Below are 57,373 nucleotides of genomic sequence, written 5' to 3' on the forward strand. Positions count from 1 at the left end.
GTGTGGTTGTTGTTGCAGCCGGTGCTCACCGTCGACCACTCGGCGACCTGCTGGTCCTCGGAGCCCTCCGGCTCGCTCAGGGACAGGTTCTGGAGCTTGAGGATCTCGGACATGACGGTTCCCTTCTTCGGTGGAGGTGTGCCGTGCGGTGGTGCGCGGTCGCTCAGGCGACCGGGATCAGGGGCTCGGACCGGAGCAGTCCGGGCAGGGCGGGGTGGTTCCCGGCGGCGGCGTGCAGGGCGTGCAGGACGCCGGCGGTGCCGGTGGCCAGGTCCATCGAGAGGCGGTAGTGCTGGGCGCCGGGGAAGGCCAGGCCGTCCCGGTAGCCGATGGCGTGCCAGCTCAGCAGCCGCAGGTGGCGGCGGAGGGCCTGCCGCGCACCGGGCCGTTCCGGGTGGGCGGCCAGCAGGGCGATGAGTCCGGCGCGGCCGGTGAAGAGGTCGCTGAAGAGGACGAAGGGCGCGCGGGCCGCGGTCAGGGCGCCGTCGAGCAGGTCCCGCAGGGCGTCGTCGTGCCGGTGGCGCAGGTAGTGCCCGGCGGTCAGGGCCAGTCCGGCGCTGCCGTTGGCGAGGTAGGGCAGCATCCGGGTGCCGTCGCGGAGGTTGACGGCGCCCTCCTCGCTGCGGACGCAGCGCTCGGCGTCGGCGCGCAGGGCGCGCAGGGCGAGGTCGAGCAGGGCGGGGTCGCGGACGGCGTCGTAGCGGTGCAGGAAGAAGGCGGCGCTGCCGGTGGGTCCGTGCATCAGCCCGGCGCGGTGCGGGCCGGGGCCCGGGTCGTCCAGCCGCTCGGCGAGCCGGGCGGTGACGGCGTCGAGTTCGTCGCCGAGGTCGGCGCCGTCGCCGGGCCGGTGGAGGTGGTGCAGGGCGATGCCGATGCCGGCCAGTCCGTCGTGGAGGGAGGCGTCGGCGGCGGGAGCGGCGCGCTGGACGAGTTCCAGGGCCTGTCCGGGCCTGCCCAGGCGGTCGAGGACCAGGGCGGCGCCGTGCAGTCCCCCGTAGAGTCCGGGGCGCGGGTCGGCGGCGCGGCGGGCGGCCCGCCAGAGCCATTCGGTGTGCTCCTCGTCCACCGGGTGGCCGGTGGTGTGGAGGGTGTGCAGGACGCCGGCGGCTCCGTGGGCGAGGGTGTAGCCGCCGTCGTGCAGGGCGACGGGGTCGCCGGGGAAGAGCCGGTCGGTGCGCCGGGGGGTGGCGCTGGCGGTCAGGGCGCGGGCCAGCCGGGCGCCGAGGGCGGCGGGCGCGGGGGTGTCGTCCTCCCCGCGCGGCCGGGCCGCCCCGGGTCGTGGCGCCGTCAGCCGGGCCGCCGTCGGCGGCGCCGCGGGGTCGTCGGGGGTGTCGGGGCGGTGCAGTCCGGCGCGGACCTCCTCGCGCCAGCCGGGCGGCAGCGGGTAGAACTCGGCTGCGGCGTCGAGGAGTTCGTCGAGCTTGCCGGGGTCGAGGTCGATCAGCATGGTCAGCGGCAGCAGCAGGGCGAGCCGGATGCTGTGCAGGGCGTAGCGGTCGCGGGCGAAGCCGTCGGGGGCGTGCGGGGCGACGAAGCCGGGGCAGCCCATGCTGGGCGAGGGGTCGATGCCGGGTCGGTGCGCGGTCTCCAGGTCGATGAGGCAGATGCGGCCGTCGGGCCGGACCAGCACGTTGGCGGGGTGCAGGTCCCCGAAGGCCCAGCCGCGTTCGTGCAGGGCGTCGAGGGCGCGGGCGAGCTGGTCGGTGAGGTCCTGGACGCGGGCGCCGTAGGCGGCGAGCGCCTCGGGGGCGGGGTCGGGGCGGACGATGGGGTTGTTGCGGGCCATGAACTGGCGCAGGGTCTCGCCCTCGACGTACTCCTCGGCCAGGTAGTGGTGCTCCCAGGCGGTGAAGCGCTCGATCAGGCGCGGTACCCAGGGCAGTCCGGCCAGGGCGCGCAGGGCGCGTTCCTCCTGGTCGAGTCGGGTGACCGCGTCGGTGCCGGCGCCGTCCAGCCCGGCGAGGGGGCGGGCCTCGCGCAGCACCACCTCGTGGCCCGCCGCGTCGCGGGCCCGGTAGATGCCGCCGCCGTTGGAGAAGTGCAGGGCGGCCTCGACCCGGTAGGGCAGGGGGTCCATGCTCTGCCGGTCGTGGACGCGCAGGGCCTCGCGCAGCACCTCGGGCGGGGTCAGCCAGGCGGGGAGCCGGAAGCAGGGGTCGCGCCGGTCGGGGACGAGGGTGCCGTCGGGCGCCTCGATGGCGAGGGTCCTGCCGCCGTCGGGGTCGGTGCACCAGCGTTCCCGGAATCCGCCGTAACGGACGTAGAGGGGGCCGTCGTTGAAGCGGAGGTCGCCGAGGATGTAGGGGCCGGTGAAGCCGCTGAGCCGGCGGTCCAGGTCGGTGAGGACGATGGTGAGCCGCCGCTCGTCCTCGGGGTAGACGGTGAGCAGCTTGCCGCTGCTGCCGCGGCGGGCGTACTTGCCGTTGTTGAGCAGGTGGATGCGGTGGGTGGGCAGGAACTTGTGGGCGACGCGCTCGGCCAGGCAGTACTCGGTGACGATGTCGACGACGCGTTCGGCGTCCTCGGTGGTCGAGGAGACGTGGATCTTGTAGCCCTGGTCCGGGAGGCGGGGGGCGTCGGGGCCCTCGGGGAGCTGGTGGATCCAGGTCGTCGTCTCCTTCCGGCGGAAGCCGTCCGGCACCGCGCGGTCGGCCGCGGCGAACCGCCGCTGGTCACCGCTGCCGGCGGGGTGGTCGTAGAAGAGCGGGTCCGCCCCGGCGTACACATGATGGTTGCCTCGCACCTTGGTCCACCCCTTCTCGGGTCGCTTCGCGGATGAGCGTTTCCGTGCCGTTCGCCGTCGTGCGGGGCACGGTGTTCGGCCGTTTCCGTCGCCGGCGGTGGCCGCTGTGCCGCGCTGATCGCTTCTGCGCGGTTCCGGTGGAGTTCCGGGAGTTGATTCCCGGCGGAATTCCGGGGGATTTCCGGTGATTCTCCGGAGAGGGTGCCTGCCCGGTCTCCGGGCGGGTCCTTCAGGTGAGGATCCAGGTGGGGTTGGCGCCGCCGCGGCCGAGGACGTCGCCGTCGTCGAGCACGCCGTCGGACTCGGAGAGGAATCCCTGGGAGGCGTTGATACCGCTCATTTTCTTTTCCTTCTTTCCGGTGCGGGAGGGTGGTCGAGGGGGTGGTGCGGGGATGCGGTGGCGCGGGGTCCGGGGGCCGCCGGAGGGGGCCGGCCGGAGGGTGGGGCGGCGGGCTTTCCGCTCAGCCGCCCCAGGTCACGTCGCCCTCCTTGGGGGCGGTGGGCGTCGGGGTGGGGGCCGGGGCCGGCTGCTCGTCCTGGGCCGGTCCGGCCTGGACCCGGCTGTGGGAGACGGGGGCGGGGGAATGGGCGGTGACGACGGCTCCGGCCGCGGCGGTCGAGGCCCCGAGGACAATGAGGGCTCCGGCAGCGATGGAGGCAATTCTGTGAACCGTCATTTCGCATTCCTCTCGTAACTGGAGATCACGATGGAGAACCCATTCCGGTTCCCGCTTTTCCCGCTTTCCCGGCGGCCGTTCTCCGGCTGCCGATGGCTCTACTGTGACGTCTTGTCAGAGGGGAGGGAACGGCTTCCGGGTGGACAGATCCGGCAGTGGCATAAGCCGTCCACCCCCGGTGGGGCCCGGGCCGGAACCGGCCCAGGGGTCCCACGGGGCGTCGATCAGCGCCGCGCCGGAGCCGAGCAGCACCCAGCCGCGCAGCGGGCCGTCCGCCTCCAGGGCGCGGCCGCACAGCCGGACGGCGTTCCCCTCGGCCTCGGCCAGGGTCTCGGCGGTGAAGAACAGCCCGAGCACCCAGTCGTCGCCGGACTCATGGACGCTGACGTGCTCCAGCCGGTCCGCCTCCCGCGCCTGGCGGGTGACGAACTCGGCTGCGCGGGAAGGGATTCGCTGACCGGTGGGGGCCCTCAGCCGGGCGTGCACGAGATACATGAACCCGATCCTCCGCGCGCCCCATACCGCATCACAAGCGGACAAGGCGGGCCGCTTCCGGCCCTGCATAAACCGTCCACCTGTCCGCATGGACACGATCCCTTTACAATCCGTGCACTTTGAGGCGGCCGAGGAGAGGGTCGAACGGTGTTGGACGTACTGGGACTTGATACGGACGCCGAACGCGTCTACCGCGCCATGCTCGGCCATCCCCGGGAGGGCGTGGTCCAGCTGGCCCTGCTGCTGTCCATGTCCGAGGAGCAGGTGCGCTCCGGCCTGGACCGGCTCAGCGAACTGGCCCTGGTCCACCCCTCCGCACAGGAGGGCGTGGGCTTCCGGGCGGTGGGCCCGGAGACCGCCATGGAGGTGCTGCTCGCCCGCCAGCAGGCCGAACTCGCCGCCCAGCAGATGCGGGTGGAGGCGTCACGGGCCGCCGCCGCCCAGCTCATCGCGGAGTGTTCGGCGTTACGGCCCCGCTCCCCCGACGCCGACGCCGAGCAGCTCATCGGCCCCGACGAGATCCGCGAACGCCTCGCCCGGCTGGCCTCCCGCGCCACCGAGGAGATCACCACCTTCGCCCCGGGCGGCGCCCACACCGCGGCCGACCTCGAAGCCAGCCGCGGCCCCAACGCCGAGCTGCTGGAACGGGGCGTGCGGATCCGCACCGTCTACCTGGACAGCGTCCGCAACCACCAGCCGACCCTGGACCACGTCGACTGGCTCAACAACCACGGCGGCCAGGTCCGCACCAGTCCGACCCTGCCCATCCGCATGATCATCGCGGACCGCTGCAACGCGGTCCTGCCCATCGACACCAGCGACGCGCGGGCCGGAGCGGTCGTGCTCAGCGGCGCGGGCACGGTGGCCGCGCTCTGCGCCCTGTTCGAGAGCGTGTGGCAGACCGCCACCCCCCTGGGCCACACCCCGCGGGCCGATCCCAACGGCCTGCCGCCCCAGGAGTCCGCCACCCTGCACCTGCTCGCCCAGGGCTACACCGACGAGGCCATCGCCAAGCGCCTGGGCGTCTCCCCGCGCACCGCCCGCCGGGTCGCCGCCGATCTGATGGAGCGCCTCAGCGCCCGCTCCCGGTTCCAGGCGGGCGTCAACGCGGCCCATCACGGCTGGCTCCCGAAGCCCTGAGCCCCCGTCCCGCGCCGGGCACCCGGCGCACCGCCCCGCCCGCCACCCGCCCCCGGCGGCCCGCGCCCCCCTCCCAGGGCCGGGAAGCCCCGCACCCGGGCACCGCGGGTCCCCCGCGCCCGGCCCCGTGCTCCGTGCCCGGCACCCCCGGGGCACACCCGCCCGCCCCGCGCGGCCGCACCGGGCGCTCCCCGCGCCGCCGCGCCCCCGCACCCGGCACTCCCGCGCCGGGAACCGTCCCGCCACCCGGAAAGCACGACGAGCGGGCGGCACCCCCGCACAGGGGTGCCGCCCGCTTCGTGTGATCCGGAGCCGCCGCCGATCGGTTGGTGGTCGGGTGACAGACGACGGCTCCGGAGCCGTGGACCGCAGGGGCCCGGGGGCTCTCCCCCCGGACCGCCTAGCGGTGGTCGCTGCCGGCCGCGGTGACCGCGGCGCGGCCCGCCTCCAGCCGGGCGACCGGGATGCGGAACGGCGAGCAGGAGACGTAGTCCAGCCCCACCCGGTGGAAGAAGTGGACGGACTCCGGGTCACCGCCGTGCTCACCGCAGACGCCGAGCTTCAGGTCGGGCCGGGTGGCCCGGCCCGCCTTCGCGGCGGCGGCGACCAGGGAGCCGACGCCGTCCACGTCGATCGTCTCGAAGGGGCTGACGCCGAAGATGCCCTTCTCCAGGTAGGCGGTGAAGAAGCTGGCCTCCACGTCGTCCCGGCTGAAGCCCCAGACCGTCTGGGTCAGGTCGTTGGTGCCGAAGGAGAAGAACTCCGCGGCCTCCGCGATCTGGGCGGCGGTCAGCGCGGCGCGCGGCAGCTCGATCATGGTGCCGATGGACAGGTGCAGCGAGGTGCCCGCGGCCTTCTCGACCTCCGCGATGACCTGGTCGGCCTCGTCGCGGACGAGTTCCAGCTCCTGGACGGTGCCCACCAGCGGGATCATGATCTCGGCGCGCGGGTCGCCCTTGGCCGCCCGGCGCTCGGCGGCGGCCTCCGCGATGGCCCGCACCTGCATGGTGAACAGGCCGGGGATGACCAGGCCGAGCCGGACGCCGCGCAGACCCAGCATCGGGTTCTGCTCGTGCAGCCGGTGCACGGCCTGGAGCAGCCGGAGCAGGTTCTCGTGCGGCTCCTGGCGGGCCTCGGCGAGGGCCACCCGGACCGACAGCTCGGTGATGTCGGGCAGGAACTCGTGCAGCGGCGGGTCGAGCAGGCGGACGGTGACGGGCAGGCCGTCCATCGCCTCGAACAGCTCGACGAAGTCCCGCCGCTGGAGCGGCAGCAGCGCCTTGAGGGACTCCTCGCGCTCGGCGTCGGTGTCGGCCAGGATCAGCCGCTCGACCAGCTCGCGCCGGTCGCCGAGGAACATGTGCTCGGTGCGGCACAGGCCGATGCCCTGGGCGCCGAAGCGGCGGGCGCGCAGCGCGTCCTCGGCGTTGTCGGCGTTGGCGCGCACCCGCAGCCGGCGCTTGCGGTCGGCGAAGGCCATCATCCGGTGCACGGCCTCGACCAGCTCGTCGGCGTCGTCGGCGCCCGGGTGCATGCGGCCCTCGAAGTACTCGACCACGGGCGACGGGACGACCGGCACCTCACCGAGGTAGACCTTGCCGGAGGAGCCGTCGATGGAGACCACGTCGCCCTCCTCCACGACGTGCCCGCCGGGCACGGTCATGCGGCGGCGCTTGGTGTCGACCTCCAGCTCCTCGGCGCCGCAGACACAGGTCTTGCCCATGCCGCGGGCCACCACGGCCGCGTGGGAGGTCTTGCCGCCGCGCGAGGTCAGGATGCCCTCGGCGGCGATCATGCCGTCCAGGTCGTCGGGGTTGGTCTCGCGGCGGATCAGGATGACCTTCTCGCCGGAGCGGGACCACTTGACGGCGGTGTAGGAGTCGAAGACGGCCTTGCCGACGGCGGCGCCGGGCGAGGCGGCGATGCCCCGGCCGACCTGCTCGACCTTGGCCTTCTCGTCGAAGCGGGGGAACATCAGCTGGGCGAGCTGGGCGCCGTTGACCCGGGTGAGGGCCTCGGCCTCGTCGATGAGCCCCTGGTCCACGAGCTGGGTGGCGATCCGGAAGGCGGCGCCCGCGGTGCGCTTGCCGACACGGGTCTGGAGCATCCACAGCCGGCCGCGCTCGATGGTGAACTCGATGTCGCAGAGGTCCAGGTAGTGGTTCTCCAGCGCCTCCATGATCTGGAGGAGCCGGTCGTAGGACTGCTTGTCGATCCGCTCCAGCTCCGCGAGCGGCACGGTGTTGCGGATGCCCGCGACGACGTCCTCGCCCTGGGCGTTCTGCAGGTAGTCGCCGTAGACGCCCTGCTGGCCGGAGGCGGGGTCGCGGGTGAAGGCGACGCCGGTGCCGGAGTCGGGGCCGAGGTTGCCGAAGACCATGGAGCAGACGTTGACGGCGGTGCCGAGGTCGTGCGGGATGCGCTCCTGGCGGCGGTAGAGCTTGGCGCGATCGCCGTTCCACGAGTCGAAGACCGCCTTGATGGCGAGGTCCATCTGCTCGCGCGGGTCCTGCGGGAAGTCCCGGCCAGCCTCCTTCTTGACGATCTTCTTGAAGGTGGCGACCAGCTTCTTCAGGTCCGCGGCCTCCAGCTCGGTGTCGACCGTGACCTTCTTGGCGGCCTTGGCCTTCTCCAGCGCCTCCTCGAAGAGGTCGCCGTCGACGCCGAGGACGGTCCGGCCGAACATCTGGATCAGGCGGCGGTAGGAGTCCCACGCGAAGCGCTCGTCCCCGGCCTGCTGCGCGAGGCCCACCACGGACTCGTCGGAGAGGCCGATGTTGAGGACGGTGTCCATCATGCCGGGCATCGAGAACTTGGCCCCGGAGCGCACCGAGACGAGGAGCGGGTCGTCGGCCTGGCCGAGCCGCTTGCCCATGCGGGCCTCCAGCGCGTCGAGGTGCGCACTCACCTCGTCACGCAGTGCCGCCGGCTCCTCGCCGCTGTCGAGGTAGACCTTGCAGGCCTCGGTGGTGATCGTGAACCCGGGGGGTACCGGCAGGCCCAGATTGGTCATCTCGGCGAGGTTGGCTCCCTTGCCACCGAGAAGATCCTTCAAGTCCTTGTTGCCCTCGGTGAAGTCGTAGACGAACTTCGCTGCACGGGGTGCGGTGTTTTCCGACACGGTCTCGACTCCTCGAAGACGCGGTGGCTGCCCTGACGTCGAGGAATGTACCCAGATCACGGGCTCATGGGTACGTCCACTTGCGCGCCATCCGCCCGTAACCACTCGTCCGCCGGTGGACCGGAAGTCAAGGCTTGGCAAGCGATCCGGCCCGCATGTTTTCACTTCTTGAACGAACACGGGGTCCGACACCCCGAACATGTCGCTCACATGAGCACCATCGAAAACATCTGAGTTCGATCGATGAACGATCATCACCTGGCACTCAGTGCCACACCTTGGAGAAGTGGACCCGGTCATGATCCGCTCATCTGAGCATGGCCCCTATCAGAGGTGGCGAGAATCACGCTGTCACAGGCCGCCGGATACCACCATGCGGACGCGTCCGGACAGGGCACGCGGGGGCGGCGGAGCCACCGGGCGGGGAGGAGGCCCGCCGAGGGCATGAAGAAGGCCCACCGAGGCGGATCGGTGGGCCCGGGAAACGGACGGCCCGCCTCCTCCTCTGCCCCGGCGGGCGTCCCCTCCGCCGCGGTCGGCATCTCCCCCCGCCGTGGCGGGCGCCCGGGGGCGGTGGCCGGGGTCCGGCCGCGCGCCCGGGGCTGCCGGAATCCAGCCGGGGCCCGGAGGAACCCGGCGGAACCGGTCCGGGCCCCGGAAGGACCGGGTGGACCGGGCCGGGGAGGGCGGCCCCGGGCGGGGCGGACCGAGCCGGGGCGAGGAGGCGTGGGGAGGCGAGGCGGGGGGTGAGGAGGCGTGGGGGGCGAGGCAGGGAGGGGCGGGCCGGGGAGGAGAGGCGCCGGGGCACCCCGGACGGGGCGCGGCCCGGCGGTCCCGTCAGCCGCCGGAGGTGTCCAGTTCGGCGTCCTCGCCGACGCCCGTGCAGTCGTACGGGTCCCCCAGCCAGCCCTCGGGCAGCACGACCCGGTTGTTGCCGGAGGTCCGGCCGCGCGGCCCGTCGGCCCCGGCGGGCCAGGGCTGGCCGAGATCCAGCTCGTCCAGCCCGGCGCGCAGCTCGGCCAGCGAGGAGGTGACGGCGAGCCGCCTGCGCATCTCGGAGCCGACGGCGAAGCCCTTCAGGTACCAGGCGACGTGCTTGCGGAAGTCGATGACACCCCGCGCCTCGTCCCCGAGCCACTCCCCCAGCAGGGCGGCGTGCCGGACCATCACCTCGGCGACCTGGCGCAGACCGGGCCGCACCGCGCCCTCGGGGCGCCCCTCGAAGGCGGCGACCAGATCCGCGAACAGCCACGGCCGGCCCAGGCAGCCGCGCCCGACCACGACGCCGTCGCAGCCGGTCTCGCGGACCATCCGCAGCGCGTCCTCGGCGCACCAGATGTCGCCGTTGCCGAGCACCGGGATCTCCGGGACGTGCTCCTTGAGCCGGGCGACGGCCTCCCAGTCGGCGGTGCCGCCGTAGTGCTGGGCGGTGGTGCGCCCGTGCAGGGCGACGGCGGCGACGCCCTCCTCGACGGCGATCCGGCCGGCGTCCAGATAGGTCAGGTGGTCGTCGTCGATGCCCTTGCGCATCTTCATCGTGACCGGGAGGTCACCGGCGCCGGTGACCGCCTCGCGGACGATGGCCCGCAGCAGGTTCCGCTTGTACGGGAGGGCGGAGCCGCCGCCCTTGCGGGTGACCTTGGGCACCGGGCAGCCGAAGTTGAGGTCGATGTGGTCGGCCAGGCCCTCGTCCGCGATCATGCGGACGGCCTTGCCGACGGTGGCCGGGTCGACGCCGTAGAGCTGGATCGAGCGGGGGCTCTCGCTCGGGTCGAAGCGGATGAGCTGCATCGTCTTCTCGTTGCGCTCGACCAGCGCCCGGGTCGTGATCATCTCGCTCACGAACAGGCCCTTGCCGCCGCTGAACTCCCGGCACAGGGTGCGGAACGGCGCGTTGGTGATCCCCGCCATCGGCGCCAGCACCACGGGCGGCGCGACGGGGAGCGGACCCACCCGGAGCGGCGGTGTCGTGGTGGTGGCGGACGGCATGGTGGACGTGGGCATTGCCCCATTGTCCCGCACGGCGGGCGGTGCCCGCGGCACCGGGAGCGCGGCGCGGCGGTGTTCCGGCCACGGGCCCGGGGCCGGGGCGGCGCCCCGCGGACGCCTCATCCCGCGGCACCATTTCCCCGGTCGTTAGTTAGCCGCACTATCGAAACATGCGTACGATGCACACGTGACCGACCCGCTCGGCCCTCGACGACGGACATTCGTCCTGGCCATCTGCTGCATGAGCCTGCTGATCGTGAGCATCGACAACACGATCCTGAACGTCGCCCTGCCCTCCCTCCAGCGCGACCTGGACGCGAGCACGTCCGGGCTCCAGTGGACCATCGACGTCTACACACTGGTCCTGGCCGCGCTGCTGATGCCGGCGGGCTCCGCCGCCGACCGGATCGGCCGCAAGCGGGTCTTCATGACCGGTCTCGTCGTCTTCACGGCCGGTTCGCTGCTGTGCTCGCTGGCGACCGACCTGTCCTCGCTGGTCGTCTTCCGGGGCGTGCAGGCGGTGGGCGGTTCCATGCTCAACCCGGTCGCCATGTCGATCATCACCAACACCTTCACCGATCCGCGCGAGCGGGCCCGTGCCATCGGGCTGTGGGCTTCCGTGGTCGGCCTGTCCATGGCCGCCGGTCCGCTGGTCGGCGGCCTGCTGGTGGACTCGGTGGGCTGGCGGGCGGTGTTCTGGGTCAACGTGCCGGTGGGGCTGGTGGCTCTGCTGCTCACCCTGCTGTTCGTGCCGGAGTCCCGGGCCGCCCACGCCCGCCGCCCCGACCCGGTGGGCCAACTGCTGGTCATCCTGCTGTTCGGCGCCCTCACGTACGCGATCATCGAGGTGCCCTCCGCCGGGTTCCTCGCGGTGCTGCCCTTCGGCGCGCTCGCGCTGGCCGCGCTGCTGGGGCTGCTGGTGTACGAGCCCCGGCGGGCCGAGCCCTTGATCGACCTGCGCTTCTTCCGCTCGGCGCCGTTCAGCGGGGCGACCGCCATCGCCGTGGGCGCGTTCGCCTCACTCGGCGGATTCCTGTTCCTTTCCACGCTGTACCTGCAGAACGTGCGGGGGCTGAGCGCCCTGCACGCGGGCCTGTGGATGCTGCCGATGGCGGTGCCGGTGCTCCTGTGCGCGCCGCTGTCCGGGCGGCTGGTCGGGGCGCGCGGTCCGCGGCCCCCGCTGCTGATCGCGGGCGTCGCGATGACCGTCGGCGCGCTGCTGTTCGCCGCCTTCGGGGCGGAGCGCTCCGACGCCGGGCTCCTCCTCGGCTACGCCCTGTTCGGGATCGGCTTCGGCTTCGTCAACGCGCCCATCACCAACACCGCCGTCTCCGGCATGCCCCGCTCCCAGGCCGGGGTGGCCGCCGCCATCGCCTCCACCAGCCGCCAGCTCGGGCAGACCCTCGGCGTCGCGGTGGTCGGGGCGGTGCTGGCGGCGGGGGTGGGCGCGTCGGCGTACCGCGACGCGTTCGTCACCGCCGCGCGCCCCGGCTGGTGGGTGCTGACCGGCTGCGGTCTGACCGTGCTGGTCCTGGGCGCCCTGACCACGGGCCGCTGGGCACGCCGCACGGCGGACGAGACCGCCGAGCGCCTGGCGTCCCCGGCGGCGCGGGACGCGGCGCAAACCCGCGCCTGAGCCGTGCGGGGCGCCGCGCCGGGCCGCCGTGGCGGCCGACGGGGCGGGCTGCGGGATCAGGCCGCGGGGCGCGGGAGGTGGCGGGCCAGCCGGGGCCAGTAGGCCGTCACCGCCTCCTCGACCCGGGGCAGGGCCCGCTGCCCGGCCAGGGCCAGGGCGATGGCGGCGGCCACCCCCGTCCAGGCGGCCGGGCCGAGCGGGGTGCAGCCGAACAGCCTGCTGACGCCGGGGGTCTGGACCAGGGCGACCAGCACGGCGGCCGACCCCACCGAGGTGAACCGGACCAGGCGGCTGTCCCGGCGGTCGGTGAGGGTCTGGGCGAGCTGGGTGCCGACCACCGCGCACAGGGCCATGGTCGTGGAGCGGCGGGCGGTGCCCGGGGTGAAGCGGCCGAGGAGCCAGGCGGCGGTGGCCCCGAGGGCGGTGGTCATGGCCCGGTGCCGGATCTGCCGGAGCAGGGGCGCGCCCAGCACCGCGGTCCCCAGCGGGGCGCCCGCGGCGGCGTCCTCCCGCTCGGGGTCGCCGGTGGGCGTGACGGCCACCGCCATCGCGGGGAACAGGTCGGTGAACAGGTTGACCAGGAGCATCTGCCGGGTGGACAGCGGGGCGGCGCCGCCGAGGACGGTGCCGAGGATGCCGAAGCCGACCTCGCCCGCGTTGCCGCCGATCAGGATGGCGATGGCGTCCGCGACGCTGTGCCAGAGGGCGCGGCCCTCGCGCACCGCCTCCACCAGGACCAGCAGGTCGTCGCCGGTGACGACGAGGTCGGCGGCGTTGCGGGCGGCGGCCGAGCCGCGGGCGGTGATGCCGACGCCGATGTCGGCGGCGCGGATCGCGGCGGCGTCGTTGGCGCCGTCGCCGACCATGCCGACGACCCGGCCCGCGTCCCGCAGCGACTCGACGACCTGGAGCTTCTGCTCGGGCGCCACCCGGGCGACGACATCGGCGTCGCGCAGCATCCGGGAGCGGGCCGGGCGGTCGGCGGCGGCCAGTTCGTCGCCGGTGACGACGACGGCGTCCTCGGGCCAGCCCAGTCCGGCGGCGATGGCGCGGGCGGTCTGCGGATGGTCGCCGGTGAGCACCACGGGCCGCACGCCCGCCTCGCGCAGCCCGCGCACCAGCGCCGGGGAGGTCTCCCGGGCCACGTCGGACAGGGCCAGCAGGCCGGTGAACTCCAGCCCGGACAGGGGGCGTTCGAGCACCTCACCGGGCCGTTCGCCGGCGGCGAGGGGGCGCCGGGCGACCGCGATGATGCGCAGTCCGCCCCGGGCCAGCTCGTGCGCCGCCCCGGTGGCGCCGTCGGGCGGCGCGGCGCAGGCGGGCAGCACCGTCTCGGGGGCGCCCTTGACCACCAGGACCGGTGCCCCGCCGCCGTCCCGGCCGACGGCGGCGGCATAGCCCCGGGAGGTCTCGAAGGGCAGCCCCTCCTCCTGCGTCCAGTCCGGGTCGTCCCCGGCGGCGGTGAGGACGGCCTCGTCGGTGGAGTGGACGGGGCGCTCGCCGTCGCCGTCGAGCCGGGGGCAGGCGCGGGCGGCGACCCGCACCGTCCCGGCGGCAACGGGGTCACCGGCGGGGCGGACGGTGCCGTCGGGCCCGGCGACGCGGGTCAGCCGCAGCCTGTTCTCGGTGAGGGTGCCGGTCTTGTCGAAGCAGATGGTGTCCATCCGGCCCAGCGCCTCCAGGGTGCGCGGGGCGCGGACGAGGACGCCCCGGCGGCTGAGCCTGCGGGCCGCCGCCAGCTGCGCCACGGTCGCCACCAGCGGCAGCCCCTCGGGCACGGCGGCCACGGCCACGGAGACCCCGCCGGCCACGGCCTGCCGGAGCGGCGTGCCGCGCAGCAGCGACAGCCCGGTCACGGCGGCACCCCCGGCCAGCGTCAGCGGCAGTGCCTTGCGGGTGAGTTCCTGGAGCCGGGCCTGCACGCCCGCCGCGGCCGGGGTGCGTGCGGCCAGGGCGACCGCGCGGGCGGCCTCGGTGTGCTCCCCGGTGCCGACGACAACGGCGCGGGCACGTCCGGCCACCACCGTGGTGCCCTCGAAGACCATGCAGTGCCGCTCCGCCATGGGCGCCTTCGGCGCCGGGTCGACGCACTTGTCCACCGGGAGGGACTCGCCGGTCAGCGCGGACTCGTCGACCTCCAGACCGTCCTCCCAGAGCAGCCGGGCGTCGGCGGGGACCACGTCGTCGGCCTGCAGCTCGATCACCTGGCCGGGGCGCAACTGGCCGGCGTCCACGATGCGGGTGCCGGAGGTGCCCGGGGCGGCGGGGGTGCCGGTGCCGGGTTCGCCGGAGGCGGGGGCCGGGGCGCCGGTACCGGAACCAGTGCCCGTGCCCGTGCCCGTGCCGGTGCCGGTGCCAGTGCCCGTGCCGGTGCCAGTGCCGGTGCCGGTGCCGGTGCCAGTGCCCGTGCCGGTGCGGGCGGTGGCGCGGTCGGGGCCGCGGGTCACGGCGGCCTCCGGGTGCCGTCCGGACGAGGGGCCGGGCGGCGGACCCTGCGCCGGGCCGGACGGGGGGCGGGGTCCCGGACCGGTCGCCGGGCCGGACGCCGGACCACCGGACGGGCCGCCGGACGGGGGGCCGTGCCGCCCGTCGGACCTTCCGGTGTCCGGTCCGGACACGGGGACCGGCCCGGACACCGGCTCCGGCTCCGTCGTCAGGCGGGCCTTCTGCTGCTGCCCCGCCAGCAGTCCGGACAGCGCGCGTTCGGCGCGCAGCCGCTGGAAGCCGCCGACCAGGGCGTTGAGATCGAGGGCGCCGATGACCAGGGCCGCGTCGACGACCGAGCCGAGGATGGCGGAGGCCGCCGAGCCGACGGCCAGGACGGGGGTGAGCGGATCGTCCAGCTCCCCCCGCACCGCCTCCGCGAGCTGCCAGCTCCAGAGCAGCGGCTCCAGCGCCCTGATCCGCCCCGCCCGTCCGGCCAGCGCCCGCGCGCGGGCCAGGGCCGCCTCGACAGCGGTGGGCACCGGCTCGCCCTCCCGGGCCAGCCGCTCCCGTACGGCACCGGGCTCCAGCGCGTGCCAGGCCACCCGGGGCCGGGGGCGCGGCCCGCGGGCCACGGCCACGCCGAGGGCGGCGCGCGTCCCGGAGTACAGGGCCGCCGCGGCGCTCACGTCGACGGGCGCGTGCCGCAGTCTGAGCAGCGCCGAGGGACCGCGCCCGCTGCGCGCCCGGCCGACCGCCACCAGCAGCCCGGACAGCGCGGCGCCGGACCGGGCGAGCGTCTGGGAACGGCGCCCGACCGCCCGCGCCGCCGGCACCGCGCGCAGCAGCCGCCACACGTCCGCCGGGCCGCCGGGTGCCAGCACGTCCGCACCCCAGGCCACCGGGCAGTCCCCGTCGGCCAGCGCGACGGCCACGTCGGCGGCGTGCAGCCCGGCCATCACGTCCGGTCCGTCGCCGGGCGCGGGCCGGACGACGGCGACGACGCCGCCCTCCTTCCGCAGCTCGGCCACCACGTCCGGCAGGGGCCGCCCGGCGCGGACGACCTGGTCGGCGAGGCCGGTGAAGTCGGCCAGCGCCGGGTCCTCCACCATCACCACCCGCAGTCCGGCGCGCCGCGCCGCGTCCAGGACGTCCTCCGTCCACGGGTCCGCCCCGGCCCCGGGGGTGCGCAGCGCGCTCGGGTGCAGGACGACGGTGCGGGCCGTCTCCAGCTGCCGCAGCCGCTCGGGGTCGCGCACCAGGACACCGGTGCGGGACAGGGCCGCGCACAGCACGGCGTTGAAGGCGGCGGGTCCGTACCGCGCCGCCTTGGGCGATCCGGCGAGCAGCGCCTCGGCCACCTCCGCCACGTCGTGCTTGACCAGCAGGGTCGCGGCGGCACCCGCCACGCTTCCGGCGGAGGCGTGGGCGGCGTACTCCTGGGCGGGCGAGGTGCGCAGCGGGGGGCGGGCCGAGGGGGCCGGGGGCAGGCTGCCCCGGCCGGGCACGCACAGGTCGTCGTGGACCGCCTCGAAGGCGGCCGCGCGGGTCACGGCCTCGGCGAGCTGGCAGACGCGCAGGCCCCCGTCGAGGATCAGCGGGACCGGGCTCTGTCCGGCGCCGTGGACGGCCGCGTTGGCGACGGCGAGCAGCATGTCCGTCCGGTGGTGGCCGATCCGGTCGCGCAGCAGGCCGCGGAAGGCGGGGTTCTCGCGCAGCAGCGTCGTCACGGCGGTCACCAGGCGCGGTGAGGCGGGCAGCCGCAGCCGGGCGGCGGTGACGGCGCAGGCGACGCCGAGGATGTCGGCGCCGAGTGCGGCGGCGGCCACGCGCACCGGGGCCGGGTGGCCGGGGTGGCTGGTCTCCTCCACCCCGGGGTCGAAGCGGATCAGCCCGTGGTGCGCGGCGAGATCGGTGGCGCGGTCCAGGGCGCGGTCGGTCAGGGCGCCCTCGGTGGCGGTCACGACGAGCCGGGCGAGGCCGCGGTCCCAGTAGGCGAGGGCCACGTCGGGGTGCTCGGCCAGCGCCGCGGCGACCCGTCGCGCGGCCCGCTCGACGCGGACGCGCTCGGCGTGGGTGACGGGGGGCCGTCCTCCGGGAAGGACGGGGGGCCGTCCTCCGGGGACGGCGGTTCCCTCCGGGGCCGGGGCGGCGGTCCCCTCCGGGACACCGGTTCCCTCCGGGGCGGCGGTCCCCCGGCGGACGGCGGCGCGCCCGGGGGCGGGGGCCCGCGCCGGGGCGAGGCCCCCTTCCGGAACGGCTGCTCCCGCCCGGGCCCCCTCCGGGGGAGCCGCCCCCGGCTGGACGGCGGCACGGCCGGAGACGGTGGCCCGCGCCGGGGCAACACCCCGTCCCGGAGCGGCTGTTCCCCCACGGGCCCCCTCCGGGGCGCGGGCTCCCCGGCCGACGGCAGCACCACCGGGGGCGAGGGGCCGCGCCGGGGCAACACCCCCTCCCGGGACGGCTGCTCCCTCCCGGGCCCCCTCCGGGGCACGGGCTCCCCGGCCGACGGCAGTGCGCTCCGGGAGGGCGGCCTCCTCCGAGGCGGCAGCCTCTTCCCGGATGTCGACGCCCTCCGGAGGAGTGGCCCCGGGGGCCACGGCGCCCTCCGGGACACCGGTGCCCTCGGGGAGAGCGGCCCCTTCAGCGGCGACGGCCCCCTCCGGGGCGGCAGGCCGCTCGGAGCACACGCCTCCTTCCGGAACGGCGGCCCCTTCCCGGGCGGTGTCCTCCTCCCGGGCCGCGGTCCCCTCGGGGGTCCCGGTCCCGGTGCCGGTCCCGGTGCCGGTCCCGGTCTCGGTCCCGTCCGGGACGGGGCCTGCCGCGCGGTCGGCGTCCCGCTCCCGAGGCGGGGTTCCCTCCGGGGTGCCGGTGTCCTCCGGGGCCAGCGTCAGCGCCAGGTGGGCGCGGGGGCCCGCGCGCCATTCCCGGGCGCCGCCGGGCAGCGCGGCGCGGGTGGCGCGGGCCGCCCGCGCGGCGAACTCGGCGCCGCGCACCCCCGCCCGCGCGCCGCCGGCGACCGCGCCCGCGGCGGCGCCGACGGCGGGCGCGGCGCCGCGGACGAGCAGGCGGGGTCCGGCCAGGACGAACCCGGCGACGGCGTCCTGGGAGCGCGTCAGAAGTCCACCCACCATCGCCGCGGCTCAGCCCGCCTTCCGGGTGCGTCCGCCGCCCGCCGCCGACGACGTGCGGCCGGTGGCGCGACCGGTGGACCGGCTGCCGGAGGCGGTCTTCTTCGCCGGGGTGGCACGGGTGCCGGTGGACCGGGCGGGGGCGGTACGGGCGGCGGTGGCGCGCTTGGCGGCGCCCTTGGCCGGGGTGGTCCGCGAGGCGGTCTTGCGCGCGGTCGTCTTCGGGGCGGTGTTCTTCCGGGCGGTCGTCTTCCGGGCGGCACCCTCGTGCGCGGCGCTCTCCCCCGCGGCGCCCGCGGCGGCGGCCGTTTCGGCAGCCGAAGTCCCCTTACCCGCGCCTCTCTTCGACGCCGCGCCCTTCTCCTCCGCGCTCGGGGGCGCCGTACTCCCGGACGCGGCGTCCGCCGCGCCCGCCGCCCTCGCTCCGGCCGAACGCCTCGTGGCGGCGCGCTTCGTGGCCCGCCCGGTCCCCTTCGCCGCGCGCCCCGCGCCGTCCTCCGCGCCGCCCGTCCGCCGGCCGGCGGCCGCGCCGTCGTCCGCCCCGTCGGCTTCCCGGCCCCGGCGGGACTGGGTCAGCCAGGCCACCGCCGCCCCGGTGACCGCCACCGGCCACTCCACCACCCCGGCGACCCCCAGCACCCCGGCCCCGGTGTACACGACCACCCGGCGGGCGCGCGGGGACACGGCGCCGACCCGGTCCAGCGCCGCCTCGGCGGCCCTGCCGACGGTGCCCGCGCCGGGCACCTTCCCCAGCACCGACGCCGCCGCGTGCCACGGTCGCGGGAGCGTCCGCGCCGACTTCTGCTCAGCCATGACTGTCCGTCCTCGCCCTGTCCGACCGGGGGCACCTGCTGGAGACCCGGAACCTCACTCTCCGCATTGCCCCGGGGTCCCGCACTTCGGAGGGTCGCCCGGTGGCCTCTCCCCGCGTGCGGCGGTGGTGGCCGGGACGGCTCCGCAGGTTCCCGGCGGGGCGGTCCGGAGGCGGTACGGAGGGCCGTCCGCACCCCGAACAGTGGCCGAATCCGCAGGTCGGAGCGGTCGGGCGGGGAACCCGGCGGACGCGGCGGCGCGACCGGCCGGGGTGCGGGGGACCGTCCGGCGGCCGACGGGCCGGACTGCTCCGGTCGGGCGACACGGGGGCCCGGCCCGGCACGGCCGCCCGGACCCCCGGCCCCCGGCGGTGATTCCTGAGACTCTTGACGAATGGTCTGGACCAGAGCATTGTCATGGCTGCGCCATGTCATGCCCGCGCCGCCCCCACCTTCCCCCCACAGGAGGCACCCGCATGTTCCGTCGCAGACTCCGCCTGTTCGCCGCCGCGTTGGCGGCCGCCGTCATCACCCCCCTGGCGATCACCTCCGCGTCCGCAGCCCCCGCCGCCCCCACGGCTCCGGGCTCCGCCGCCGCGGCGGACACCTGCGCGGTGAAGTCGAAGCCCGCCGGGAAGGTCCTCCAGGGCTACTGGGAGAACTGGGACGGCGCCAAGAACGGCGTCCACCCGCCCTTCGGCTGGACCCCGATCAACGACTCCCGCTTCCTGCAGCACGGCTACAACGTGGTCAACGCCGCGTTCCCGGTGATCCTCTCCGACGGCACCGCGCTGTGGGAGGACGGGATGGACCAGAACGTCAAGGTCGCCACCCCCGCCGAGATGTGCGCCGCGAAGGACGCCGGGCAGACCATCCTGCTCTCCATCGGCGGCGCCGCGGCTGGCATCGACCTCAACTCGACCGCCGTGGCGGACCGGTTCGTCGACACCATCGTGCCGATCCTGAAGAAGTACAACTTCGACGGCATCGACATCGACATCGAGACCGGCCTGGTGGCCGGCGGCAGCATCAGCACGCTGTCCTCCTCGCAGTCCAACCTGATCCGCATCATCGACGGCATCCTCGCGAAGATGCCCTCGAACTTCGGCCTCACCATGGCCCCCGAGACCGCCTACGTCACCGGCGGCAGCATCGTGTACGGCTCGATCTGGGGCGCCTACCTGCCCATCGTCAAGAAGTACGCGGACAACGGCCGTCTGTGGTGGCTGAACATGCAGTACTACAACGGCTCCATGTACGGCTGTTCCGGCGACTCCTACTCGGCCGGCACCGTCCAGGGCTTCACCGCGCAGACCGACTGCCTGAACAAGGGCCTGGTCATCCAGGGCACCACCATCAAGGTGCCCTACGACAAGCAGGTCCCCGGCCTGCCCGCCCAGGCCGGCGCCGGCGGCGGCTACATGAGCCCCTCCCTGGTCTCCCAGGCCTACAGCCGCTACGGCTCCAGCCTCAAGGGCCTGATGACCTGGTCGATGAACTGGGACGGCTCGCGGAACTGGACCTTCGGCGACAACGTCAAGGCCCTCCAGGGCCGCTGACCCCGGCCCCGCCACACGCCCCACCCGCGCCCACCGCCGCCCCGCCGGCCGGTGGGCGCGGCTTTCGGCGCGTCCGCCGCCCCCCATGGGCCCCTGGGCATGCCGCCGGGCTGCCGCGAACACCGCCGCGCGCGGCACCGGCCGGCGAGAACCGCACCCCGCCTCCTCACCCGGCACCGCCGGGCCAGGGGCGGTGAGGTCGGCGACGGCCCGGTCGCAGAAGCGGTGGCCCTCGGCTCCGCTCCCTGCGGACAGCTTCCGCCACGCCCTCCCGGGCGACGTTCCGCGCGCAACTTCCCGACTTCCGCGGTGACTTCGGGCGGGCGACAGCAGCCCGAGCACCAACCGCCCGACCCGACTCCGGGGTTCGACCCGTGGGAACCGGCCCGCGATCCGGGCCATCAGCCCTTCCAACCCCTCCTGTCGGCGGCCGGGGTCTACGCTGTGACCTACGGCCACCACCTGATCCTCAGTCTTCGCACACCGATGATCAACGGTGGCCGCGCCCGTCTCCACAGCGCGTCGGGGTCGCGCGGCGCCTGCCTGCCGTCATGCCTCTGGAGGACTCGTGCAACGTGGCGAAGTCTGGTGGGTCCAGTTCGACGAGCGGAGGCTGGTCGTACTGCTGTCGGGTGACGACCCGTCCGGGATCCGGGTGATGCAGGTCGTCGCTCCGGCGGGCTTCGACATCAGCGGTCTGGGCATCGAAGTGACGGTCGGCGCCGGTGAAGGACTGCCGTTCGAAGGCGTGCTGCGGCTCGCGCTCCCGCGTCCGGGCTTCACCCCGTGCACATGGCTGACCACTGTGTCCCGGGACGACCTGATGGAGCGGGCGGCCGTCCTGTCCTCAGTGAAGCTCAGCGAGATCGACGACGCCCTCCGGTTCGCCGGACAGGCGCGGGAGCGGACCCCGGCCACGACCGCGAAGCCCGGCGAGACGGGGGATGCCCTCCGCCCCGATGAAACCGGGTGGACGGAGAAGGAGCCGACGCCCGCGACGGTGTGGGCGTCCCGGACGGGATGACCGGCGCCGGTCACCTGCCGCCTCGGCGCCCCTCACCACCGGGATCACGGTCCCGGGCAACCGCGATCCGTTCCGTACCGCTCCACAACCTCGGCGTCCTCGTGGCGGTTCGGATCCGCCTGGTCCACATCGTTTCCGGGCTCCACGAGGTCATCAGCGGGGAGCGGCAGGACGGGCACCGCGCTCTCCCGCAGAACACGCGTTGCCGAACCCGACTGCCCCACCGGCCGAATCCGGTGCATGAGACTTCCGGGAAGGCCTCGAAACGGCAGCACGGAAAGCGGGCCCCGCTCGGTGTGCGAGCGGGGCCCCAGGGGTTGGTGGTGCGGAGGAGGAGGGTCAGCAGCCGATCAGGCGGGAGGCCAGGTAGCCCTCGATCTGGTCCAGCGACACGCGCTCCTGCTTCATCGAGTCGCGCTCGCGCACCGTCACCGCGTTGTCCTCAAGGGTGTCGAAGTCGACGGTGACGCAGTACGGCGTGCCGATCTCGTCCTGGCGGCGGTAGCGGCGGCCGATGGCACCGGCGTCGTCGAAGTCGATGTTCCAGTGCTGGCGCAGCGCCTGCGCGAGGCCCTTGGCCTTGGGCGACAGGTCCGCGTTGCGGGACAGCGGCAGCACCGCGACCTTCACCGGGGACAGCCGCGGGTCGAGGCGCAGCACGGTGCGCTTCTCCATCTTGCCCTTGGCGTTGGGCGCCTCGTCCTCGATGAAGGCGTCCAGCAGGAAGGCGAGCATCGCGCGCCCGACGCCGGCCGCCGGCTCGATGACGTACGGCGTCCAGCGCTCTCCGGCCTCCTGGTCGTAGTAGGAGAGGTCCTGGCCGGAGGCCTTGGCGTGCGAGGAGAGGTCGTAGTCGGTGCGGTTGGCGACGCCCTCCAGCTCACCCCACTCGCTGCCGCCGAACTGGAAGCGGTACTCGATGTCGGCGGTGCGCTTGGAGTAGTGGGAGAGCTTCTCCGCCGGGTGCTCGTACCAGCGCATGTTCTCCTCGCGCAGGCCCAGGCCGGTGTACCAGTTCCAGCGCTGCTCCATCCAGTACTCCTGCCACTTCTCGTCCTCGCCCGGCTTGACGAAGAACTCCATCTCCATCTGCTCGAACTCGCGGGTGCGGAAGATGAAGTTGCCGGGCGTGATCTCGTTGCGGAAGGACTTGCCCATCTGGGCGATGCCGAACGGCGGCTTGCGGCGCGAAGTGGTCTGCACCTGGGAGAAGTTGGTGAAGATGCCCTGCGCGGTCTCGGGCCGCAGGTAGGCGACGGAGCCGGTGTCCTGGGTCGGGCCGAGGTGGGTGGAGAGCAGCCCGGAGAACTGCTTGGGCTCGGTGAACTGGCCCTTGTTGCCGCAGTTGGGGCAGTTGATGTCGGCCAGGCCGTTCTCGGGGGCGCGGCCCTTCTTCTCCTCGTACGCCTCCTCCAGGTGGTCCGCGCGGAACCTCTTGTGGCAGGCGGTGCATTCGGTCAGCGGGTCGGAGAAGGTGGCGACGTGACCGGACGCCACCCACACCTCGGGGGCGAGGATCACGGACGAGTCGATACCCACCACGTCCTCGCGGGAGGTGACCATGTAGCGCCACCACTGGCGCTTGAGGTTCTCCTTGAGCTCGACACCCAGCGGACCGTAGTCCCAGGCGGCACGCTGGCCGCCGTAGATCTCACTACAGGGGAAAACGAAGCCACGGCGCTTGCTCAGGCTGACGATGGTGTCGATCTTGTCGGCGGCCACGGTGCTCTCTTCATTACGACGACGGGCGACGAAGCGAGATTGCTTCCAGCGAATGCCCCAGGTTACCGGCGTGGGACACCCCCCGGCCAAATCGGGGGCCCCGCCGGGGTCCCGGCACACCCCGGCACCGTCGCGGCACCGCTCCGGACCGCCTCCGGGACCGCCTCCGGACCGCTCCGGACCGCCTCCCCGGCCACCCTCCCGAGGGACCCGCCCGGGACGCTTGTTGACAACGGTTTCCAAAATCATTGAAAATGACTGTCATGAACATACGACGACGCCGCATATCCGGCATAGCAGTCGCCGTGGCCGCAGCACTCGGCCTCGGCACCCTCTCCGCCTGCGCCGGCGACGACACCGGGACGGGCGGTACGGACAGGTTCGACGTCGTCGCGTCGTTCTACCCCATGGCCTTCCTCGCGGAGCGCATAGGCGGTGAGCACGTCAACGTCACCAGCCTCACCCAGCCCGGCCAGGAGCCGCACGACCTGGAGGTCAGCGCCAGGCAGCGGGCCCGGCTGGAGGACGCCGACGCCGCGCTCCACATCAAGGGCCTGCAGCCCGCCGTCGACGAGGCGATATCCCAGTCCGGCATCGCCACGAAGATCGACGCCGGCTCCCTGACCACCCTCGTGGACGCCCACCACGACGACGACCACGGTGACGAGGGCCACGGTGACGAGGACCACGACGGCCACGACGGCCACGACGGCCACGACCACGGCGGCACGGACCCCCACCTCTGGCTCGACCCGGTCCGCTACGCCGAGGTCGCCGAGGGCGTCGGCCGGGCCTTCGAGAAGGCCGACCCCGGCCACGCCGCCGACTACCGGAAGAACACCGCCGCCCTGGTGAAGCGGCTCGGCGAGCTGGACACCCGCTTCGAGACCGGCCTGCGGAACACCAGGACCAAGGTCTTCATCACCACCCACGCCGCCTTCGGCTACCTCGCCGAGCGCTACGGACTGACCGAGCGGGCCATCAGCGGGCTCAGCCCCGAGGCCGAGCCCAGCGCCGCCCGCGTCCGCGACCTCCAGCGGACCGCGAAGGCCGAAGGCGTCACCACCGTCTTCCACGAGACGCTGGTCAGCGACCGGACCGCGCGGACCGTCGCCCGGGACGCCGGGCTGCGCACCGACGTCCTCGACCCCATAGAGGGGATCACCGAGCACTCCCGCGGCGACGACTACCTCCAGGTGATGGAGTCCAACCTCACCGCGCTCCAGAAGGCCCTGGGCGCGGCATGACCACACCGCGCGACGACTCCGCCACACATCCCGACGACCGGGGAGCGGTCATGAACGAACCCGTCATCGCCCTGCGCGGCGCCCGCGCCGACCGGGGCTCCCGTCCCGTGCTGCGCGGCGTCGACCTGACCGTGCGGCGCGGCGAGGTCGTCGCCCTGCTCGGCGCCAACGGCTCCGGCAAGTCCACCGCGGTGCGCGCCCTCATCGGCCAACTCCCCCTCACCGACGGCACGGTCGAGCTGTTCGGCACGCCCCTGCGGCGCTTCCGCGACTGGGCCCGCGTCGGCTACGTCCCCCAGCGCACCACCGCCGCGGGCGGCGTCCCGGCGACGGTGAGCGAGGTGGTCTCCTCCGGCCGCCTCTCCCGCACCCGCTTCGGGCTGTTCCGCCGGGCCGACCGCGAGGCCGTCCGCCGGGCCCTGGAGCTGGTCGGCATGGCGGACCGCGCCGGGGACCCGGTGGACGCCCTGTCCGGGGGCCAGCACCAGCGGGTGCTGATCGCCCGCGCCCTCGCCGCCGGACCCGAACTGCTGATCATGGACGAGCCGATGGCGGGCGTCGACCTGGCCAGCCAGGAGGTACTGGCGGCCACGCTGCGCCGGCAGGTCGCCGCGGGCGCCACCGTCCTGCTGGTCCTGCACGAACTGGGCCCCCTGGAGCCGCTGATCGACCGCGCGGTGGTGCTCCGCGACGGCTGCGTCCTGCACGACGGCCCGCCCCCGAAGGCCGTGGGCCAGCACGCGCTGCCGGGCCACGACCACGTGCACCCGCACGCCCCGGAGGGCGCCGAACCCCTCCACACCGGACTGCTGAGCTGACGAGGCCCCCATGGAAATCCTGAACTACGCCTTCATGCAGCGGGCGCTGCTCGCCGCCGTCCTGGTCGGCATCACCGCCCCGGCCGTCGGCATCTACCTGGTCCAGCGCCGCCAGGCCCTGATGGGCGACGGCATCGGCCACGTGGCGATGACCGGGGTCGGCCTCGGCTTCCTGCTCTCCTGGTCCCCGGTGTGGATGGCGGCCCTGGTCTCCGTCCTCGGCGCCGTCCTGATGGAGCTGATCCGCTGGTACGGCCGCACCCGCGGCGACATCGCCCTCGCGATGCTCTTCTACGGCGGCATGGCCGGCGGCGTGATGTTCATCAACCTCGCCCCGACCGGCTCCAACGCCAGCCTCACCTCCTACCTGTTCGGCTCCCTGTCCACGGTGTCCGAGTCCGACGTCACGGCGATCTGCCTGCTGGCCGCCTTCGTGGTGCTGGTCACCGTCGGACTGCGCCGCCAGCTCTTCGCGGTCAGCCAGGACGAGGAGTTCGCCCGGGTCACGGGGCTGCCGGTGCGGGCGCTGAACCTGCTCACGGCGGTCACCGCCGCCATGACGGTGACGGTGGCCATGCGCGTGGTGGGGCTGCTGCTGGTCTCCGCGCTGATGGTGGTGCCGGTGGCCGCCGCGCAGCAGCTCGGCCGCAGCTTCGCGGCCACCTTCGCGGTCGCCGTCGCGATCGGGGTCGCGGTGGCCCTCGGCGGCACCGTCACCTCGTACTACCAGGACGTGCCGCCCGGCGCGACGATCGTGCTGCTGACCATCGGCGCCTTCCTCGTGCTCACCGCGCTGGCCGCGCCGCTGGCCCGGCGGCGCGCGCGGGCCGCCGCCGCGGCCGGGCCCGCCGCCGACCCCGCGGAGTGCGCGATCCCGGCGGGCCGGGCACCCTCGGACGGGGCCGGGGTCCCGGCCGCCGGGGCCCCGGCGCGGACGGCCCCGGGGGGCGACCCGGCCGGCGGGCCCTGACTCCGGCGGGCCCGGCTGGCACAATGGGCCAGCCAAGCCACAGACTGAGGAGGAATCCGGTGACGACCGCTGGACCGCCCGTGAGGGGCCGCGCCACCAGGCAGCGGGCCGCTGTGTCGGCAGCACTCCAGGAGGCCGAGGAGTTCCGCAGCGCCCAAGAGCTGCACGACATGCTCAAGCACAAGGGCGACTCCGTCGGGCTCACCACGGTCTACCGCACCCTGCAGTCCCTCGCCGACGCCGGTGAGGTGGACGTCCTGCGCACCGCCGACGGCGAGGCCGTCTACCGCCGGTGCTCCACCGGCGACCACCACCACCATCTGGTGTGCCGCACCTGCGGCAAGGCCGTCGAGGTGGAGGGGCCGGCGGTGGAGAAGTGGGCCGAGAGCGTGGCCGCCGACCACGGCTACGTCAACGTGGCGCACACCCTGGAGATCTTCGGCACCTGCGCGGACTGCGCGAAGGCCGGCGACTGACGGCAGGCCCGGGACGGCCGGGATACGGAACGGACGACGGGCCGGGGCACCAGGGGTGTCCCGGCCCGTCCGCGCGATCCGGCCCGACCGGGCCGTCCGGCCCGACCGGGCCGTCCGTCCGCGCGGCCCGGCGGGCAGCGGGCGCGCCCTATTCGGTGCGGCCCTCCATCGCGAGCAGCTCCTCGTTGGGGATCGCCCCGCCGAACCGCCGGTCCCGGGAGGCGAACTCCAGGCAGGCCCGCCACAGGTCGCGCCGGTCGAAGTCCGGCCACAGCACGTCCTGGAACACCATCTCGGCGTAGGCGCTCTGCCACAGCAGGTAGTTGGAGGTGCGCTGCTCGCCGCTCGGCCGCAGGAACAGGTCCACGTCCGGCATGTCCGGGTAGTAGAGGTACTTGGCGAGGGTCTTCTCGCTGACCTTCGCCGGGTCGAGCCGCCCGGCCCGCACCTCCTCGGCGATGGCCTTCGCCGCGTCCGCGATCTCCGCCCGGCCGCCGTAGTTCATGCAGAAGTACAGCGTCAGCAGGTCGTTGTCCCGGGTCTGCTCCTGCGCGACCTGGAGCTCCTTGGCGACCGACTTCCACAGCCGCGGCATCCGCCCCACCCAGCGCACCCGCACGCCCAGTTCGTCCAGGGTGTCGCGGGACTTGCGGATGAAGTCGCGGTTGAAGTTCATCAGGAAGCGGACCTCCTCCGGGGAGCGCTTCCAGTTCTCGGTGGAGAAGGCGTACAGGGAGATGTTGCGCACACCGATCTCGATGGCGCCCTGGAGCACGTCCACCACCCGCTCGGCGCCGACCTTGTGCCCCTCGGTCCGGGGCAGCCCGCGCTCCTTGGCCCAGCGGCCGTTCCCGTCCATGACGATCGCCACGTGCTGCGGCACCAGCTCACCGAGGCCCGGGGGCCGCGCGCCGGACGGGTGGGGTTCGGGTGCCCGGTACTCGCGGCGCTGCCGCCCCAGAATCCCGCGTACGGACATGTGTCTCTCGTCTCCTCGGTGTCTTCCCGGTCTACTTCTCGACGTAGCGCAGCGAGCGCAGACCGCGTTCCAGGTGCCAGTGCAGATACGCGGACACCAGTCCGCTCCCCTCCCGCACGTACCGCGGCTCGCACGCGTCGGCCGTCGCCCAGTCCCCCGTGAGCAGCGCCCCGAGCAGGATCAGGGCCTGCGGCGAGGGTACGACGCTGCCGGGCACCCGGCAGTCGGCGCACACGGAGCCGCCGGAGCCGACCGAGAAGAACCGGTTGGGGCCGGGCAGTCCGCACCGGGCGCAGTCCCCGAAGGTCGGCGCGTAGCCGTTCACCGCGAGCGAGCGCAGCAGGAACGCGTCCAGCACCAGGCCCGGCGCGTGCTCGCCCCGGGCCAGCGTCCGCAGCGCGCCCACCAGCAGCAGGTACTGCTGCACCGCCGGTTCGCCCTCGTGGTCGGTGAACCGCTCGGCGGTCTCCAGCATGGCGGTGCCCGCGGTGTAGCGGGTGTAGTCCGTCGCGATGGTCCCGCCGTACGGCGCGATGGTCTCGCTCTGCGTGCACAGCGGCAGCCCGCGCCCGACCAGTTCGCTCCCCCGCGCGAAGAACTGCACGTCCACATGGGAGAAGGGCTCCAGCCGCGCACCGAACTTGGACTTGGTGCGGCGCACTCCCCGGGCCACGGCGCGCACGCGTCCGTGACCGCGGGTGAGCAGGGTGATGATCCGGTCCGCCTCACCCAGCTTCTGGGTGCGCAGCACGATGCCGTCGTCGCGGAACAGACTCATGGCGTCCATTCTCGCGCATGGCTCAGAGCACCTCGCCCCGGCTGCGGGCGTTGGCGTGCGCCGTGGCCGCCCTCAGCCGCTCGGACTGGGTGGCGTAGCGCACGTACCCGGGCACGGCGTCCCACTCCCGGCCGCCGCCGTAGGGGCGGAGCTGCACGTAGGGGCCCTGCCGTCCCATGACGACGCCGACCCGTCCGATGCGGGTGTCGACGGCGTGCGCGCCGACGGGCGGCATCACCTCGGCACCGCCGCGGGCCGCCGCGCGGCGGTGCCGGAGCGGCGGACCGGCTCCACGGGCGGGCGGGGCGCCTCCCCCGCCGGGGTGACCGGGCCGGGTCCGGGCGAGGGCGGGGTGACTCCCGCCGCCGCGAGCAGCTCGCGCAATTCCCTCACGATGTCCTCCGCTTCCTCGACACGGGCCGTCGCGTGCCGTACCTCCACGGTGCTCCCCATTCTCACCCGCGTTCACCCTTCGTGTCGCCGTGGTGGCGCAGCGTGTCCGCACCCGGAAGGGGCCGGCGCCGCAAGTACCGATCGGTACGAGGGGGTTGGTCATGGCCAACGGTTCGCGGCAGGCGACGCGGAAGCGTCCCGGAGCGAGGGCCGAACCGGTGCCGGGAGGACGCCGCCGCCATCCGGGCGGAGCCGGGCGTACCGGTCCTCGTCCCCGGGAGAGCCGGGCAACGCCCCTCGGCGCGGGAGCACTTGCGCGGCGGTGGGGACCCGGCGGCGAGGCCCGTGCCGAGGGGCGTCGGCGCGTTCCCCGGCGCCGCCGTCCCGCCGGGCGGCGGCGTGCCCGGCGGGGACACGGGCGGTCTATCGCGCGGCGGAGGCCGCCCGGTGCCGCTCGACGGCCAGGTCGACGTCCTCCTCCAGCAGATCGGTGTTGAGGGCGAAGGCGGCGGCGGATCCCATGCCGGCGGACGTGACGACCTGGGCGCGCGGGTCGACGACGTTGCCCGCCGCCCAGACCCCGGCGACGTCGGTGCGGCCGGTGCGGTCGGTGGCGATCCAGCCGTCGTCGCCCCGGGCGCAGCCCAGCCCGGTCAGCAGGTCGTCGTGCGGCACCGGGCGGGGGAAGACGAAGGCGGCGGTGCGCGGGACGACCCGGCCGTCGCGGAGTTCGACACCGCGCAGCCGGTCGCCGTCGACCACGAGCCGGGTGACCTCGCCCTCCGCGAGCCGCAGGCCGCGCGCCGCCAGCCGCTCCCGGTCCTGCGCGGTCAGGTCCAGGGTGTGCGGGAAGAGGACGACGTCGTCGCTCCACTGCCGCAGCAGCAGGGCCTGGTGCACCGCTCCCGGGTGGGTGCCGAGGACGGCCAGGGGCTGGTCGCGGACCTCGTGGGCGTGGCAGTAGGGGCAGTGCAGCAGGTCCCTGCCCCACCGCTCGCGCACCCCGGGGATGGCGGGCAGCTCGTCGCGCAGCCCGGTCGCGACCAGCAGGCGGCGGGCCCCGAGGACCACCCCGCCCGCCAGCCGGACGAGGAAGCCGGGGTCGATCCGCTCCACCCGCCCCCGGACGAACCGGACGCCGTAGCGCTCGGCCTCGGCCCGCCCGAGGTCGAGCAGGGCCGCCGGGGGCAGCCCGTCGCGGGAGAGGAAGCCGTGCATGTGGGCGGCGGGGGCGTTGCGCGGCTCACCGGCGTCGACCACCATCACCCGGCGGCGGGCGCGGCCCAGGAGCAGGGCGGCGCTCAGTCCGGCCGCTCCGGCGCCGACCACCACCACGTCGTGGGTCCCGTCCCGGTCGCCGCGCGGGGCCGTGCCGTTCGGGTCGTGCTTCGTATCGTTCATGGGGACAACCTCCTGCCCGCGATGGTGCGCGCCGGGTACCGGGGCAACAACTCCTGTTGCCGTTTCCGCAACGGAGGCGGTGGAATGGGGGCATGGACGAGCAGTCGCAGATCGCCGCCGCGCTGGCCGGGGTCGGCCCCCGGCTCCGCCGCATCCGCACCGGGCGGGGGGTGACCCTGGGCGCGCTGGCCGAGGCGACGGGCATCTCCAAGAGCACCCTGTCGAGGCTGGAGTCGGGCCTGCGCCGCCCCAGCCTGGAGCTGCTGCTGCCGCTCGCCCAGGCCCATCAGGTGCCGCTGGACGAGCTGGTCGGGGCGCCCGAGGTGGGCGACCCCCGGGTGCGCCCGAGGCCCCGGGTCCGCAACGGACGGACGGTGATCCCGCTGTCGCACCGGCCCGGCGGGCTCCAGGCGTGGAAGTCGGTCATCCCCCCGGAGCAGGACCGGCCCGAGCCGGTCACCCACGAGGGGTACGAATGGCTGTACGTCCTGTCCGGGCGCCTGCGGCTGGTCCTGGCCGACCACGATCTGGTCCTGGGGCCGGGTGAGGCCGCCGAGTTCGACACCCGCCTGCCGCACTGGTTCGGCCCCGCCGACGGGTCCCCCGTGGAGATCCTCAACCTGTTCGGCCCGCAGGGGGAACGCGTGCACGTCCGGGCCGGGCCCGGCACCCGCCGGGGGCGGCCCCCGTCCGCCGGATAGGCCGGGCGGACGGGGACGCGGCGGGACGGGACGGGACCGCGCCGGGGCGATGGCGGCGGCGGGCATGCCGGCGCGCCGGGGTCGGAGCCGCGGTGGCGGCGACGGACCGCGCGGACCCGCGCGGCCCGCGGGCCGTCTCAGCCGTGGTCCACCATCCAGTTGCCGTCCTGCTCCGCGTCGACCCGGACCTCCAGTTCGCGCAGGCCCATCCCGGCGTCCCACAGCTCCCGGAAGCGCTTCATCCGGCCCTGCACGTGGTCCTGGCGGGCGAGCAGCCGCGTGCGGACGTTCACGTCGCGCAGGTCCTGCTCGATCTCGAAGGAGACCTGCTCGTCGAAGACGATGAAGTCGTCGGTGGTGCCGCGCTGGAGGTTCGGCGGCAGCTCCGGCAGGACGGCCACGCGGATCTCGATGCGCAGCAGCTCCTGCTCCTCGCAGAGCCGCAGCAGCCGGTCGTCCAGGTCGGCGGCTCCCCCCAGCAGGAACAGGCGGCGCACCGGCACGTCCTGCTCCTCGATGGCCCGCTGCTGGGCCTGGAGGTAGCGCCCGGCGGGCTCGCTGCTCCAGAACTCCCGGTCCACGGAGGTGCTGATGGCGCTGATCGAGTGCTCGGCGGCCCGGGTGAGGGTGAGCATCCAGTCGTGGTTCTCGCCCGCGCACTCGGCGCTCAGACCGGTGAGGTCGGCCATGTGACCGAGGACCCGCTTCATCTCCAGCCGGACGAAGGAGTGGAGGATAGCGGGGCCGGGCGCCAGCACCTCCGCGAAGTTCTTGGCCAGTTCGGGCACCCCGTCGGCGCGGGCCCGGTCCAGCCGCGGATAGGGCTGGGGCGCCCGCCGCTGCTCGACCAGCGCCCGCTTGACCTCCTCGGTGTGGCGGCCCAGCGCGCCGCGCAGATGCTCCTCCTGCTGGTGCAGGGCGCCGCGGAGGTCCTCCTCCTGCCGGTGCAGGCCGTCGCGGACGGTGGCGCCCTGTCCGGCCAGGGCGTTCTCCACCCGGCGGATGTGCTCGGCCGCCGCCCGGTCGCGGGCGCGGGCGCGCGGGTCCAGGTCCAGGAGGTACTGGGCGAGCAGCGCCACGACGGCGCACAGCACGGCGGCCACGATCCGCCGCACTCCCCCGGAGTCCGGGGCGAGCAGCGCCATGACGCCCCAGGCACCGCCCCCGACGACCGCTCCGAGCGCCGCGGGTGGCCCCCAGCGGACGACGGCGGGCGCGCCACGGGCGGCGCCCCGCCATGCCCGGAACCGTCCGGGTCCTTCCGGTGTACGGCCTGCCTCGTCGGGCCGCGGTGACTGTGCCGTGCTCATCTCGCTGCTCCCCCCGTCGGGACGCGCTCGGATCGGGCGTGGTGCGGTGATGTGCGGGGACGGTGGTGCGGAAGGCGGTGCGGTCGGGTGGTGAGGGTCGTGCGGTGGCGGGTCGTACGGTGCCGGACGGCGGGGTGCCGGACGGCGGGGCGGCGGACGGGTGCACGGCGTTCCCTCGTGCCGGGCCGGTGCCGTCGCGGGGGCGGCTCCGGTCCCGCACGCCGTACGGCGGTGGCGGCGCGGCGCCGGGTCAGGGTGCCGGTTCCACCTCCCGGGCCGGTTGGGGGACGGCGTACAGGGCCAGTTGGTCGCGAATGCGCTGGACGAGGGTCCGCCACTGGCGGGTGAACCCCGGCCGGGTCTCCAGGGGCTCCCACAACGGCGTCAGGTACGCCGGGACCCGGGCCCCGGGCATCCAGAGGTGCAGCAGGTGGTCGACGGCGGGGCGGACCGCGCGGACGACCGCGGGGCCGTCCTGGGCCGTCCCGGCGCCGAAGCGGATGCCGTCGAGCATCCGGACCAGGGTGGTCAGCAGCCAGTCGTGCAGGGCGAGGTCGTCGCAGAGGTCCGCGAGGTCGGCGCCGGGGGTGCCCTCGGGCACCCGCAGCCGCAGGGTGCGCAGCTCGTCCTCGGCGAGGGTGAGCCGCTCCAGCGAGGGCCCCTCCCCGGGGGCGGTGGGCAGCGCCACCCAGCGCAGCCGGGTGGGGCGGGACTTCAGCGGCGGCCGGTGGTCCAGCAGCGGGTGGCGCAGCAGCCGGGTGAGCAGCCCGTCCGCTATCAGCCCCGCGTCGAGATCGCCCCGGCGCCCGCCGCCGAGGACCCCGGCGGCCACCGCGTCGCGGGGCAGCCGGCCGAGGGGCTCGACCAGACCGGGCCGCACCAGGTACTCGCCCCAGGGGCGCCGCTGGTCGGGCCCGGAGGCGGGCAGCCGGAAGTACGCCGAACTCTGGAGCACCCGCCCCTCGGTGAGGGAGGCCCGCGCGGCGACGGTGCCGACGGCGCGGACGCGGGCTCCGGTGGCGCTGGGCAGCGGGCAGTCGACGCCGGTCAGGGTGCCGGGGGACCTGGCGTACAGGTTGGGGCGCTCGGAGAGCAGCACGCGTTCGTCGGCGCGCAGTCCGAGGAGCTGGGCGGCGGAGCGGATGTCGAGGGCCTGCCGGGCGGGCAGCAGACAGGTGCGGACCTCGCCGCAGGCGAGCACGGCGCGCGGTGTCCCCTCCCCCGGCGCCATGTCACCGGCCCGCGTAGAAGACGTAGGAGATCCGGTCGGCCACCGAGTCCGGCACGGCCGCGTCCCGCTCCTCCTGCCGGGAGCGCCCGGTGGCCTGCGCCAGCGCGGTGGCGTCCACCTCGATCTGGTCGAGGACGACGCGCACCGCGTGCTCGACGGGCAGGAACCGGTTGGGCAGCACCGAGCAGGTCCGGTACGCGGAGAAGGCGGCGGGCCGCTCGGTGAGCTGCACCAGGGCGGGCAGCTCGTCCCAGTCGGCGGGGAAGCCGTCACCGGTGTGCGGGCGGGGGACGAGGACCGCCTCGCCCTCGTGGCGCAGCAGTCCCAGCCGGGCGAGCTGCCAGACCGCGGCGAGGAACGGGCAGGACCAGGTGCGGCGTCCGTCGTCGTCCTCGCTCCACAGCTCGGCGTCCAGGAAGACGGAGTGGCGCCAGGCGGCCGTCTCGCGGGGCGGCTGCCAGGCGGCGGCCCGCTTCATCGCCTGCGGGGCGCGGGCGGCGGGGCCGCGCTCGCCGTTGGCCAGCCAGCCGGTCTCGACGGCCGGGGGGCGCAGCCCGTGGCTGCCGGGCGGCGGGGACTCGACGATCCGCCCGGCCACCGCCTCCGCGACGGGCACCGTGCCGGTGACGGCGCAGCCCGACTCGCGGGCGAGGTAGTCGACGGTCAGCCCGGCGCGTCCGGCCTCCGCCAGGAGCATGGGCACCACCTCGGCGGGGGTGGCGAAGCGGGTGAAGTAGTCGTCGATGAGGAAGCAGGTGCTGATCCGGGGCCGCTTCCCGCCCGCCCGCGCGGTGGCCGCGGCCCGTGCCGCCTCGGCCCAGGGCCGCACCTGGGCGAAGTGCCGCCGCAGCCGTTCGGGCCCGGCCTCGAAGTCCTCCATGTACAGGTGGCCCAGCTCCAGCGAGAGATGGGCGAGCGGCACCGCCGCCACCCGGGGCTCGGCCGCCGTCTCCCGGAAGCCGCCGTCCCCGTCCGCCGCCGGGTGTCCGCCGTCGCTCACGGCCGCCCCCAGTGCTCGTCGTCCGTGAGCCGCCGGGCGATCTCCTCCAGCGCCTCCAGGGTCTCCTTGTTGGCGATCTGGGTGGAGAGCACGTCCTCCTCGGTGATCAGTTGCTCGCGCCACTGGAGGGTGGGCTCCAGGGGCACGATGCCGAGGACGACGCTGTCCCCCACGCGCTGCTCGGCCGCCAGCCGGCGCAGCGCGTCGTCGCAGGCCTGCATCCAGGCGGACTGGGCGGGTGTGCCCTGGGCCCAGATGGGCGACTCGGGGTCGGGGACGGCGGCCCGCACGAAGCGGATCGCGGACCGCAGCGCGTCCTCGTCGTGGCCTCGTTCGACGCCGGAGGCGAGGAGTCCGTGGGCCTCGTGGACCAGCCCGGCGGCGGCGATGACGTGCTGGCGGGTCCAGCGGTGGAAGACCAGCCAGCGGAAGGGCACGTAACGCATCCGGGGGTGGGCGGTCGCGGCGAGGATCATGTCGACGGCGTAGCTGCGTCCGGCGCTGAGGTCGACCAGGACGATGTCGAACTCGCTGTGCAGCCGCAGCAGCAGGTCCACGCAGCGGTCCCGCACCTCCTCGCCGGTGGCGAACTCGCCGCCGCCCGCGTCGCCGGGGAACAGCACCAGGCGGCCCGCCCGGTTGGGCCGGGCGCGCAGTTGGGGGTGCTCGGTCCGCCGCCAGACGTCGACGCGGACCGGTTCCGCGGCGGTGCCCTCCAGGTAGGAGTGGAGCCCCTGCTCTCCGGTGCCGCGCAGGGCGTCCGGCACGTCGAAGACGGCGGCGGCGGTGGGCGAGCCGAAGTCGAAGTCCACGTAGGCGACGTGGTCCCCGGCCAGGGCGCGCTGGTAGGCCAGGTTGGCACTGGTGACCGAGCGGCCGGTGCCCCCCTTGTCCGAGGCGGCGAAGACGAGCACGCTCACACCTCCTGCGCCGCTGCGCCCCTGGCCTGGGCCAGGGTGTCCAGTTCCTGGAGCACGGGCAGGGCCAGGGAGACGGCGGTGGCCGGGCGTTCGTCGACCAGTTCGCGGGCGTGGTCGAGGCGGCTCTCGATGCTGCGCAGGGCGCGGGCGCGGCTCCCGTCCCGGGTGGAGCCCGCCTCCAGTTGCTCCTTGCCGAACAGGTGGGTGGCCTCGCTGAGCAGTTCCCGCGCCAGTCCGGCGAGTTCGGGGCTGCGGATGGGCTGCTGCTCGTAGAGGTTGCGGGCGGCGACCAGGCATTCGGTGATGCGCTCGGTGATGCTCCAGGACATCCGGGGGCCGACGTCGCGGGCGTCGGGGTAGACGGCCCGCGCGTCGTCCCAGAGCCCGACGCCGTCCGCGTCCTCGCCCTCGATCCGGCGGCTCCACAGGTGTTCGAAGACCTGCTCGGCCAGGCGGAGCAGCCGGTCCTGGGCGGCGATGTTCCGGGACAGCTCGGCCAGTTGGATGCTGCGTTTGAGGAGCTGGGCGGAGAAGTCCGTCATCCTCCAGAGCAGGAGCCCGCCGGTGCGCTCGGAACCCGCGAGCGGCATGGTGACGCCGGGGTGGTGCAGCCGGACGGCGGGGTCGTCGCGGGTCATGCGGCTGGTGACCCGGCCCCGGTCCGCGAGCCGTTCCATGATGGCGACGGTGCGGGTGAGGTCGTCGTCGGTGGCCTTCCGGCGGATCAGGTCGTGCACGAGGATCGCGGCGACGGTGAGGGAGAAGTACTCGGACTCCAGCCGCAGTCCGGTGGTCTGCCAGGGCAGGTCCTCCAGCGGCCAGCGGGCGGCGCCGAAGCGGGCGATGGCCGACCAGTACTGCTGGCTCAGCTCCCAGCGCAGCCGCAGGGCCTCGGCGAGCTTCTGCTGGTCGGGTCCGAGGAGGCCGAGGGTCAGGGTGCGCTCGGAGAAGAGGTCCTGGATGCCGTCGAGGGCGACGACGGTGAAGTACACGTAGGGGAGCCGGTCCGCGAAGCCGTCGGGCTGGCCGGGGAAGGGCGTCTCCAGGTCGGCGACCTCCGGGGCGCCGTGCACCACGCCCCAGGCCCAGCCGCACTCGAAGAGCTGGCTCTCGTCGCGGATGCTCTCGTCGAACTGGATGCCGCGGGTCAGGCTCTCGATGATCGTGGCGCGCAGCGGGCGCAGCCGGCGGGAGAACTGCTGGAGGACCTGCCGGTCGGACTGGCTGCCCTGCCCGATGACCTGGATCAGCCGCTTGCCCTGCTCGGACTCGGCGTCGAAGACGTTGACGGTGAAGGAGCGCAGCAGGCTGATCATCGCGGCGGTCAGCCGGGTGTTGGTGGTCTCCCGCAGCTCGCCGATGGCCCGGCGCATCTCGGGCCGGGCGGTGCTGGCCTCGTAGACCTTGAGGAAGCCGAGGGTGGCGAGGCAGAGCGTGATCGACATGGAGTAGGAGTCGACCACGCCCAGCCGGCTCTGCTCGTCGGAGAGTTCGACGCCGGGTCCGCCGGGGCGGAAGTAGTGCCCGCCGGGGAAGGTGGGCCGGTTGTCGGCGTCGGTGTGGGTGCGCATGAAGTGGGCCAGCGCGGAGATGATGTTGGCGGGGATCTCCAGCCGGGTCCCGATCCGCTCCAGGGCCCGCAGCACGTCCCGTTCCGTGGTGTCCGGCTGGTCGAGCCGGAAGGCGGGCACCTCCGTGGCCGGGTAGAGCAGGCAGAGCAGCCGCTCGGCGTCCGCGACGCTGCTCGTCCCGTCGGTCTCGCCCAGGATGGGCTTTCCGTCCTCGAACGAGTGCCGGGCCATGGCCCGCCAGATGTCCAGCAGATGCTGGCGCGGCTTGATCTGCATCCGCCCCCCTCAGACAGATCCCGGTGCCCCTTGTCGGTCCGTCCCCGTTCCTAGGGGGCGGCAATCCCCGTATCGCGCCGTCCCAGGGCGAGGAGCATTCCCTCGTGTCCCGGGCGCACCATGTGGTGGAGATCGTGGATCTCCAGTTCCCCGGCGAGGGGTTCCAGGCTTTCCCGCACCCGCGCCTCGTTCACGCGAAAGGCCGGGAAACGGTGTTCCCCGACCCGGTATCCGACGGATTCCTTCATGAAGGCGGCGGCGAACGGCGCGCCGTCGTTGAGGCTGCTCATGAAGTTGCGCACGCCGGCCTCGAACTCCTCGGGATACTCCGACATCGAATCGGCGACGAAGAACATCGTCCCGATGTCCCAGCGGCGCCGTCCGTCGAGGTCGAAGAGGTTGGCGCGCTCCACCCGGACGATCTCGCCGAACCTCTCCCTCGGCTCGACCGCGGCGTAGGCGGGCGCCTCCGCCAGCACCTCCCAGAAGGCGTCCCACGCGGCGTCGTATCCTCCGGGGGCGAGCTGTCTTTCCAGGTAGGCGACGTTCGGCGGGGCGTATTCCAGCAGCAGGACCTTGTGGCACCAGGGGAGCATCGAGAGCGCGGGATAGAGGTTCGCCCCGGCGCCCACGTCGACCCCGCGCACGGAATCCGGAATTCCCCCGGAGAAGCACCGGCCGAAATGATCGCGCATCAGCCGGACGATCAGCACGTCGACATCGAGTGGTGTCCGGTAGTTGTTGTCGACGTACGTCTCCGGATCGAACTTCGACCAGGGCGCGTCGGCGTTGCGATCCATAATCACCCTGCCGTTTTTCCGCTCGATGTGTGGACGGACCGTGTGCCGCGCGCGGCCCGTGAACGCCGGCCGTAGGCGGTGCCGCCCCCATTGGTCGCACGGTAGGCCACCGAGGCGGCCGCGGACAGCCGCGAACTCGCCACTCCTCCAGTGCCGGGGGCACGTCGGGCGCATCGATGCATACGCCAACTTCCCCTTGAATGAAGGAAGTTGAGCGCTCACTGTAGCGACATCGCGTCACCTGCCGCCACCGAACCGTCCATTCTTCCGGGGGTGTGACAGCAGATCACCGACATTGACGCCGTCGCGACCGGGAGGTGGCATGACCGCCGAATCACTGGAACGTCCCCTGGGGATCCCCTCGGACCGCCGCGAGTGGCGGGACGGGCGGACGCCGTCCGCGGACCGGGCGCGGCTCGTGCTGCGCACGGCGCGCGAGGAGGATCTGCCCGAACTGCTGCGGCTGGACCGGGAGGTGTTCCAGGACGTCGCCTACCCCGGCTTCCTGCTGCGCCAGATGTGGGACATGTACGCCGAGCACTTCCTCGTCCTCGACGCGGGCGAGGGGCGGCTACGGGGCTATGTGCTGGCCGCCACCACGACGCCGGCGCTGGGACTGGACAGCTGGATCCTGGGCCTGTGCGTGGCCCGGGACCGCCGGCGCCGGGGGCTGGGGCGGGAGCTGATGACGGAGATCATCGCCCGGCTGCGCCGGGACGGGGTCGCGCGGGTGCGACTGACCGTGGAGCCCGCCAACCGGGCCGCGATCCGCCTCTACCGCTCGCTGGGCTTCCGGCCCGAGGGCCCGGACGCGGGACTGCGGCCGGACTACTTCGGCCCCGGGATGCACCGGCTGGTGCTGGGGCTGCCGCTCACTCCGGCCGAGGGGTGAGGCGCGCGCCGGGGTCGCGCCGCGCGGGGACGGCCGGTGCGGCGCGCCGTCCCCGCGGCCGGAGCCACGCCGGCCCCGACGCCCGGACCCGCGGGGCCCCGGCTCCGGCCCGCCCGCGCGGCGTCCCCGGCGGACGCGGCGACGCCGCCCCGGGCGGCTCCCGGACGGTACGACGCGGTGCGGTCGGGTGCGGTGCGGCGGCCCGGCGGGGGATGCCCGACAGCCCGACGGGTGCCCGGAGCCCGGCCGCACGGCGGCGCCTCGGCCCGGCCCGCGGCCGTTCGGCACTACGGCACCGGCCGCTCCCCCCGGGGTTCCGCGGCCCGGCGGCTCCCCGGCGAGCGGGTGTCCGGCCGCCCCGTCAGGACGGGGTGCCCGCGGAGTGGAGGAGGCGGCTGACGTCGGCGGAGGGCAGGGTCAGGGCCGCGCCGACCGTGGCGAGGGCGTCGCGCTCGGCGGGGGTGTAGGGGCCGTCGGCCAGGGCGATACGGGCGCCGGTCAGCAGGATCGACTCGCGGCCGGGCGCCGCCAGGTGCGGGGCCAGCGGGTCCAGCGCCTCGTGCAGCTCTATGGCCAGACCGGGCACGCACGGCTCCCCGTGGATGCGCCCGGTGTCCGCCTCCACCGCCTCGACCAGGGCGCTCAGCCGCTCCTCCGTGCAGTCCTCGAAGCCCGCGGCCCGCACCGCGACGGCGGCCGTCTCCAGCGCCGTGCGCGAGGAGGTGCCGCCCGCCGTGAGCACCGCGAGGGCGACGGTGTGCACGGCGTCGCGGAGCATCGCGGAGAAGCGGGTGGTGGTCGGGTGGTCCAGGATCTCGGTGCCGTAGTGGCCGCGGCACGCCGCGCACTCCACGGTGGGCGCGGACTCGCCCCGGGGCAGCACCGGCACCCCGAGCACGGTCAGCCGCCGGCGGCCGGTGAGCCGCTGGTAGTTGCGGTCGCCGCCGCAGCCGGGGCAGAAGAACTCGCCGTCACCGATGGGGGTCCAGGCGGTGCGCGTGCCCACGACGCGTGGCAGCCGGGCAGTTCGGTCGTCTCGTCCCCGTCCAGGCAGCACGTCGCACCTCCATAGCCGCACGGCAGCATCGCCGCGCTGGCGTGATGTTAGCCACATCGCCGACGTGGAGTCAGTACCCAGGAGGAGACCTTTCTGTGACCTCGGCGTCACCCTGGCCGGTAAACGACGGAGCCCCGCCCGCCATTTTTCGGGCGGTCGGGGCTCCAAACCACTGATTCGGCTGGTCAGCGAGATGCGCGGTTGACGGCCGAGACCACGGCCTTCATCGAGGCGCGCGTGGTGTTCGCGTCGATTCCGACGCCCCACAGAACCTTGTCGCCGACGGCGCACTCGATGTAGGAGGCGGCCTGGGCGGAGGCGCCCTCGCTCATCGTGTGCTCCTGGTAGTCCAGCAGCCGCGCGTCGACGCCGACGCCCTCCAGCGCGTGGAAGAAGGCCGAGATCGGCCCGTTGCCGGAGCCGACCAGGGTGGTCTCCCGCCCGTCCACGGCGGCCTCCACGGTCAGCGTGTCCACGCCGTCGCGGTCGGTCGTGGTCTGGCCCTGGGCGACCTGGATGCGGCCCCAGGGGTTGTCCGGGTTGGGCAGGTACTCGTCCTGGAAGACGTCCCAGATCGCCGCCGGGGTGATCTCCCCGCCCTCGGCGTCGGTCTTGGCCTGGATGATCTTCGAGAACTCGATCTGCATCCGGCGCGGCAGGTCCAGCTTGTGGTCGTTCTTCAGGACGTAGGCGATGCCGCCCTTGCCGGACTGCGAGTTGACCCGGATGACCGCCTCGTAGGAGCGGCCCACGTCCTTGGGGTCGATGGGCAGGTACGGCACCGCCCACTCGATGTCGTCGACGGTGACGCCGCGGGCCGCCGCGTCGGCCTCCATCGCGTCGAAGCCCTTCTTGATGGCGTCCTGGTGGGAGCCGGAGAAGGACGTGTAGACCAGGTCCCCAACGTACGGGTGGCGCGGGTGGACCTCCATCTGGTTGCAGTACTCCCAGGTGCGGCGGATCTCGTCGATGTCGGAGAAATCGATCTGCGGGTCCACGCCCTGGGAGAACAGGTTCATGCCCAGGGTGACCAGGTCGACGTTGCCGGTCCGCTCGCCCTGCCCGAACAGGCAGCCCTCGACGCGGTCGGCGCCCGCCATCAGCGCCAGCTCGGCCGCCGCCACCGCCGTGCCGCGGTCGTTGTGCGGGTGCACGGACAGGCAGACGTACTCGCGGCGGGACAGGTGGCGGCCCATCCACTCGAAGCGGTCCGCGTGCGTGGACGGCGTCGAACGCTCCACCGTGGCGGGCAGGTTGAGGATGATCTCGCGCCCCGGGCCGGGCTGGTAGGTGTCCATCACCGCCTCGCAGACCTCCAGCGCGAAGTCCAGCTCGGTGTCGGTGAAGATCTCCGGCGAGTACTGGTAGCCGAACTCCGTCTCCGGGCCCAGCAGTTTCTCGGCGTACTCCATGACCAGCCGGGTGCCGTCGACGGCGATCTGCTTGATGTCGTCCCTGGAGCCCCGGAAGACGACCCGGCGGAACACCGGCGCGGTGGCGTTGTACAGGTGGACGGTGGCCCGCCGGGCGCCCTTCAGGGACTCCACGGTGCGCTCGATCAGGTCCTCGCGGGCCTGCGTCAGGACGGAGATGGTCACGTCCTCCGGGATGGCGTCCGGGTCCTCGATGATCGACCGTACGAAGTCGTAGTCGGTCTGGCCGGAGGCCGGGAAGCCGACCTCGATCTCCTTGTAGCCCATCCTGACCAGCAGGTCGAACATCGCGCGCTTGCGGGCGGGCGACATCGGGTCGATCAGGGCCTGGTTGCCGTCGCGCAGGTCGGTGGAGAGCCAGCGGGGGGCGGCGGTGATCCGCCGGGAGGGCCAGGTGCGGTCGGCGATGTCGACCTGCTCGTAACCGCGGTACTTGCCGGTGGGCATGGGGCTGGGCTGCTGGCGGTTGACCATGATGGTGTGGGCTCCTCGTGATTGCCGCGGTGTCCGCGTGTCCGGAAGGACGGCCGACGGCACCACCAAGCTCCGCGGGGAGGGAGTCGGCCTTCTACAGGCCCTCGCCGCGGCAGCTAAGGAGAAGCAGCCCGAAACGCATGATGCTCCGCACCTTAGCCGAGCCACGCCGGTCGCGCGGGTCCGTCCCAGTATGCGGGACCGCACGGGCTATCCGGACAAAACGTGCTCCATACCACCAAGGCGACCGCCACGGAACCCCCCGCGCACCGCAGTTCATCCATCACGGTTGCTTCTGGTGACAGTCGAGTCACACAGTGCGATGGTTTTTCCATGACGACCTCCTCGGGCATCACCACCCACGGGCGCTTCGAGCCCGTCTTCTGCACGATCGTGCCGCCCCACGTCCTCGACCGGCTCGCCCGGCACGCGGACCCGGTCCTCGCCGGGCCCGCCCGCCGCACCCTCCAGCGCGACGCCTTCGAGCGCACCCACCGCGGTCTGACCACCGTCATCGGCGCCCCCGGCGTCGCCCCGCGGGCCGGCGCCGAGGCCGGCAAGCCCCACCGCACCATCTATGACGCGCGGCACGGGACGGACCTGCCCGGCCGCAAGGTCCGCCGCGAGGGCGACGAGCCCGGCAAGGACGCCACCGTCAACCGCGCCCACGCGGGGCTCGGCGCCACCTTCGAGCTGTTCCTCACCGCCTTCCGGCGCGACTCCATCGACGGCGCCGGGCTCCCGCTGGACGCGACGGTGCACTACGACCGGGAGTACAACAACGCCTTCTGGAACGGCGAGCAGATGGTGTTCGGCGACGGCGACGGCGAGATCTTCCTCGACTTCACCATCCCCGTCGACGTCATCGGCCACGAGCTGGCCCACGGCGTCACCCAGCACACCGCCAATCTGACCTACTACGGGCAGCCGGGCGCGCTCAACGAGTCGGTGTCCGACGTCTTCGGCTCCCTCATCAAGCAGTACACGCTCGGCCAGAGCGCCGCCGAGGCCGACTGGCTGATCGGCGCCGGGCTGCTCGCCGAGCGGGTCACCGGGGTCGCGCTGCGCTCCATGAAGGCCCCCGGCACGGCGTACGACGACGACGTCCTCGGCAAGGACCCGCAGCCCGCGACGATGGACGACTACGTGCGCACCGGCCGCGACAACGGGGGCGTCCACATCAACTCCGGCATCCCCAACCACGCCTTCTACCTCCTCGCCACCGCCCTCGGCGGCAACGCCTGGGAGAAGGCCGGCCAGGTCTGGTACGACGTGCTGGCCGGCGGCGAGCTGGCCCAGGACGCCCAGTTCGCGGACTTCGCCGCGCTGACCGTGGCGGCCGCCCGCGAGCGCTTCGGCGAGGGCGACGACCTGGACGCGGTGGCCAAGGCGTGGGAGCAGGTCGGGGTGCCCACGTCGTAGCCCCGTACGGGACACTGAGCCATGCGGATTCAGGTGAGGCGCACGGGCGGTTTCGCGGGCATCGAACGCCACGCGGAGATCGACACGGCGGGGCGGCCCGACGCGGACGAGTGGCGGGCCCTGGCCGAGCGGGTGGTCGCGAGCGGCCGGGGCGCGCCCCCGCCCGGCGTGCCGGACGGTTTCGGCTACGAGATCACCGTCGACGGCAGGACGGTGTACACCGCCGACCCCCGGCTGACGGACGAGCAGCGCAGGCTGATCTCACGGGTGTTGAAGGAGGGGGCGTAGGGGCGGAGCCCCGAAGCGCGGCGCGGGGGCGGATGCCCCACGTGCCGCGCGGGGCGGGGTCCGACCCACAGCACGGGGGCGGCGGCCCGGCAGGCGGCTCCGGCCCGGCACACGGCTCCGGGCCGGGCCGCCGGGCCGGAGCCCCTTCCCGCGTGCCACGGCGGTCCGCCGGGCGCGGGGCGGGCGGAGGCGGTTCAGCGACCCGTCGGCGGTCCGCGGCCGGCGGGGAACCGGGCCGCCCGTGGGGGGATCGTCGGTGACGGCGGGACCGTGGGGCGCGGGTGGGGGACGCGGCACCGCCCGGACCGTTGCCGGTGGTTGCCTCGCCGCCTCCGGAGGCGCGCGCCGTCGGGGACCGGGACGGTGGGACCCGTGGGACCGGTGGGGGTCGCGGGCCGGGTCAGGGGCGTACGAGCGGCGGTCCCGTGTGCGGGCGGTGGACCGGCGCGCCGCACGGAGGAGCCCGCGCGCCCGCACGGGTCCACGCACGCGCCCCCACCCCGGCGCACCGGCCCCGCACGGGGGTGCGGACCCCGCCGGACGCCTCGGGACCTCCCGCGGACCCGCAGGTCCCGCCGCCGTGCCCGCAGACGCCGCCGGTCCCGTGGACACCTCCCCGGGCTCCTCGGGGCCTCCCCGCCGCCCCACGCCCACCCCTCCGCGGAGGACACCGCGCCGGAGACCCCACACACCGACGCGCCTACTCCGGCCCCGGCCCTACGGGCCGCCACACGGGCCTCCGCCCCCGCGCTGCCGGACACCGCCCCCGCCCTCGCGGGCCCGCCCCCGTCCCGTCACCCCGGGTCCCTACTCCTCACCGGACTGCGCGACCGCTACGGCGACCGGCTGCCGCCCGTGGTCATCACCGGGAACGGCTGCTCCTGCGAGGGCCTCGACGACCGCGACCGCGTCGCCTGCCTCGACGGCCACCTCCGCGCCCTGCACACGGCGCTCACCGCCGGGGGCGACGTGCGCGGCTACTTCGTGTGGTCGCTGCTGGACAACTTCGAGTGGGCGAAGGACTACGCACAGCGGTTCGGGCTGGTCCACGTGGACTTCGCGACGCTGGAACGCACCCCGAAGACGTCGTACCACTGGTTCCGGGACGTGCTGCGGCGGCAGCGGGGCGCCTGAGCGCCCGCTCCGCCGGGGCCCTTCCGGGAGCCGCCGGGGAAAAGCCCTCGGCGGTGTCGGCGGGGAGTCGTACGCTGGAGTCAGCAGACCCACCCGTCACGCGGCACCCGCCGCAGAGGAGGACGAGCAGGCCTAGAGCGCCGGCCCATGACGCAGACACCCTCAGCTCACCCGCCCGCGCAGGGGCAGGCGAGAGCACAGTTCACCGTCCCCGCCCGGCACCCCATGGTGACGGTGCTGGGGTCGGGAGATTCGCTGCTGCGCGTGATCGAGAAGGCCTTCCCGGCGGCCGACATCCATGTCCGGGGAAATGAGATCAGCGCCGTCGGCGACGCGCGCGAGGTGGCCCTCGTCCAGCGCGTGTTCGACGAGATGATGCTGGTGCTGCGCACGGGGCAGCCCATGACGGAGGACGCAGTGGAACGCTCGATCGCCATGCTCAGGGCGAGCGGGAACGGGGAGGGCGAGGGGCAGGAGACCCCGGCCCAGGTGCTCACGCAGAACATCCTGTCCTCGCGGGGACGCACCATCCGCCCCAAGACGCTCAACCAGAAGCGGTACGTCGACGCCATCGACAAGCACACCATCGTCTTCGGCATCGGCCCCGCCGGCACCGGCAAGACCTACCTGGCCATGGCCAAGGCCGTGCAGGCGCTCCAGTCCAAGCAGGTCAACCGGATCATCCTGACCCGCCCGGCGGTCGAGGCCGGCGAGCGGCTCGGCTTCCTCCCGGGCACCCTGTACGAGAAGATCGACCCCTATCTGCGCCCGCTCTACGACGCGCTGCACGACATGCTCGACCCCGACTCCATCCCCCGGCTGATGGCGGCGGGCACCATCGAGGTCGCGCCCCTGGCGTACATGCGCGGCCGGACGCTGAACGACGCGTTCATCATCCTGGACGAGGCGCAGAACACCAGCCCCGAGCAGATGAAGATGTTCCTGACCCGGCTCGGCTTCGACTCGAAGATCGTGATCACCGGTGACGTGACCCAGGTCGACCTGCCGGGCGGCACCAAGTCCGGGCTGCGGCAGGTCCAGGACATCCTGGACGGCGTCGAGGACGTCCACTTCTCCCGGCTGACGTCCGACGATGTCGTCCGGCACCGGCTGGTGGGCCGTATCGTCGACGCCTACGAGAAGTACGACAGCAGGAACGGCACCGGGAACGACGCCCACCAGGGCGCGCGGAACGGACCCGGCGCCAAGGCCAAGGGGAAGTAGACCAGCGCGACCATGTCGATCGACGTCAACAACGAGTCCGGAACCGAGGTCGACGAGCAGGCGATCCTCGACATCGCCCGCCACGCCCTCGCGCGGATGCGCATCCACCCGCTCTCCGAACTGTCGGTGATCGTCGTGGACGCCGACGCCATGGAGCAGCTGCACATCCAGTGGATGGACCTGCCCGGCCCGACGGATGTCATGTCCTTCCCGATGGACGAGCTGCGTCCGCCGTCGAAGGACGACGAGGAGCCGCCGCAGGGGCTGCTCGGCGACATCGTGCTCTGCCCGGAGGTCGCCGCCCGGCAGGGCGAGGAGGCGCCGACAGGGCACTCCATGGACGAGGAGCTGCAGCTGCTCACCGTCCACGGGGTGCTGCACCTGCTCGGCTACGACCATGAGGAACCGGACGAGAAGGCCGAGATGTTCGGTCTGCAGGCCGCCATCGTGGACGGCTGGCGCGCGGAGAAGGGCCTGACCGGCCCGTCCCCGGCCCCCACCGTCTCATGAGCCTCCCGCTCGTCGCCGGAGCGGTCGCCCTGGTGGTGATCGCCTGGCTCGCCGCGTGCGCGGAGGCGGGGCTCGCCAGGGTCTCCAGCTTCCGCGCGGAGGAGGCCGTCCGGTCGGGCCGGCGGGGCAGCGCCAAACTGGCGCGGGTCGCGGCCGATCCGACCCGCTATCTGAACGTGGCCCTGCTGGTCCGCGTGGCCTGCGAGATGGCCGCCGCGGCCCTGGTCACCTACGCCTGCCTGCGGCAGTTCGACGGCACCGCGCGGGCGCTGGTCGTCGCCATCGCGGTGATGGTCCTGGTCTCCTATGTCGCCGTCGGCGTCTCGCCGCGCACCATCGGCCGCCAGCACCCGCTGAACACGGCGACGGCGGCGGCGTACGTCCTGCTGCCGCTGGCCCGGGTCATGGGCCCGATCCCCTCGCTGCTGATCCTCCTCGGCAACGCGCTCACCCCCGGCAGGGGCTTCCGCCGGGGCCCGTTCGCCTCCGAGGCGGAGCTGCGGGCCATGGTGGACCTCGCGGAGAAGGAGTCGCTGATCGAGGCCGAGGAGCGCCGCATGGTGCACTCGGTGTTCGAGCTGGGCGACACCCTGGTGCGCGAGGTGATGGTCCCGCGCACCGACCTCGTCGTCATAGAGCGCTACAAGACCATCCGCCAGGCGCTCACCCTGGCCCTGCGCTCCGGTTTCTCCCGCATCCCGGTCACCGGGGACAGCGAGGACGACATCGTGGGCATCGTGTACCTCAAGGACCTGGTCCGCCGCACCCATGTCAGCCGGGAGGCGGAGAACGCGCTGGTCTCCACCGCGATACGGCCCGCGGTCTTCGTGCCCGACACCAAGAACGCGGGCGATCTGCTGCGCGAGATGCAGAAGGCGCGCAACCACGTCGCCGTCGTCGTCGACGAGTACGGCGGCACCGCCGGGATCGTCACCATCGAGGACATCCTGGAGGAGATCGTCGGGGAGATCACCGACGAGTACGACCGCGAGCTGCCGCCGGTGGAGGAGCTGGGCGGGGGCCGCTTCCGGGTCACCGCCCGCCTCGACATCGGGGACATGGGCGAGCTGTACGGGCTGGAGGAGTTCGACGACGAGGACGTGGAGACCGTCGGCGGACTGCTGGCCAAGGCGCTGGGCCGGGTGCCGATCGCGGGTGCCACAGCGCGGGTGGAGCTGTCCGACGGACGGAAGCTGCGGCTCACGGCGGAGGCGGCGGCGGGCCGCCGGAACAAGGTGGTGACGGTGCTGGTGGAGCCGGTGGACCCGGAGGAGCCGGCCGGGCCGGAGGACGCGGAGTGACCCCTGGGGAGCTGCGGGCCCTCTGCCTCTCCTTCAACGGCTCGGCGGAGGACTTCCCCTTCGACGCGGCGACGTCGGTCTTCCGGGTGGAGGGAAGGATGTTCGCGCTGACCGCGCTGGACGCGAGCCCGCTGAAGGTCAGCCTGAAGTGCGACCCGGACGAGGCGGTGCGGCTGCGCGGGGAGCACCCGGAGCTGATCGTGCCGGGCTGGCACCTGAACAAGCGGCACTGGAACACGGTGACGGCGGACGCGGACCTGCCGGACCGGGTGGTGCGGGAGCTGACCGAGGACTCCTACGACCTGGTGGTGGCGGGCCTCCCGCGGGCGACCCGGCTGCGCCTCGACCGCCCCTGACGACCGGACGCCGGGCTGCCCGCGGGCGGGACCCGCACGTGGCGGCTCCGGCCGCCCGTCGGAGGGGCCGGTCACCGCGCGAACGCGCCGACCGCCGAACGCCAGGTCGCTCACCCGGTCACCCGGTCACCCGGTCACCCACCGGTACGACTGCCGCACCGGGCCCGTCATTCGGCGGAAGGGCCGCGGTGCCGGGGGCCGGTCGCCCCACGGGACGGCTACGGCGCCGGGGCCGGTCGTCCTGCGGGAGGTGCCCCACGGGACGGCCGCGGTACCGGAGGCGTCGCCCGGCAGGACGGCTGCGGCACCGGGAGTCCATGGTCCCTCGGGCCGGGCGGCCGCATGCCGGGCGGGCAGCAGGGCTCCGTATGCTCGACCCATGACCGAGACCCCCGACCTCGACCCCGAGGACCGCAAGATCGTCACCCTGGCCCGCTCGGCCCGGGCCCGCAACGGCGTGCCGGAGGGCGCGGCCGTACGCGACGAGACCGGCCGCACATACGTCGCCGGGACGGTCGCCCTGGACTCCCTGCGGCTGAGCGCGCTGCGCACGGCGGTGGCGATGGCGGTGGCCTCCGGAGCGACGTCCCTGGAGGCGGCGGCCGTGGTGACCGCCGCGGAGTCGGCCTCCGCCGAGGACCTGGCAGCGGTCGGCGACCTGGGCGGCACGGGCACCCCGGTCCTGCTGGCCGCCCCGGACGGAACCGTCCGCGAGACCGTCCCGGCCCCCTGACACAGCCCCGCAGCCCGACCCCGGGCCCGGGGACACCGCCGTCCTGGGGCTCGGCCCCTCTGCGGGCCGGGCCCGAGGACCACCTCACGGTCCGGACCTGAGACACCCCGAGGTCCGAACCACGGAGTCCCGGAGGCGGGCACGGGACAATGGGGATCGTGGATTACGGCGTGTGTGAACCAGCGCGGCTCGGACAGGTCCGGCTGCCGGACGGTCGGCTCCTGGGCTGGGCGGAATGGGGACCAGCCGACGGCACCCCGGTGCTGCTGTGCCCGGGGGCGGCCACCAGCAGACGGCTCGGTCTGGGCGGCGGCCTCGTCGACGCAGCGGGTGTCCGGCTCATCAGCGTGGACCGGCCCGGCCTCGGCGCCTCCGACCCGGCCCCCGGCCGGACCCTGACCAGCTGGGCCGTCGACATCCGGCACCTCGTCCAGGAGCGGGCCCTGCGGGCGCCGTCGGCGGTGGGGTTCTCGCAGGGGGCGCCCTTCGCCCTCGCCCTGGCGGCAAACGGTCTGGTGAACGCGGTGGCGGTGGTGTCCGGCAGCGACGAACTCGCCCATCCTCGCTTCGCCCACTCGCTGGACCCGCAGGTGAGGGACATGGTGGACGCCGTCGCGGCCGACCCCGGCGCCGCTGAGGCCTCCTTCGCCGGTTTCGGCAGCGCCGACACACTGTGGGACCTGATCATCACGACGAGCCCCGAGGCGGATCGCGCGGTCTACACCGACCCGGTCTTCCAGCACGCCTTCCGGCACGCGATGGAGGAGGCCTTCAGCCAGGGTCCAGCAGGCTATGCCCGCGACACCGTCCTGGCGATGGGCCGCTGGCCGTTCGACCCCGCCGACATCGCCGTCCCGGTCGACCTCTGGTACGGACAGCAGGACACCAGCCCGGTCCACTCCCCGGATCTGGGCGAAACGCTCGCCCGGATGATCCCGACGGCGACCCGGCACCTGCTCCCCGCCGCCGCGGGATCCTTGCTCTGGACACACGCCGAGGCCGTCCTGCGCACCCTGCTGGCCCACGTCCGGCGATGACGGTGGAATCGAGCACGCCCGGCGGAGGCCTACGGAGTCACCGAGCGGGTCCTGCTGGACGCACCCGGATCAGATCGCTGAATGCGCCTCCACGCAGGTGACGCCCTGGCGGTCGGCGGTCCGGGCGATCGACGCCGAGTCCTGCCGGAGCACCGCCGGGCGAGAGGCGGAGCGCGACCGGGCCGGTCCCGCTCCCGCCGGGGGCGCGGGGCGGCTCCGGCGGTCGTCCCCGGGTGGCGTCGGCGGCTCAGAGGGCGTCCCCGGCTGTGGGCCGGTGTGGGGTGGGGACGTCCGGGCGGCCGCGTGCGTGCCCCGGGCGCCGGACCCGGCCCGGCCCGCTCGGGTGAGCCGGGGGCCGTGGGGGTCCCGGCCGACGCCGTGGGCCGGTGGTGCGGGCGGGGCCCGGGGATCAGGGACAATGGGCGCCATGAGCGTGCGCACCCAGTCATCCGAAGAACCGGCCGAGAGCGTCCACAGGGCCGGCTTCGCCTGCTTCGTGGGCCGCCCCAACGCGGGCAAGTCCACCCTCACGAACGCTCTGGTCGGGCAGAAGGTGGCGATCACCTCCAACCGCCCGCAGACGACCCGGCACACCGTCCGCGGGATCGTGCACCGCGCGGGCGCGCAGCTGATCCTCGTGGACACCCCCGGGCTGCACAAGCCCCGCACCCTGCTGGGCGAGCGGCTCAACGACGTGGTGCGCGCCACCTGGGCCGAGGTCGACGTCATCGGCTTCTGCCTGCCGGCCAACGAGAAGCTCGGCCCCGGAGACCGCTTCATCGCCAAGGAGCTGGCGGGGATCCGGAAGACCCCCAAGGTCGCCATCATCACCAAGACGGACCTGGTCGACAGCAAGACCCTCGCCGAGCAGCTCATCGCCGTGGACCGGCTGGGCGAGGAGCTGGGCATCACCTGGGCGGAGATCGTCCCGGTGTCGGCCACCGCCAACAAGCAGGTGGACCTCCTCGCCGAGCTGCTGGTCCCGCTGCTGCCCGAGGGTCCCGCGCTCTACCCGGAGGGCGACCTCACCGACGAGCCCGAGCAGGTCATGGTCGCCGAGCTGATCCGCGAGGCCGCGCTGGAGGGCGTGCGCGACGAGCTGCCGCACTCCATCGCCGTCGTCGTCGAGGAGATGCTGCCGCGCGAGGACCGCCCCGCCGACAAGCCGCTGCTGGACATCCACGCCAACGTCTTCATCGAGCGGCCCAGCCAGAAGGGCATCATCATCGGCCCCAAGGGCAAGCGCCTCAAGGACGTGGGCATCAAGTCCCGCAAGCAGATCGAGGCCCTGCTCGGCACCCCGGTCTTCCTCGACCTCCATGTGAAGGTCGCCAAGGACTGGCAGCGCGACCCCAAGCAGCTCCGCCGCCTGGGCTTCTGAGCCGACCGGGGCCCGCGCGGGAAGGTCCCAGGTCCGCCAGGGGGGCTACGCAGGGCCGCGGGGCTCCGGCGGAAGGCTCGCGTCCCGGCAGCGAGCGGGCGGAACTCCGGCGGGGGTCCGGGATTCCCTGCCCCGGAAGAGGGCGCGGAGGCCCCGGAAAGCACCGGGCGCCCGCGCAGGAGGACGCCGCGGCACACCAGGGGCCGGGCCCCGGGGACCCGTCACCCCACCGGGCCCCGGACGCCCCGTTCCGGGCCCGAGGCGCCCCCGCAGCCCGGCCGGACCCCGCCGCCCCGGGCCCGTCCTCCCCTCGGGTCAGGCCGGAGGCCGGTAGCCGATCGTGGGGACCGCCCGGCGGCGGGGCCAGGGGGCGACCGGGTCGCCGGGGAGCAGACCGGCCAGGAAGGCGTAGCGGCGCAGGGCGGCCGGATCCTGCTCCTCGACCGAGCGGACCTCGTGCCACCAGGTGGCGATCTCGGGCCAGCCCGGCGCCGACAGGGATCCCCCGAACTCCTGGACGGAGAGCGCCGCGGTCAGCCCCGCGAAGGAGAGCCGGTCGGCGAGGGGCCAGCCGGCCAGGGTGCCGGCGACGAACCCGGCGACGAAGACGTCCCCCGCGCCGGTCGGGTCCAGCGCCTCCACGGCGATGGCGGGGACCTCGGCGGTCTCCCCGGTGCGCCGGTCCACCGCGTACGCGCCCTCCGCGCCCAGGGTGACCACCGCGACCGGGACGTGCGCGGTCAGCGCGTGCGCCGCGGCGCGCGGGCAGTCGGTGCGGGTGTAGCGCATGGCCTCGGCCGCGTTCGGCAGGAACGCCTCGCAGTGCGCCAGGTCGGCCAGCCCGGCCAGGTCCCAGGCGCCGGTGTCGTCCCAGCCGACATCGGCGAAGATCCGGGTGCCGCGCCCGGCGGCCTCCGCGATCCACGGGTCCCGGACACCCGGCGCGAGGGAGGCGACCGCGGCCCGCGCGCGGGGCGGGCAGTCCGGCACCGGCTCCCCCGGCGGCGGCTCGTGGCCGTGCGAGACCATGGTGCGCTCCCCCTCGTACGCCATGGAGACCGTGACCGGCGAGTGCCAGCCGGGTACGGTGCGCGAGGGGGTCAGATCGATGCCCTCGCCCCGGGAGAGCGCGTCCCAGCAGTAGTCACCGTAGTGGTCGTCGCCGAAGGCCGCCGCCAGTGAGGTGCGCAGGCCGAGGCGGGCCAGCGCGGTCGCCATGTTGGCCACGCCGCCGGGGCTGGAGCCCATGCCCCGCGCCCAGGACTCGGTGCCGCGCACCGGGGCCGAGTCGAGCCCGGTGAGGATGATGTCGAGGAAGACCGTGCCGGTGAGGTAGACGTCCCAGGGCGGGTCGTGCGGCGTGCGCACCGCGGCCAGCGGGTCGACCTGGGTGTGGCGGTGGCCCCCCGGCGGATGGCGGTGGGTCCGCTCGTCGGCGGGGACGGCGGGCACGACGGGGACTGCGGCGCTCCCGTCGGACGCCGCGGACACGGTGGACGCGGTCACGATGGCGCTCCTGAGCGTGGTGCGGATCAGCACAGTGTGCACCATCACCGGCCGCCGCCGGAGGGCTCACGGCCCGGTGGGAGGGGGTCCCGGGGCCCCGTTCCATGATCGGGTGGCCCATCCTGCTACCCAGCATCCAACACATCAAACCGCGATGTGACTCAGATCACATCATCTCGTCTGTTTCGCACCGGCCCCCGCTTGATACAAATTGCGCGCGCGTTCCTGTCCACGTCCCTGTCCACGTCGACGGTCGGCGCCCACTCCCCTCCCTTCCGCACGCCCTGGAACGCCCGTGTTCGCCCCCCGCACCACCGCACCCTGGCCCCTCGTGGCCCTCTTCACCGCCGGGTACATGCCGCCCTACCTGCTGCCGACCACCGTCGGCAGGCTGGACACCGGCCTCCCCCTCTCCGCCACCCAGGCGGGCGCCGTCGGCAGCGCGCTGCTGCTCAGCTCGGCGTCGGCGGGCTTCCTGCTCGCCTCCCGGGTGCAGCGCACCGGCCCGCGCGCCCTGTCCCGCCTCGGACTGCTGCTGGCCGTCCTCGGCTACGGCGGGGCCGCGCTGACCACCGCCGTGCCCGCCGTCGTCGCCGGACTCGTCGTGGGCGGCTTCGGCTCCGGTACGGCCACCACGGTCGCCGCCACCCGGATCGCCGCCGAGCGCGATCCGCACCGGGCCTCCACGCTGGGACTGCTGAGCGTCTCCGCGCTGGCCGGGGCCGTCTATCTGACGGTGCCGCACCTCGGCCGCTCGCACGGGCTGCCCCTGGCGGCCATCGCGCTCACCGCGCTGGCCGTGTGGCCGCTGACCGGCCGGCTGCCCGCCGGCGCCGCCGCCGGACCCGACGCGCCGGGCACCGATCCGGCCGCCACCGCCCCGCTCCCCCACCGCCGTTCGGGCGCGGTGCTCGCCGTCACGGTGCTGTTCTGGGCCCTGGCGCAGAACTCCCTGTGGGGCGTCAGCGGACGGATCGGGCTGAGCCAGGCCGGGCTGAGCGAGGCGGCCCTCGGCGCGGTGCTCGCCGCTGCCCTGGGCGCGGGTCTGATCGGTGTGCTGGCGGCGGGCGCGATCGGGCCCCGGCTCGGCCGTGCCGTGCCGATAGGCGGCGGGACGGTGCTGATCGCGGGATGCATCGCGCTGAGCGCGGCGGCGACCACGCCCGCCGTCTTCGCCACCGGCGAGATCGCCTGGAACACCCTCTACCCGGTGGTCCTGTCGTATCTGATCGGCCTGGCCGCCTCGCTGGACCCGCGCGGGCGCTGGGCGGCGCTGGTCGGCTCGGCCTCCGCGCTGGGCACCGCCGCCGGTCCGCTGACCGGCAGCGCGCTCTCCGCGCAGGCCGGTTACGCGGGCATGGGCCTGGTGCTGGCCGCGGGCCTGCTGCTGGTCGCCGCGCCGATGACCGCTGTCGCCCTGCACACCGGCGGCCGGCCGCTGCTGCCGGGCGCGGTCCGCCGCCGCGGCGGCACCCCGGCCGCCCTGGTCGCCGCCACCACCGGCACGTCCGGCGGGGCGGTGCCCGAGGTCGGGGCGGTGGAGCAGCCGGTGGTGGAGATCACCGTGGAGGCGCCCGCCGCCCCCGTCCAGCGGGCCTACGGCACGGCCGGACCCTGGCAGTCCGGAACCGCGCCCGGCCCCGGCCCCGGCACCTGACCAGGCACCCCGGGCCGTACGGCCACGGCACCCGGCGCCCCGGCGGCTACGGCTACGGCTACGGCTACGGCTACGGCTACGGCTACGGCTACGGGAAGGCGTACGCCTCCACCTCGGCGAGGTAGCGCGCCCTCAGCTCCTCCTCGTCGTCCAGGAAGGCGGCGAGAAAGGAGTTGCGGGCCAGTTCCCGCAGCCGCTCCGGGCCGAGCCCCAGCACGGCGCCGACCGCGTCGAAGTTGTCGCCGGCGTAGCCGCCGAAGTAGGCCGGGTCGTCGGAGTTGACCGTGCACAGCAGCCCGGCGTCGAGCAGGGCCGGGAGCGGATGGTCGGCGAGGGTCTCGACGGTGCGCAGCCGGACGTTGGACAGCGGACACAGGGTCAGCGGCACCCGCTCCCGCACCAGCCGCTCGACCAGCGCCGGGTCCTCGGCGCAGCGCAGCCCGTGGTCGATCCGCTCGACACCGAGCACGTCGAGGGCCTCGGTGATGTACTCCGGCGGCCCCTCCTCGCCCGCGTGCGCGACCCGGCGCAGCCCGAGCTCCGCGGCGGCCCGGTAGACCTCGCGGAACTTGGCGGGCGGGTGCCCGACCTCGGCGGAGTCCAGGCCGACACCGGTGATCCGGCCGAGGTGGGGCCGGGCGGCGTCGAGGATCGCGAGGGCCGACTCGGCGGACTCGTCGCGCAGGAAGCACATGATCAGGCGGGTGGAGACGCCGTGCGTCGAGCGGCTGCGGCCGAGCGCCCGCCAGAGGCCCTCCACCACGGTGTCCATGGTCACGCCCCGGGCCAGATGGGCCTGCGGGTCGAAGAAGATCTCCGCGTGCCGTACGCCCTGTGCCGCGGCGCGGGCGAGGTAGGCATCGGCGAGATCCTCGAAGTCCCGCTCGGTGCGCAGGACGGTCATCAGCTCGTAGTACAGGTTCAGGAAGGACTGGAGGTCCTCGAAGCGGTACGCCTCGCGCAGGGCCCCGGTGTCCGGGTAACGCAGGGACACGCCGTTGCGGGCGGCCAGCTCGAAGGCCAGCTCCGGTTCCAGTGTGCCTTCGACATGCAGGTGCAGTTCGGCTTTGGGCAGGGGCATCAAAGCATCGTACGGCCGGTTCACCGACGTTTCGGAACCGGGACGCTCTGCAGGTCGCGGGCCACGGTCAGCTCGCCCTCGAACCCGGCGGCCCTGGCCCGCAGTTCGAACTCGGCCGGGTCGGGATAGCGCTGGCTGAAGTGGGTCAGGACGAGGTGCCGCACGCCCGCGTCCCGGGCGACACGGGCCGCCTGCCCGGCGGTGAGGTGGCCGTGCTCCTCGGCGAGCGCCGCGTCCTCGTCGAGGAAGGTCGACTCGATGGCGAGCAGGTCGCAGCCCTCGGCGAGGGCGTGGACGCCCTCGCACAGCCGGGTGTCCATGACGAACGCGAACCGCTGGCCCCGCCGCACCTCGCTCACCTCGTCGAGCGCGACGCCGTTCAGCGAGCCCTCCCGGTGCAGTCGGCCCACGTCGGGGCCGGCGATGCCGCGGGCGGCCAGCCGCTCGGGCAGCATGCGGCGGCCGTCGGGCTCGGTCAGCCGGTAGCCGTAGGACTCGACGGGGTGCGAGAGCCGCCGCGCCTCCAGGGTGTAGGCGGGGGTGACGGCGAGCGGGCCGTCCCCGTCGACGGGGGCCTCGGTGATGCCGACGGTCTCCCGGTAGGCGGTGGCGTACCGCAGCCGTTCGAAGAAGCGCTGTCCGGAGCGCGGGTAGTGGGCGGTGACCCGGTGCGGGACCCGGTCCAGGTTGACCCGCTGGATCACCCCGGCGAGGCCCAGGCTGTGGTCGCCGTGGAAGTGGGTGACGCAGATCCGGTTCAGGTCGTGCGCGGCGACCCCGGCACGCAGCATCTGGCGCTGCGTCCCCTCGCCGGGGTCGAACAGGATGCCCTCGCCGTCCCAGCGGAGCAGATAGCCGTTGTGGTTGCGGTGCCGGGTCGGGACCTGGCTGGCGGTGCCGAGGACGACGAGTTCGCGGACGGACACGGGGCGCCGGTTATCCGGGGGGCCATTCGAGGCCGCGCCCGCCGAGCACGTGGGCGTGGGCGTGCCACACGGTCTGGCCGGCCCCGGCGCCGGTGTTGAAGATGGTGCGGTAGCTGTCCAGCCGCTCCTGCTCGGCGACGGCCCGGGTCTCGCGCAGCACCTCGGCGGCGGTCTCGGGGGCCCCGGCGGCGAGGGCGGCGGCGTCCTGGTAGTGGGCCTTGGGGATCACCAGGACGTGGGTGGGCGCCTGCGGGTTTATGTCGCGGAACGCGACGGTGGTCTCCGTCTCGCGGACGATCGTCGCGGGGATCCGCCCTTCGACGATCTTGCAGAACAGGCAGTCCTCATGCGGCTCCCCTGCCATCTGGCGCTCCTTATGTGGTGATCTTCTGGGGGCATGGTAGCGAGCGGCGTCCACGGGGTGCCGGGCGCCGTCATCACCGCCGGGGCCGGGAGGCTACGGCGCCGCGGACCGGTACGGCAAGGGCGCCCCGGGCCGCGCGCCCGCCCGCGGGGAGCGCGCGCGGCCCGGGGCGCCCCGTCAGGGCAGCTCCGGCGGGGTCTTCGCCGGGTTCTCCGCCAGGGCGGCCAGCGCGATGCGGACGGCCTCGTCGAGCTGGGCGTCGCGGCCCGCCACGTGGTCCTGCGGGCGCTGCGGGACCTCGACGTCGGGGTCGACGCCGTGGTTCTCCACGCCCCAGCCGTAGCCCTCCAGCCAGAAGGCGTACTTGGGCTGGGTGATCAGGGTGCCGTCGACCAGGGTGTAGCGGCTGTCGATGCCGACGACGCCGCCCCAGGTGCGGGTGCCGACGACGGGTCCGATGCCGAGCGCCTTGATGGCGGCGTTGACGATGTCGCCGTCCGATCCGGAGAACTCGTTGGCGACGGCGACGACCGGCCCCCGGGGGGCGTCCAGGGGGTAGCTCTGCGGGCGCATGCCGCGCGGCAGGTCCCAGCCGACGATGCGCCGGGCCAGCTTCTCCACGACGAGCTGGGAGGTGTGTCCGCCGCGGTTCTCGCGCACGTCGACGACCAGTCCCTCGCGGGCGACCTCGACGCGCAGGTCCCGGTGGAGCTGGGCCCAGCCGGAGCCGACCATGTCGGGCACGTGGAGGTAGCCGAGCCGCCCGCCGGACGACTCGTGGACGTGGGCGCGGCGGCCGGCGACCCAGTCGTGGTAGCGCAGCGGCTCCTCGTCGGCGAGGGGGACGACGACCGCGTGCCGCGCCTCGCCGCCGCCGGCCGGAAGGACGGTCAGCTCGACGGGCTTGCCCGCGGTGCCGACGAGCAGCGGTCCGGGGCCGGTGACCGGGTCGACGGGCTGTCCGGCGACGGCCACGACCGCGTCCCCGGCACGGACCGCGACGCCGGGCGCGGCGAGCGGGGAGCGGGCCTCCGGGTCGGAGGTCTCGGAGGGCAGCACCCGGTCGACGCGCCAGAGGCCGTCCTCGTGGCGGGAGAGGTCGGCGCCGAGCAGGCCCTGCCGGGCGCCGTCGCCGTGGCCGCCGCGCGGGATGACGTAGGCGTGGGAGGTGCCCAGTTCACCCTGGACCTCCCAGAGCAGGTCGACGAGGTCGTCATGGGTGGCGACGCGGTCCAGGACGGGCCGGTAGCGGT

At 74.5% G+C, this 57,373-nt stretch carries 46 protein-coding genes and 2 pseudogenes (1 of these 48 cut by a window edge); 22 read left to right on the plus strand and 26 right to left on the minus strand.

Translation table 11 applies throughout. The annotated features are described in order from the left end of the window. Positions 1-163: 163 nt before the first annotated feature. Positions 164-2,743 (minus strand): class III lanthionine synthetase LanKC, encoded by a 2,580-nt coding sequence (lanKC, locus tag GTY84_RS03600; protein WP_161224618.1) that lies wholly within the window; start codon positions 2,741-2,743, stop codon positions 164-166. A 32-nt stretch (positions 2,744-2,775) separates the two neighbouring features. Here lanKC and GTY84_RS03605 point away from each other — a divergent pair, with 32 nt between their 5' ends. After that, complete coding sequence (locus GTY84_RS03605; RefSeq protein ID WP_161224619.1) at positions 2,776-2,931, plus strand: hypothetical protein; 156 nt, start codon at positions 2,776-2,778, stop codon at positions 2,929-2,931. A gap of 273 nt (positions 2,932-3,204) precedes the next feature. Here GTY84_RS03605 and GTY84_RS03610 read toward each other — a convergent pair whose 3' ends face one another. Further along, positions 3,205-3,420 (minus strand): hypothetical protein, encoded by a 216-nt coding sequence (locus GTY84_RS03610; RefSeq protein WP_161224620.1) that lies wholly within the window; start codon positions 3,418-3,420, stop codon positions 3,205-3,207. Between the two features lie 114 nt (positions 3,421-3,534). Further along, positions 3,535-3,915: a hypothetical protein gene (locus GTY84_RS03615; RefSeq protein WP_161224621.1), complete on the minus strand. Its 381-nt coding sequence runs from the start codon at positions 3,913-3,915 to the stop codon at positions 3,535-3,537. Positions 3,916-4,062: 147 nt separating this feature from the next. On the opposite strand from GTY84_RS03615, the gene GTY84_RS03620 reads away from it, so the two are divergent. Then, positions 4,063-5,055 (plus strand): LuxR C-terminal-related transcriptional regulator, encoded by a 993-nt coding sequence (locus GTY84_RS03620; protein WP_161224622.1) that lies wholly within the window; start codon positions 4,063-4,065, stop codon positions 5,053-5,055. 400 nt (positions 5,056-5,455) lie between these two features. On the opposite strand, the gene ppdK is transcribed toward GTY84_RS03620, so the two are convergent. Then, positions 5,456-8,176 carry a pyruvate, phosphate dikinase gene (gene ppdK, locus GTY84_RS03625; protein WP_161224623.1) on the minus strand — a complete coding sequence of 907 codons (2,721 nt, stop codon included), beginning with the start codon at positions 8,174-8,176 and terminating at the stop codon, positions 5,456-5,458. 837 nt (positions 8,177-9,013) lie between these two features. After that, complete coding sequence (dusB, locus tag GTY84_RS03630) at positions 9,014-10,180, minus strand: tRNA dihydrouridine synthase DusB (protein WP_161224624.1); 1,167 nt, start codon at positions 10,178-10,180, stop codon at positions 9,014-9,016. Between the two features lie 226 nt (positions 10,181-10,406). Here dusB and GTY84_RS03635 point away from each other — a divergent pair, with 226 nt between their 5' ends. Next, on the plus strand, positions 10,407-11,801 hold the full coding sequence (locus GTY84_RS03635) for an MFS transporter (RefSeq protein ID WP_161224695.1): 1,395 nt from the start codon (positions 10,407-10,409) through the stop codon (positions 11,799-11,801). Positions 11,802-11,857: 56 nt separating this feature from the next. Here the strand turns inward: GTY84_RS03635 and GTY84_RS33405 are convergent, their stop codons facing one another. Next, positions 11,858-17,359 carry a cation-translocating P-type ATPase gene (locus GTY84_RS33405; protein WP_237532022.1) on the minus strand — a complete coding sequence of 1,834 codons (5,502 nt, stop codon included), beginning with the start codon at positions 17,357-17,359 and terminating at the stop codon, positions 11,858-11,860. Between the two features lie 9 nt (positions 17,360-17,368). Then, positions 17,369-18,169: a hypothetical protein gene (locus GTY84_RS34850; RefSeq protein ID WP_202549087.1), complete on the minus strand. Its 801-nt coding sequence runs from the start codon at positions 18,167-18,169 to the stop codon at positions 17,369-17,371. 475 nt (positions 18,170-18,644) lie between these two features. On the opposite strand from GTY84_RS34850, the gene GTY84_RS03655 reads away from it, so the two are divergent. Further along, positions 18,645-19,727: a chitinase gene (locus GTY84_RS03655; RefSeq protein WP_161224625.1), complete on the plus strand. Its 1,083-nt coding sequence runs from the start codon at positions 18,645-18,647 to the stop codon at positions 19,725-19,727. A gap of 568 nt (positions 19,728-20,295) precedes the next feature. Next, positions 20,296-20,751: a type II toxin-antitoxin system PemK/MazF family toxin gene (locus tag GTY84_RS03660; RefSeq protein WP_161224626.1), complete on the plus strand. Its 456-nt coding sequence runs from the start codon at positions 20,296-20,298 to the stop codon at positions 20,749-20,751. Between the two features lie 339 nt (positions 20,752-21,090). Here the strand turns inward: GTY84_RS03660 and GTY84_RS03665 are convergent, their stop codons facing one another. Continuing rightward, on the minus strand, positions 21,091-22,473 hold the full coding sequence (locus tag GTY84_RS03665; RefSeq protein WP_161224627.1) for a glycine--tRNA ligase: 1,383 nt from the start codon (positions 22,471-22,473) through the stop codon (positions 21,091-21,093). Between the two features lie 263 nt (positions 22,474-22,736). Between GTY84_RS03665 and GTY84_RS03670 the strand changes: the two genes are divergently transcribed. The 4 genes and pseudogenes from GTY84_RS03670 (at position 22,737) to GTY84_RS03685 (ending at position 25,984) form a co-directional block, all read left to right on the plus strand. Next, entirely contained in the window at positions 22,737-23,720 is a 984-nt protein-coding gene (locus tag GTY84_RS03670) for a metal ABC transporter substrate-binding protein (RefSeq protein ID WP_161224628.1), read from the plus strand. A gap of 50 nt (positions 23,721-23,770) precedes the next feature. Then, positions 23,771-24,538 carry a metal ABC transporter ATP-binding protein gene (locus tag GTY84_RS03675; protein ID WP_161224629.1) on the plus strand — a complete coding sequence of 256 codons (768 nt, stop codon included), beginning with the start codon at positions 23,771-23,773 and terminating at the stop codon, positions 24,536-24,538. 10 nt (positions 24,539-24,548) lie between these two features. Beyond that, positions 24,549-25,418 (plus strand): annotated as a pseudogene (locus GTY84_RS03680) (metal ABC transporter permease); the annotation flags it as partial. Between the two features lie 149 nt (positions 25,419-25,567). Beyond that, positions 25,568-25,984 carry a transcriptional repressor gene (locus GTY84_RS03685; protein ID WP_161224631.1) on the plus strand — a complete coding sequence of 139 codons (417 nt, stop codon included), beginning with the start codon at positions 25,568-25,570 and terminating at the stop codon, positions 25,982-25,984. A gap of 148 nt (positions 25,985-26,132) precedes the next feature. Here the strand turns inward: GTY84_RS03685 and GTY84_RS03690 are convergent, their stop codons facing one another. From GTY84_RS03690 to GTY84_RS03710, 5 genes are all read right to left on the minus strand, one after another. Further along, positions 26,133-26,963: an isoprenyl transferase gene (locus tag GTY84_RS03690; protein WP_161224632.1), complete on the minus strand. Its 831-nt coding sequence runs from the start codon at positions 26,961-26,963 to the stop codon at positions 26,133-26,135. Between the two features lie 31 nt (positions 26,964-26,994). After that, positions 26,995-27,741 carry a DNA repair protein RecO gene (gene recO / locus GTY84_RS03695; protein ID WP_161224633.1) on the minus strand — a complete coding sequence of 249 codons (747 nt, stop codon included), beginning with the start codon at positions 27,739-27,741 and terminating at the stop codon, positions 26,995-26,997. A gap of 22 nt (positions 27,742-27,763) precedes the next feature. Then, positions 27,764-27,979 (minus strand): hypothetical protein, encoded by a 216-nt coding sequence (locus GTY84_RS03700; RefSeq protein WP_161224634.1) that lies wholly within the window; start codon positions 27,977-27,979, stop codon positions 27,764-27,766. Beyond that, positions 27,976-28,194 (minus strand): hypothetical protein, encoded by a 219-nt coding sequence (locus GTY84_RS03705; protein ID WP_202549101.1) that lies wholly within the window; start codon positions 28,192-28,194, stop codon positions 27,976-27,978. The genes GTY84_RS03700 and GTY84_RS03705 overlap by 4 nt, the downstream gene beginning before the upstream one ends. Before the next feature lie 363 nt (positions 28,195-28,557). Next, positions 28,558-29,535, minus strand: coding sequence for an NAD(P)/FAD-dependent oxidoreductase (locus GTY84_RS03710; protein ID WP_161224635.1), 978 nt, complete (start codon positions 29,533-29,535; stop codon positions 28,558-28,560). Between the two features lie 92 nt (positions 29,536-29,627). Here GTY84_RS03710 and GTY84_RS03715 point away from each other — a divergent pair, with 92 nt between their 5' ends. Continuing rightward, positions 29,628-30,236, plus strand: coding sequence for an XRE family transcriptional regulator (locus tag GTY84_RS03715; protein WP_161224636.1), 609 nt, complete (start codon positions 29,628-29,630; stop codon positions 30,234-30,236). Between the two features lie 137 nt (positions 30,237-30,373). On the opposite strand, the gene GTY84_RS03720 is transcribed toward GTY84_RS03715, so the two are convergent. From GTY84_RS03720 to GTY84_RS03745, 6 genes are all read right to left on the minus strand, one after another. Next, complete coding sequence (locus GTY84_RS03720) at positions 30,374-31,546, minus strand: hypothetical protein (RefSeq protein ID WP_161224637.1); 1,173 nt, start codon at positions 31,544-31,546, stop codon at positions 30,374-30,376. A gap of 250 nt (positions 31,547-31,796) precedes the next feature. Next, complete coding sequence (locus GTY84_RS03725; protein WP_161224638.1) at positions 31,797-32,777, minus strand: SCO2521 family protein; 981 nt, start codon at positions 32,775-32,777, stop codon at positions 31,797-31,799. 1 nt (position 32,778) lies between these two features. Then, entirely contained in the window at positions 32,779-33,777 is a 999-nt protein-coding gene (locus tag GTY84_RS03730; RefSeq protein WP_161224639.1) for an SCO2522 family protein, read from the minus strand. Then, positions 33,774-34,691, minus strand: coding sequence for an SCO2523 family variant P-loop protein (locus GTY84_RS03735; protein ID WP_161224697.1), 918 nt, complete (start codon positions 34,689-34,691; stop codon positions 33,774-33,776). The genes GTY84_RS03730 and GTY84_RS03735 overlap by 4 nt, the downstream gene beginning before the upstream one ends. Positions 34,692-34,693: 2 nt before the next feature. After that, complete coding sequence (locus GTY84_RS03740) at positions 34,694-36,544, minus strand: SCO2524 family protein (protein ID WP_161224640.1); 1,851 nt, start codon at positions 36,542-36,544, stop codon at positions 34,694-34,696. 50 nt (positions 36,545-36,594) lie between these two features. Then, entirely contained in the window at positions 36,595-37,344 is a 750-nt protein-coding gene (locus GTY84_RS03745; protein WP_202549119.1) for an SCO2525 family SAM-dependent methyltransferase, read from the minus strand. A 322-nt stretch (positions 37,345-37,666) separates the two neighbouring features. Here GTY84_RS03745 and GTY84_RS03750 point away from each other — a divergent pair, with 322 nt between their 5' ends. Next, complete coding sequence (locus GTY84_RS03750) at positions 37,667-38,236, plus strand: GNAT family N-acetyltransferase (RefSeq protein ID WP_161224641.1); 570 nt, start codon at positions 37,667-37,669, stop codon at positions 38,234-38,236. A 361-nt stretch (positions 38,237-38,597) separates the two neighbouring features. Here the strand turns inward: GTY84_RS03750 and GTY84_RS03755 are convergent, their stop codons facing one another. Both GTY84_RS03755 and leuA read right to left on the minus strand, forming a co-directional pair. After that, a complete protein-coding gene (locus tag GTY84_RS03755) occupies positions 38,598-39,293 on the minus strand; it encodes a TerB family tellurite resistance protein (protein ID WP_161224642.1) in 696 nt (231 codons plus the stop codon). 185 nt (positions 39,294-39,478) lie between these two features. Next, positions 39,479-41,200: a 2-isopropylmalate synthase gene (gene leuA / locus GTY84_RS03760; protein ID WP_161224643.1), complete on the minus strand. Its 1,722-nt coding sequence runs from the start codon at positions 41,198-41,200 to the stop codon at positions 39,479-39,481. Between the two features lie 351 nt (positions 41,201-41,551). On the opposite strand from leuA, the gene GTY84_RS03770 reads away from it, so the two are divergent. The 10 genes and pseudogenes from GTY84_RS03770 to era all read left to right on the plus strand — a co-directional run bounded on the left by GTY84_RS03770 (position 41,552) and on the right by era (position 50,586). After that, entirely contained in the window at positions 41,552-42,622 is a 1,071-nt protein-coding gene (locus GTY84_RS03770; RefSeq protein ID WP_345943334.1) for a M4 family metallopeptidase, read from the plus strand. Positions 42,623-42,643: 21 nt separating this feature from the next. Next, positions 42,644-42,910 carry a protealysin inhibitor emfourin gene (locus GTY84_RS03775; RefSeq protein WP_161224645.1) on the plus strand — a complete coding sequence of 89 codons (267 nt, stop codon included), beginning with the start codon at positions 42,644-42,646 and terminating at the stop codon, positions 42,908-42,910. 810 nt (positions 42,911-43,720) lie between these two features. Beyond that, positions 43,721-44,044, plus strand: a pseudogene (locus tag GTY84_RS03780) (family 1 glycosylhydrolase); the annotation flags it as partial. Between the two features lie 147 nt (positions 44,045-44,191). Then, entirely contained in the window at positions 44,192-45,268 is a 1,077-nt protein-coding gene (locus GTY84_RS03785; RefSeq protein ID WP_161224646.1) for a PhoH family protein, read from the plus strand. Between the two features lie 12 nt (positions 45,269-45,280). Continuing rightward, the gene (gene ybeY / locus GTY84_RS03790) at positions 45,281-45,778 is read left to right on the plus strand and encodes an rRNA maturation RNase YbeY (RefSeq protein ID WP_161224647.1); all 498 of its coding nucleotides are present in this window, start codon (positions 45,281-45,283) and stop codon (positions 45,776-45,778) included. After that, the gene (locus GTY84_RS03795; protein WP_161224648.1) at positions 45,775-47,079 is read left to right on the plus strand and encodes a hemolysin family protein; all 1,305 of its coding nucleotides are present in this window, start codon (positions 45,775-45,777) and stop codon (positions 47,077-47,079) included. The genes ybeY and GTY84_RS03795 overlap by 4 nt, the downstream gene beginning before the upstream one ends. Next, on the plus strand, positions 47,076-47,435 hold the full coding sequence (locus GTY84_RS03800; protein WP_161224649.1) for an MmcQ/YjbR family DNA-binding protein: 360 nt from the start codon (positions 47,076-47,078) through the stop codon (positions 47,433-47,435). The genes GTY84_RS03795 and GTY84_RS03800 overlap by 4 nt, the downstream gene beginning before the upstream one ends. 379 nt (positions 47,436-47,814) lie before the next feature. Next, on the plus strand, positions 47,815-48,168 hold the full coding sequence (locus GTY84_RS03805; RefSeq protein ID WP_161224650.1) for a cytidine deaminase: 354 nt from the start codon (positions 47,815-47,817) through the stop codon (positions 48,166-48,168). A gap of 170 nt (positions 48,169-48,338) precedes the next feature. Beyond that, complete coding sequence (locus GTY84_RS03810; RefSeq protein ID WP_345943332.1) at positions 48,339-49,205, plus strand: alpha/beta hydrolase; 867 nt, start codon at positions 48,339-48,341, stop codon at positions 49,203-49,205. A gap of 427 nt (positions 49,206-49,632) precedes the next feature. Then, on the plus strand, positions 49,633-50,586 hold the full coding sequence (era, locus tag GTY84_RS03815; RefSeq protein ID WP_161224652.1) for a GTPase Era: 954 nt from the start codon (positions 49,633-49,635) through the stop codon (positions 50,584-50,586). Positions 50,587-50,901: 315 nt separating this feature from the next. Here the strand turns inward: era and GTY84_RS03820 are convergent, their stop codons facing one another. Further along, complete coding sequence (locus GTY84_RS03820; RefSeq protein WP_237532025.1) at positions 50,902-51,963, minus strand: PfkB family carbohydrate kinase; 1,062 nt, start codon at positions 51,961-51,963, stop codon at positions 50,902-50,904. Between the two features lie 424 nt (positions 51,964-52,387). Between GTY84_RS03820 and GTY84_RS03825 the strand changes: the two genes are divergently transcribed. Beyond that, on the plus strand, positions 52,388-53,749 hold the full coding sequence (locus tag GTY84_RS03825; RefSeq protein WP_161224654.1) for an MFS transporter: 1,362 nt from the start codon (positions 52,388-52,390) through the stop codon (positions 53,747-53,749). Between the two features lie 88 nt (positions 53,750-53,837). Here GTY84_RS03825 and GTY84_RS03830 read toward each other — a convergent pair whose 3' ends face one another. The 4 genes from GTY84_RS03830 to GTY84_RS03845 all read right to left on the minus strand — a co-directional run. Further along, a complete protein-coding gene (locus GTY84_RS03830; RefSeq protein ID WP_161224655.1) occupies positions 53,838-54,830 on the minus strand; it encodes an adenosine deaminase in 993 nt (330 codons plus the stop codon). Between the two features lie 20 nt (positions 54,831-54,850). Then, complete coding sequence (locus GTY84_RS03835) at positions 54,851-55,756, minus strand: ribonuclease Z (protein ID WP_161224656.1); 906 nt, start codon at positions 55,754-55,756, stop codon at positions 54,851-54,853. Positions 55,757-55,766: 10 nt separating this feature from the next. Continuing rightward, positions 55,767-56,120, minus strand: coding sequence for a histidine triad nucleotide-binding protein (locus GTY84_RS03840; protein WP_161224657.1), 354 nt, complete (start codon positions 56,118-56,120; stop codon positions 55,767-55,769). A gap of 177 nt (positions 56,121-56,297) precedes the next feature. Next, positions 56,298-57,373, minus strand: the 3' portion of a protein-coding gene (locus GTY84_RS03845) for a S41 family peptidase (RefSeq protein ID WP_161224658.1). The gene runs 2,119 nt beyond the window's last position; only the last 1,076 of its 3,195 coding nucleotides appear in the window; the start codon falls outside the window, past its right edge; the stop codon is at positions 56,298-56,300.

This window comes from Streptomyces sp. SID8352 (assembly GCF_009862265.1).
Taxonomy (GTDB): domain Bacteria; phylum Actinomycetota; class Actinomycetes; order Streptomycetales; family Streptomycetaceae; genus Streptomyces.

Excerpts from the sequence above, each read along its gene's own strand:
- GTY84_RS03605 (WP_161224619.1), top strand. The coding sequence starts at position 2,776 with ATGAGCGTTTCCGTGCCGTTCGCCGTCGTGCGGGGCACGGTGTTCGGC.
- GTY84_RS03610 (WP_161224620.1), bottom strand. The coding sequence starts at position 3,420 with ATGACGGTTCACAGAATTGCCTCCATCGCTGCCGGAGCCCTCATTGTC.
- GTY84_RS03615 (WP_161224621.1), bottom strand. The coding sequence starts at position 3,915 with ATGTATCTCGTGCACGCCCGGCTGAGGGCCCCCACCGGTCAGCGAATC.
- dusB (WP_161224624.1), bottom strand. The coding sequence starts at position 10,180 with ATGCCCACGTCCACCATGCCGTCCGCCACCACCACGACACCGCCGCTC.
- GTY84_RS03635 (WP_161224695.1), top strand. The coding sequence starts at position 10,407 with ATGAGCCTGCTGATCGTGAGCATCGACAACACGATCCTGAACGTCGCC.
- GTY84_RS33405 (WP_237532022.1), bottom strand. The coding sequence starts at position 17,359 with ATGGTGGGTGGACTTCTGACGCGCTCCCAGGACGCCGTCGCCGGGTTC.
- GTY84_RS34850 (WP_202549087.1), bottom strand. The coding sequence starts at position 18,169 with ATGGCTGAGCAGAAGTCGGCGCGGACGCTCCCGCGACCGTGGCACGCG.
- GTY84_RS03655 (WP_161224625.1), top strand. The coding sequence starts at position 18,645 with ATGTTCCGTCGCAGACTCCGCCTGTTCGCCGCCGCGTTGGCGGCCGCC.
- GTY84_RS03670 (WP_161224628.1), top strand. The coding sequence starts at position 22,737 with ATGAACATACGACGACGCCGCATATCCGGCATAGCAGTCGCCGTGGCC.
- GTY84_RS03675 (WP_161224629.1), top strand. The coding sequence starts at position 23,771 with ATGAACGAACCCGTCATCGCCCTGCGCGGCGCCCGCGCCGACCGGGGC.
- GTY84_RS03690 (WP_161224632.1), bottom strand. The coding sequence starts at position 26,963 with ATGTCCGTACGCGGGATTCTGGGGCGGCAGCGCCGCGAGTACCGGGCA.
- recO (WP_161224633.1), bottom strand. The coding sequence starts at position 27,741 with ATGAGTCTGTTCCGCGACGACGGCATCGTGCTGCGCACCCAGAAGCTG.
- GTY84_RS03705 (WP_202549101.1), bottom strand. The coding sequence starts at position 28,194 with ATGGGGAGCACCGTGGAGGTACGGCACGCGACGGCCCGTGTCGAGGAA.
- GTY84_RS03710 (WP_161224635.1), bottom strand. The coding sequence starts at position 29,535 with ATGAACGATACGAAGCACGACCCGAACGGCACGGCCCCGCGCGGCGAC.
- GTY84_RS03715 (WP_161224636.1), top strand. The coding sequence starts at position 29,628 with ATGGACGAGCAGTCGCAGATCGCCGCCGCGCTGGCCGGGGTCGGCCCC.
- GTY84_RS03720 (WP_161224637.1), bottom strand. The coding sequence starts at position 31,546 with ATGAGCACGGCACAGTCACCGCGGCCCGACGAGGCAGGCCGTACACCG.
- GTY84_RS03725 (WP_161224638.1), bottom strand. The coding sequence starts at position 32,777 with ATGGCGCCGGGGGAGGGGACACCGCGCGCCGTGCTCGCCTGCGGCGAG.
- GTY84_RS03740 (WP_161224640.1), bottom strand. The coding sequence starts at position 36,544 with ATGCAGATCAAGCCGCGCCAGCATCTGCTGGACATCTGGCGGGCCATG.
- GTY84_RS03745 (WP_202549119.1), bottom strand. The coding sequence starts at position 37,344 with ATGGATCGCAACGCCGACGCGCCCTGGTCGAAGTTCGATCCGGAGACG.
- GTY84_RS03750 (WP_161224641.1), top strand. The coding sequence starts at position 37,667 with ATGACCGCCGAATCACTGGAACGTCCCCTGGGGATCCCCTCGGACCGC.
- leuA (WP_161224643.1), bottom strand. The coding sequence starts at position 41,200 with ATGGTCAACCGCCAGCAGCCCAGCCCCATGCCCACCGGCAAGTACCGC.
- GTY84_RS03775 (WP_161224645.1), top strand. The coding sequence starts at position 42,644 with ATGCGGATTCAGGTGAGGCGCACGGGCGGTTTCGCGGGCATCGAACGC.
- GTY84_RS03785 (WP_161224646.1), top strand. The coding sequence starts at position 44,192 with ATGACGCAGACACCCTCAGCTCACCCGCCCGCGCAGGGGCAGGCGAGA.
- ybeY (WP_161224647.1), top strand. The coding sequence starts at position 45,281 with ATGTCGATCGACGTCAACAACGAGTCCGGAACCGAGGTCGACGAGCAG.
- GTY84_RS03795 (WP_161224648.1), top strand. The coding sequence starts at position 45,775 with ATGAGCCTCCCGCTCGTCGCCGGAGCGGTCGCCCTGGTGGTGATCGCC.
- GTY84_RS03805 (WP_161224650.1), top strand. The coding sequence starts at position 47,815 with ATGACCGAGACCCCCGACCTCGACCCCGAGGACCGCAAGATCGTCACC.
- era (WP_161224652.1), top strand. The coding sequence starts at position 49,633 with ATGAGCGTGCGCACCCAGTCATCCGAAGAACCGGCCGAGAGCGTCCAC.
- GTY84_RS03830 (WP_161224655.1), bottom strand. The coding sequence starts at position 54,830 with ATGCCCCTGCCCAAAGCCGAACTGCACCTGCATGTCGAAGGCACACTG.
- GTY84_RS03840 (WP_161224657.1), bottom strand. The coding sequence starts at position 56,120 with ATGGCAGGGGAGCCGCATGAGGACTGCCTGTTCTGCAAGATCGTCGAA.